This is a genomic window from Massilimicrobiota sp. An105 (genome assembly GCF_002161155.1).
GTDB lineage: Bacteria > Bacillota_I > Bacilli_A > Erysipelotrichales > Coprobacillaceae > Allocoprobacillus > Allocoprobacillus merdigallinarum.
On record NZ_NFLY01000002.1, the window covers coordinates 57,672 to 101,407 of the forward strand.

The 43,736-nt window shown below is 33.0% G+C and carries 47 protein-coding genes and 1 other annotated feature (1 of these 48 only partly in view); of the genes, 43 read left to right on the forward strand and 4 right to left on the reverse strand.

What is annotated here, in order from left to right; translation table 11 throughout:
• Both B5E48_RS00865 and gltA read left to right on the forward strand, forming a co-directional pair.
• On the forward strand, positions 1–464 hold the 3' portion of the coding sequence (locus B5E48_RS00865) for a sulfide/dihydroorotate dehydrogenase-like FAD/NAD-binding protein (RefSeq protein WP_087303773.1). The gene continues 385 nt to the left of window position 1, outside the view; only the last 464 of its 849 coding nucleotides appear in the window; the start codon falls outside the window, past its left edge; the stop codon is at positions 462–464.
• On the forward strand, positions 464–1,852 hold the full coding sequence (gene gltA, locus B5E48_RS00870) for an NADPH-dependent glutamate synthase (RefSeq protein WP_087303774.1): 1,389 nt from the start codon (positions 464–466) through the stop codon (positions 1,850–1,852). Before B5E48_RS00865 ends, gltA begins: the two co-directional genes overlap by 1 nt.
• A gap of 156 nt (positions 1,853–2,008) precedes the next feature.
• Here gltA and B5E48_RS00875 read toward each other — a convergent pair whose 3' ends face one another.
• The gene (locus B5E48_RS00875; protein WP_087303775.1) at positions 2,009–3,001 is read right to left on the reverse strand and encodes a LacI family DNA-binding transcriptional regulator; all 993 of its coding nucleotides are present in this window, start codon (positions 2,999–3,001) and stop codon (positions 2,009–2,011) included.
• A gap of 164 nt (positions 3,002–3,165) precedes the next feature.
• On the opposite strand from B5E48_RS00875, the gene B5E48_RS00880 reads away from it, so the two are divergent.
• From B5E48_RS00880 to B5E48_RS00905, 6 genes are all read left to right on the forward strand, one after another.
• Complete coding sequence (locus B5E48_RS00880; protein WP_087303776.1) at positions 3,166–4,674, forward strand: UDP-glucose--hexose-1-phosphate uridylyltransferase; 1,509 nt, start codon at positions 3,166–3,168, stop codon at positions 4,672–4,674.
• Positions 4,667–5,680 carry an aldose epimerase family protein gene (locus B5E48_RS00885; RefSeq protein ID WP_087244324.1) on the forward strand — a complete coding sequence of 338 codons (1,014 nt, stop codon included), beginning with the start codon at positions 4,667–4,669 and terminating at the stop codon, positions 5,678–5,680. Before B5E48_RS00880 ends, B5E48_RS00885 begins: the two co-directional genes overlap by 8 nt.
• Positions 5,680–6,960, forward strand: coding sequence for a galactokinase (locus tag B5E48_RS00890; protein WP_087303777.1), 1,281 nt, complete (start codon positions 5,680–5,682; stop codon positions 6,958–6,960). Before B5E48_RS00885 ends, B5E48_RS00890 begins: the two co-directional genes overlap by 1 nt.
• A gap of 175 nt (positions 6,961–7,135) precedes the next feature.
• Positions 7,136–7,447: a zinc-ribbon domain-containing protein gene (locus B5E48_RS00895; protein WP_158097240.1), complete on the forward strand. Its 312-nt coding sequence runs from the start codon at positions 7,136–7,138 to the stop codon at positions 7,445–7,447.
• 99 nt (positions 7,448–7,546) lie between these two features.
• Positions 7,547–8,206 carry a helix-turn-helix transcriptional regulator gene (locus B5E48_RS00900; RefSeq protein ID WP_087244321.1) on the forward strand — a complete coding sequence of 220 codons (660 nt, stop codon included), beginning with the start codon at positions 7,547–7,549 and terminating at the stop codon, positions 8,204–8,206.
• Positions 8,207–8,221: 15 nt separating this feature from the next.
• The gene (locus tag B5E48_RS00905) at positions 8,222–9,862 is read left to right on the forward strand and encodes a putative manganese-dependent inorganic diphosphatase (RefSeq protein WP_087303779.1); all 1,641 of its coding nucleotides are present in this window, start codon (positions 8,222–8,224) and stop codon (positions 9,860–9,862) included.
• A gap of 56 nt (positions 9,863–9,918) precedes the next feature.
• On the opposite strand, the gene B5E48_RS00910 is transcribed toward B5E48_RS00905, so the two are convergent.
• Positions 9,919–10,698: a Cof-type HAD-IIB family hydrolase gene (locus B5E48_RS00910; protein ID WP_087303780.1), complete on the reverse strand. Its 780-nt coding sequence runs from the start codon at positions 10,696–10,698 to the stop codon at positions 9,919–9,921.
• Between the two features lie 56 nt (positions 10,699–10,754).
• Here B5E48_RS00910 and B5E48_RS00915 point away from each other — a divergent pair, with 56 nt between their 5' ends.
• Genes B5E48_RS00915 through B5E48_RS00965 form a run of 11 tightly spaced genes read left to right on the forward strand, consistent with a single transcriptional unit; the run spans position 10,755 to position 17,608 of the window.
• The gene (locus B5E48_RS00915; protein ID WP_087297196.1) at positions 10,755–11,444 is read left to right on the forward strand and encodes a glycerophosphodiester phosphodiesterase family protein; all 690 of its coding nucleotides are present in this window, start codon (positions 10,755–10,757) and stop codon (positions 11,442–11,444) included.
• A 7-nt stretch (positions 11,445–11,451) separates the two neighbouring features.
• On the forward strand, positions 11,452–11,970 hold the full coding sequence (locus B5E48_RS00920; RefSeq protein ID WP_087244317.1) for an AbrB/MazE/SpoVT family DNA-binding domain-containing protein: 519 nt from the start codon (positions 11,452–11,454) through the stop codon (positions 11,968–11,970).
• Complete coding sequence (locus B5E48_RS00925; RefSeq protein ID WP_087297195.1) at positions 11,961–12,233, forward strand: RNA-binding S4 domain-containing protein; 273 nt, start codon at positions 11,961–11,963, stop codon at positions 12,231–12,233. The genes B5E48_RS00920 and B5E48_RS00925 overlap by 10 nt, the downstream gene beginning before the upstream one ends.
• A gap of 57 nt (positions 12,234–12,290) precedes the next feature.
• A complete protein-coding gene (gene yabP / locus B5E48_RS00930; protein WP_087244315.1) occupies positions 12,291–12,584 on the forward strand; it encodes a sporulation protein YabP in 294 nt (97 codons plus the stop codon).
• The gene (yabQ, locus tag B5E48_RS00935) at positions 12,584–13,006 is read left to right on the forward strand and encodes a spore cortex biosynthesis protein YabQ (protein WP_087303781.1); all 423 of its coding nucleotides are present in this window, start codon (positions 12,584–12,586) and stop codon (positions 13,004–13,006) included. The genes yabP and yabQ overlap by 1 nt, the downstream gene beginning before the upstream one ends.
• Positions 12,967–13,260: a septum formation initiator family protein gene (locus B5E48_RS00940; protein WP_087297193.1), complete on the forward strand. Its 294-nt coding sequence runs from the start codon at positions 12,967–12,969 to the stop codon at positions 13,258–13,260. Before yabQ ends, B5E48_RS00940 begins: the two co-directional genes overlap by 40 nt.
• A 41-nt stretch (positions 13,261–13,301) precedes the next feature.
• Positions 13,302–14,084, forward strand: a complete 783-nt coding sequence (locus B5E48_RS00945; RefSeq protein ID WP_087297192.1) for an alpha/beta hydrolase — start codon at positions 13,302–13,304, stop codon at positions 14,082–14,084.
• A 2-nt stretch (positions 14,085–14,086) separates the two neighbouring features.
• Entirely contained in the window at positions 14,087–14,905 is an 819-nt protein-coding gene (locus B5E48_RS00950) for an HAD family hydrolase (RefSeq protein WP_087303782.1), read from the forward strand.
• 2 nt (positions 14,906–14,907) lie between these two features.
• Entirely contained in the window at positions 14,908–15,726 is an 819-nt protein-coding gene (locus B5E48_RS00955; RefSeq protein ID WP_129736033.1) for a Cof-type HAD-IIB family hydrolase, read from the forward strand.
• Positions 15,726–16,379: a uracil-DNA glycosylase gene (locus B5E48_RS00960; protein ID WP_087244310.1), complete on the forward strand. Its 654-nt coding sequence runs from the start codon at positions 15,726–15,728 to the stop codon at positions 16,377–16,379. Before B5E48_RS00955 ends, B5E48_RS00960 begins: the two co-directional genes overlap by 1 nt.
• Positions 16,379–17,608: a bifunctional folylpolyglutamate synthase/dihydrofolate synthase gene (locus B5E48_RS00965; RefSeq protein WP_087244309.1), complete on the forward strand. Its 1,230-nt coding sequence runs from the start codon at positions 16,379–16,381 to the stop codon at positions 17,606–17,608. Before B5E48_RS00960 ends, B5E48_RS00965 begins: the two co-directional genes overlap by 1 nt.
• A gap of 40 nt (positions 17,609–17,648) precedes the next feature.
• On the opposite strand, the gene B5E48_RS00970 is transcribed toward B5E48_RS00965, so the two are convergent.
• Positions 17,649–17,951, reverse strand: a complete 303-nt coding sequence (locus B5E48_RS00970) for a spore coat protein GerQ (protein WP_087297190.1) — start codon at positions 17,949–17,951, stop codon at positions 17,649–17,651.
• Positions 17,952–17,959: 8 nt separating this feature from the next.
• Positions 17,960–18,382, reverse strand: coding sequence for a cell wall hydrolase (locus B5E48_RS00975; protein WP_087244307.1), 423 nt, complete (start codon positions 18,380–18,382; stop codon positions 17,960–17,962).
• Between the two features lie 222 nt (positions 18,383–18,604).
• On the opposite strand from B5E48_RS00975, the gene B5E48_RS00980 reads away from it, so the two are divergent.
• The 24 genes from B5E48_RS00980 to B5E48_RS01095 all read left to right on the forward strand — a co-directional run bounded on the left by B5E48_RS00980 (position 18,605) and on the right by B5E48_RS01095 (position 43,417).
• The gene (locus B5E48_RS00980) at positions 18,605–19,729 is read left to right on the forward strand and encodes a glucose-1-phosphate adenylyltransferase (protein WP_087244306.1); all 1,125 of its coding nucleotides are present in this window, start codon (positions 18,605–18,607) and stop codon (positions 19,727–19,729) included.
• Between the two features lie 18 nt (positions 19,730–19,747).
• Positions 19,748–20,854 (forward strand): glucose-1-phosphate adenylyltransferase subunit GlgD, encoded by a 1,107-nt coding sequence (gene glgD / locus B5E48_RS00985; RefSeq protein WP_087303783.1) that lies wholly within the window; start codon positions 19,748–19,750, stop codon positions 20,852–20,854.
• Entirely contained in the window at positions 20,854–22,281 is a 1,428-nt protein-coding gene (gene glgA / locus B5E48_RS00990) for a glycogen synthase GlgA (protein WP_087244304.1), read from the forward strand. Before glgD ends, glgA begins: the two co-directional genes overlap by 1 nt.
• A gap of 100 nt (positions 22,282–22,381) precedes the next feature.
• The gene (locus B5E48_RS00995; RefSeq protein ID WP_087297187.1) at positions 22,382–22,897 is read left to right on the forward strand and encodes a hypothetical protein; all 516 of its coding nucleotides are present in this window, start codon (positions 22,382–22,384) and stop codon (positions 22,895–22,897) included.
• Positions 22,898–23,018: 121 nt separating this feature from the next.
• Positions 23,019–24,356, forward strand: a complete 1,338-nt coding sequence (gene cysS, locus B5E48_RS01000) for a cysteine--tRNA ligase (protein ID WP_087244302.1) — start codon at positions 23,019–23,021, stop codon at positions 24,354–24,356.
• Complete coding sequence (locus B5E48_RS01005) at positions 24,356–24,766, forward strand: Mini-ribonuclease 3 (protein ID WP_087303784.1); 411 nt, start codon at positions 24,356–24,358, stop codon at positions 24,764–24,766. The genes cysS and B5E48_RS01005 overlap by 1 nt, the downstream gene beginning before the upstream one ends.
• Before the next feature lie 19 nt (positions 24,767–24,785).
• A complete protein-coding gene (rlmB, locus tag B5E48_RS01010; RefSeq protein WP_087244300.1) occupies positions 24,786–25,517 on the forward strand; it encodes a 23S rRNA (guanosine(2251)-2'-O)-methyltransferase RlmB in 732 nt (243 codons plus the stop codon).
• A 12-nt stretch (positions 25,518–25,529) separates the two neighbouring features.
• Positions 25,530–26,144, forward strand: a complete 615-nt coding sequence (locus tag B5E48_RS01015) for a sigma-70 family RNA polymerase sigma factor (RefSeq protein ID WP_087244299.1) — start codon at positions 25,530–25,532, stop codon at positions 26,142–26,144.
• A gap of 38 nt (positions 26,145–26,182) precedes the next feature.
• Positions 26,183–26,332 carry a 50S ribosomal protein L33 gene (gene rpmG, locus B5E48_RS01020; RefSeq protein WP_087244298.1) on the forward strand — a complete coding sequence of 50 codons (150 nt, stop codon included), beginning with the start codon at positions 26,183–26,185 and terminating at the stop codon, positions 26,330–26,332.
• Between the two features lie 9 nt (positions 26,333–26,341).
• The gene (secE, locus tag B5E48_RS01025; protein ID WP_087297185.1) at positions 26,342–26,530 is read left to right on the forward strand and encodes a preprotein translocase subunit SecE; all 189 of its coding nucleotides are present in this window, start codon (positions 26,342–26,344) and stop codon (positions 26,528–26,530) included.
• A gap of 1 nt (position 26,531) precedes the next feature.
• Complete coding sequence (nusG, locus tag B5E48_RS01030; RefSeq protein WP_087244296.1) at positions 26,532–27,089, forward strand: transcription termination/antitermination protein NusG; 558 nt, start codon at positions 26,532–26,534, stop codon at positions 27,087–27,089.
• Positions 27,090–27,269: 180 nt separating this feature from the next.
• A complete protein-coding gene (gene rplK / locus B5E48_RS01035; protein ID WP_087244295.1) occupies positions 27,270–27,689 on the forward strand; it encodes a 50S ribosomal protein L11 in 420 nt (139 codons plus the stop codon).
• A gap of 23 nt (positions 27,690–27,712) precedes the next feature.
• A complete protein-coding gene (gene rplA / locus B5E48_RS01040) occupies positions 27,713–28,396 on the forward strand; it encodes a 50S ribosomal protein L1 (protein ID WP_087244294.1) in 684 nt (227 codons plus the stop codon).
• 15 nt (positions 28,397–28,411) lie between these two features.
• Positions 28,412–28,531 (forward strand) — a sequence feature (ribosomal protein L10 leader region).
• Positions 28,532–28,566: 35 nt separating this feature from the next.
• Complete coding sequence (rplJ, locus tag B5E48_RS01045) at positions 28,567–29,088, forward strand: 50S ribosomal protein L10 (RefSeq protein WP_087244293.1); 522 nt, start codon at positions 28,567–28,569, stop codon at positions 29,086–29,088.
• A 25-nt stretch (positions 29,089–29,113) separates the two neighbouring features.
• Positions 29,114–29,485, forward strand: a complete 372-nt coding sequence (gene rplL / locus B5E48_RS01050; RefSeq protein ID WP_087244292.1) for a 50S ribosomal protein L7/L12 — start codon at positions 29,114–29,116, stop codon at positions 29,483–29,485.
• A gap of 56 nt (positions 29,486–29,541) precedes the next feature.
• On the forward strand, positions 29,542–30,135 hold the full coding sequence (locus tag B5E48_RS01055; protein WP_087303785.1) for a class I SAM-dependent methyltransferase: 594 nt from the start codon (positions 29,542–29,544) through the stop codon (positions 30,133–30,135).
• Positions 30,136–30,302: 167 nt separating this feature from the next.
• Positions 30,303–33,962 carry a DNA-directed RNA polymerase subunit beta gene (gene rpoB, locus B5E48_RS01060; RefSeq protein ID WP_087297183.1) on the forward strand — a complete coding sequence of 1,220 codons (3,660 nt, stop codon included), beginning with the start codon at positions 30,303–30,305 and terminating at the stop codon, positions 33,960–33,962.
• Positions 33,963–33,975: 13 nt separating this feature from the next.
• Complete coding sequence (gene rpoC / locus B5E48_RS01065) at positions 33,976–37,674, forward strand: DNA-directed RNA polymerase subunit beta' (RefSeq protein ID WP_087303786.1); 3,699 nt, start codon at positions 33,976–33,978, stop codon at positions 37,672–37,674.
• A 182-nt stretch (positions 37,675–37,856) separates the two neighbouring features.
• Complete coding sequence (gene rpsL / locus B5E48_RS01070) at positions 37,857–38,270, forward strand: 30S ribosomal protein S12 (RefSeq protein ID WP_087244288.1); 414 nt, start codon at positions 37,857–37,859, stop codon at positions 38,268–38,270.
• A gap of 19 nt (positions 38,271–38,289) precedes the next feature.
• Positions 38,290–38,760: a 30S ribosomal protein S7 gene (rpsG, locus tag B5E48_RS01075; protein WP_087244287.1), complete on the forward strand. Its 471-nt coding sequence runs from the start codon at positions 38,290–38,292 to the stop codon at positions 38,758–38,760.
• A 37-nt stretch (positions 38,761–38,797) separates the two neighbouring features.
• Complete coding sequence (fusA, locus tag B5E48_RS01080) at positions 38,798–40,873, forward strand: elongation factor G (RefSeq protein WP_087244286.1); 2,076 nt, start codon at positions 38,798–38,800, stop codon at positions 40,871–40,873.
• Positions 40,874–40,959: 86 nt separating this feature from the next.
• Positions 40,960–42,144, forward strand: coding sequence for an elongation factor Tu (tuf, locus tag B5E48_RS01085; RefSeq protein ID WP_087244285.1), 1,185 nt, complete (start codon positions 40,960–40,962; stop codon positions 42,142–42,144).
• An 86-nt stretch (positions 42,145–42,230) separates the two neighbouring features.
• A complete protein-coding gene (locus B5E48_RS01090) occupies positions 42,231–43,022 on the forward strand; it encodes a Cof-type HAD-IIB family hydrolase (protein WP_087303787.1) in 792 nt (263 codons plus the stop codon).
• A gap of 86 nt (positions 43,023–43,108) precedes the next feature.
• Positions 43,109–43,417, forward strand: a complete 309-nt coding sequence (locus tag B5E48_RS01095) for a PTS lactose/cellobiose transporter subunit IIA (protein WP_087244283.1) — start codon at positions 43,109–43,111, stop codon at positions 43,415–43,417.
• Positions 43,418–43,736 lie beyond the last annotated feature (319 nt).

Below are 43,736 nucleotides of genomic sequence, written 5' to 3' on the forward strand. Positions count from 1 at the left end.
TGATTATTGGTGGAAGAGAAGCACAATATGTTTTATGGGCTGATGAATTTAGAAAGTTCTGTAAAAATGTTTATATAACAACAGATGATGGCTCACTTGGTAGAAAAGGCTTTGTAACTCAAGTATTAGCTGATTTGATTGAACAAGGTGAAGAGATTGATGAAGTGATTGCGATTGGACCAGTGCCAATGATGAAAGCAGTTGTTGCTGTTACAAAACCCCATAATATAAAAACATCTGTTTCTTTAAATCCAATTATGATTGATGGAACAGGTATGTGTGGATGTTGTCGTGTAACTGTTGATGGTAAAATTAAGTTTGCTTGTGTTGATGGACCAGATTTTGACGGGTTACAAGTTGATTTCGATGAACTGATGGCACGTCAAAGAATGTTTAAAGAAGAAGAACATCAAATGGATGAAAAAGCAAATCGTATGTGTAATTTAATGGGAGGTGTTCAATAATGCCTAATATGTCATTAGAAAAGGTGAAAATGCCTGAACAGGAACCTCAGATTAGAAATCAGAACTTTAAGGAAGTTGCATTAGGATATACAAAAGAACAGGCTATGGAAGAAGCTACAAGATGTTTAAATTGTAAACATAGTCCATGTAAGAATGGTTGTCCAGTCGGTGTACCTATTCCTGAATTTATTGCCGAAGTTGCAAAAGGAAACTTTGAAGAAGCATATGACATTATTACACAGGAAAATGCTCTTCCAGCTATTTGTGGACGTGTCTGTCCTCAAGAAAATCAATGTGAAGGGAAATGTGTTCGTGGCATCAAAGGAGAATCAGTAGGAATTGGACGATTAGAAAGATTTGTTGCTGATTATCATCGAGATCATGGTCAAAAGAAAGACAATCATATTGAAAAGAATGGAAAAAAGGTTGCCGTTGTCGGAAGTGGCCCTGCAGGTATGACTTGTGCAGGAGAATTAGCGAAAAAAGGATATGATGTGACTGTTTTTGAAGCTTTGCATAAAACAGGTGGCGTTTTATCATATGGAATCCCTGAATTCCGTTTACCTAAAGATTTGGTTCAAAAGGAAATTGATGGGGTCGCTGATTTAGGTGTCAAATTTGAAACAAACGTTGTTGTTGGACGTTCTGTAACAATTGATGAATTACAAGAAGAAGGTTATGAAGCTATCTTTGTTGGAAGTGGCGCTGGACTTCCTCGTTTCCAAGGTATTCCTGGTGAAAATTTAAATGGTGTTTATGCAGCTAATGAATTTTTAACACGTGTCAATTTGATGAAAGGTTATGAATTCCCAAATCATCCGACACCAGTGAAAATTACTGAAACAGTTTGTGTTATTGGAGCTGGAAATGTCGCAATGGATGCTGCAAGAACTGCAAAACGTTTAGGAGCAAAAAATGTATATATTGTTTATCGTCGTGGTGAACAAGAAATTCCAGCCAGAGCTGAAGAAGTACATCATGCTAAAGAAGAAGGTATTATTTTCAAGTTGCTTACAAATCCAGTCAAAATTGAAGGTGAAGATGGTTGGGTTAAATCTATGGAATGTGTAGAAATGGAACTTGGAGAACCTGATGAAAGTGGTAGAAGAAGACCAGTTGTTAAGGAAGGTTCAAACTTTGTTATTGAAACGGGAACAGTGATTGTTTCTATTGGTCAAAGTCCTAATCCATTAATCAGACAGACAACACCTGGTTTAGATACTCAAAAATGGGGTGGAATCATTGTGGATGAAGAAACAATGAAAACATCTAAAGATGGTGTTTATGCTGGTGGCGATGTTGTCACTGGAGCAGCTACAGTTATTTTGGCTATGGGCGCTGGTAAAAAAGCAGCTCAAGCGATTGATGAAGCATTAAAACAAAAATAAAACAGGAAAATGAAGTGATCTTTATGATCGGATTATCCAAATCATAAGGGTTGCTTCATCAATCCTGTTTTTTTATTTATCCAAGATATATTTTTTTAAAAAATTGATTATTTCAGTTGATAAACATAAAATTTATCATATGATTTTTGTTAGAAATTATAAAGCTTGACATGATTCTCTTTCTACTAAATAACATGGGAGTTGAATACGCATTGGTAAGAGTTTGGTATGATCTTTAATAGCCTGATGAAGTAATCTGGCCCCAAATTGTCCCATATCAAATGCAGGAGCATAAAAAGTTGTAAGAGGCGGATATGTATAATTGCTGGCATCAATATTATCAAAACCAATAATAGAAATATCATCAGGAATATGGAAACCATAATCATTCAAAGCTTTCATTGCGCCCATCGCAATCGGATCACTGGCAGCAAAAAGAGCTGTTGGTAAATGATGAGACTGAATCATGTTTGACATCATAGCATAACCTGATTCACTGGTAAATTCTCCTTCAATCATATAATCCTCATATTCTATTTGATATTCTTTAGCATATTTGATAAAAGATTTTTTTCTTATATCATCATAAGCTTGTCCATCATCTAAATATTCAACACCACCAAGATAACCAATCTTTTGATGACCTAGATCTGTTAAATATGTCAGAGCTTGTTTTAAAGCTAAATCAAAATCTAAAACAATCGAACATTCTTTTAAATTTTCATAATCCATATCCAATAAAATAATAGCATCATTATATTTTTTTAAAGTTTCAATATGACTTTTACTAAATTTACCTAGGCAAATAATCCCATCAATTCCCTTTAAAGACTTTTCAATGTTCACATCATCTTTAAATATTCTTCTTAAAATAATTCCATTTTTGGCACAATAATCTTCTACACCATGACGTAAAGTTAAGTAGTAGGGATCATTGATTTCCTGTTGTAAAGAATACCATTGAATCAGACAAATATGAATACCAGGGTCATTTTTCTTTTTCTTTTGGTATTGCAGTGCTTTTGCGGCTTCTAAGACATTTTCTCTTGTTTGTTGAGGAACGCTTAATGTAGGATCATTGTTTAAGATGCGGGAAACTGTCGCAATTGAAACTTGAGCCATTTGGGCAATATCTTTTAAAGTGGCCATAATTACCTCCTTGTTTTCTATATTATATAGGAAAATGTTATAAAAAGCCATGAAATTCATAGAATAACTTTATAAGTAAAATTTTACTTAAAAATAAGTAAATAATGTTTGAAGTTTTGTTGGAAGCGTGGTATGGTATAGGTAAGAAAAGGGAGGGTCAAAATATGAACCATGAGATTAATCAGTTAATACAATTTGGGTTAGATCATCATCTGATTCAAGAGGAAGATGTGGACTATACAGTCAACTTACTGTTGGATTTATTAAAAATGAATGAATTTTATAAAGAAGATATTCATGAAACGATTAGTGACAGTACAGGTATTTTAGAAAAGATGTTAGACTATGCAGTGGATAAGGGAATTATTGAAGATAGTATTGTGGAAAAAGATTTATTTGATACACGCATTATGAATTGTCTGATGCCTAGACCTAGTGAGGTGATTCGAGAATTTCGTCAACGCTATGCCCGTTCTCCTCAGGATGCGACAAAGTATTTTTATCAGCTTTCTATTGATTCTCATTATATTCGTAAAAACAGAACGGACCAGAATATTAAATTTCAAAAATATTATAAATATGGCAATATAGATATTACGATTAATCTGTCTAAACCAGAGAAAGATCCTAAAGATATTGCAAAAGCAAAGTTAGTCAAAACAAGTGGATATCCTCAATGTTTACTATGCAAGGAAAATGTAGGTTTTAGCGGTGATTTTAATCGTCCTGCCAGACAAAACCATCGTATTATTCCATTGAAATTAAATGCTACGGATTATTATTTACAATACTCACCTTATGTTTATTACAATGAACACTGTATTGTTTTCAATAAAGAACATATTCCTATGGTGATTAATCAAGATACGTTTCAACATCTTTTATCCTTTGTTGAACAGTTTCCTCATTATATGTTAGGTTCTAATGCAGATTTACCAATTGTAGGAGGATCAATTTTAACACATGATCATTATCAGGGTGGATGTTATGAGTTTCCAATGAATAATGCAGATGTTATTAAAACAATGTCATGGGATAAATATCCTGATTTAAAGATTGAAATATTAAAATGGCCACTTTCAACAATCAGAGTAACTTGCCAAGATTCACAAAAAATTGTTGAATTTGCGACAAAAACATTAAAAGCATGGAAGAATTATTCTAATCCATCTCTAGATATTCTTTCACACAGTGATCAAACACCACATAATACCATCACTCCAATCGCAAGAATGAAAAATCATGACTATCAAATGGATCTTGTCTTAAGAAATAATCGAACTTCTCAAGAACATCCTGATGGTATTTTTCATCCTCATGCTTCATTGCATCATATTAAAAAAGAAAATATTGGTTTAATAGAAGTGATGGGCTTAGCAGTTTTACCAGCACGTTTGAAAGTGGAATTGGAATTATTAAAAGACTGTCTATTAGGAAAAAAAGAAATCAGTGAATATCCTGAATTACAGAAACATGAATTATGGTATAATGAAATCAAAGAAAACTATCAGATTCAAGAAGATACGGTTGATGATGTTTTGAAAACAGCTCTCACAATAAAGTTTGTAGAAGTTTTAGAAGATGCTGGTGTTTTTAAAATGAATGATGAAGGTATTGAAGCGTTTTGTAGTTTTGTAGAGTCATTATGTAAGGAGGAGGATAATAATGATTGAAGTGATCAAACATATAGATGATCAAATTGATTTGATTTCTATGAAAAATGAACAATTAGAAGTTGTTGTATCCAATTATGGATGTACAATTATCAAAGTTATCATGGCAGATAAAAATGGACATAAAGATGATGTCGTTTTAGGTTATGATGATTTTACACAATACCAGACACTAGATGCTTATTTAGGAGCGTTGGTAGGAAGAGTTGCTAATAGAATTAAAGCAGGACAATTTAGTTTAAATGGTCAAGATTACCATTTGGCTGTTAATAACGGTCCTAACCATTTACATGGTGGGATCAAAGGATTTAGTTATCAGGTTTTTGATTATACAATTGAAGATGAACACACATTAAAACTTCACTATTTATCAAAAGATGGAGAAGAAGGTTATCCAGGTGATTTAGATTTAACAGTCATATATACATTAAAAGATGATACTTTAACAGCTCATTATCAGGCAACATCATCAGCAGATACACTTATTAATATTACAAATCATTCATATTTTAATTTGTCAGGACACAAAGAAAACATCTATCAGCATACTTTACAGATTCATGCATCCCAATTTGCCTGCGTTGACTCTGATGGTTTAACAACTGGTGAATTGAAAGATGTTGAAGGAACACCATTTGATTTTAGACAACCTGCACTTATTGGTGAAAGAGTAGAACAGGATGATGAACAGTTAAAAATTGGTAAAGGATTTGATCATCCATTTCTTTTTGATACGCAAAGCAATCAGGTTATTTTAACTCATGAGCCAACAGGAAGACAATTGATTGTGTCAACAACTTTACCACAAGCTCAGATTTATACAGCTAATTATTTGGATGGAAGATTAGGAAAATATGGAGAACGCTATTATGCAAGAGATGCTGTATGTATTGAAACACAAAATATGCCTGATGCAATCCATTTAGAAGAACATCCAACAACACTATTAAAGAAAGGAGAAACATATGATGAAATAACATCATATCAGTTTAAAGTTATTCAATAATGAAAAAAGCAAGTTTAATTATTCAAGATATTCAAAACAATGTTTATAATGATACATTTTTAGATATTTATGTTGATCAGGAACAATTAGAACATCAAAAATCAAGATATGTTCAAGCTATTGAAAAATTCATTGATTTATATGGTGATCAGGAAGTCAGCATTTATAGCACACCTGGAAGAAGCGAGGTTTGTGGGAATCATACTGATCATCAACATGGTGAAGTTTTAGCTGCAGCTATTAATTTAGATATCATTGCAGTGGTTGCAAAAGATGATACAAAGATTAAAATTTTATCTGATGATTATGATATTGAAGCTATTCACATTGATGATTTGACATTAAGAGAAAATGAAAAAGAGTCATCAGAAGGATTGATTCGTGGTATTCTTGCTAGATTCCAACAACTTCAACATAAAATTGGTGGCTTTGTTGGATATATGACAAGTGATGTTTTACAAGGTTCTGGATTATCTTCATCAGCTGCCTTTGAAGTGATGATTGGAACAATATTATCAGGTATGTATAATGATATGAAAGTAGATCCTGTCACAATTGCGAAAATTGGTCAATATAGTGAAAATGTTTATTTTGGAAAACCATGTGGATTAATGGATCAATGTGCCTGCTCAGTGGGAAGTTTGATTCATATTGATTTCAAGGATAATGAAAATCCTATTGTAGAAAAAATAAATGTTGATTTTCCACGTTTCCATCATAGTTTGTGTATTGTTGATGTCCATGCTTCACACGCCGATTTAACAGAAGATTATGCGTCTATTCCTGAAGAATTGAAAGAAGTCGATCATTTCTTCCATCAGGAATACTTAAGAGATGTGGACGAAAAAGAATTTTATGAACATTTAACTGAAGTCAGAGAAGCAGTCAATGACCGTGCTGTTTTAAGAGCCATTCATGTCTTTAAAGAAAATAAACGTGTTCAACAGGCTGTTCAGTCATTAAAACAGGAAGACTTTGATACTTTTAAGACAATTGTTAAAGCTTCAGGAGAAAGTTCATTTAAATATCTTCAAAATATTTATTCTAATCATTATGTTGGACAACAGGCTGTTTCTTTAGCTCTCGCATTGTCTGAAAATTTATTAGGAGCACATGGAGTATGTCGTGTTCATGGTGGTGGTTTTGCTGGAACAATTCAAGCTTTTGTAGAAGATGATTATGTTGAAGCATATAAACAGGGAATTGAAAAATATTTTGGTGAAGGAAGCTGTCATATTTTAAAAATCAGAAAATATGGTGGTATGAAAGTTATTGATTAAAATGATAGGAGACTTAATTTCTATAAAAGAAGTTAAGTCTTTTGTTTTATAGTTTGGATTATGTTTGTTTTGTTATTGAATTGAAAATGATATAATAATATGAAGAAGAGTTATTTTAAAAAATTGAATATGATAATGATATCATGAAAAGATTGTAGAAAAGGAAGTGGTTTTTGTGTATTGTCAGCATTGTGGAAAAGTGGTTCAGGAGGATATGCAGTATTGTCCAAATTGTGGCTATCCCTTACAAAATTCACCATATGTCTATCATGAAACAGATGCACCCAGTTTTTTATTTGCTCTGATCTCCTTTTTTGCGCCACTTGCAGGATTGGTTTTATATATCATTTGGCGTAAAGACTTTCCTCAAAAAGCGAAGTCCTGTATGAATGGTATGATATGTGGCATCATTGCAGAAATTCTTGTCACAATCTTTTTGATGAGCTATCTTTCACAGAATATAATGGGAGTGATCATCAATATATGATTGATGCATCTATAGAAATTTCATAATTAGTTTTTATCATGATAAAAAAGCTATCTCTTTTTGAAAATATAGTGTATAATCACATTGGAGGCGAAATTCATGTATAAATTATTAGAACCCTATGCAAAGTTAGTTGATTTTTTAGGGGAGGCTTTAGGTGATAATGTGGAAGTAGCGCTTCATGATCTCACTTCCAAAGAACAGGAAATTGTTGCGATTGCGAATAGTCATATTTCTGGTAGAGAAATAGGTGCTAAATTATCTAATTTATCTATTCATTACTTAAAAACAAAACAATATAAAGATCATGATTATGTCATGAATTATAAAACAACAGGTAGTGATGGAAAATTACTTCGTTCAGCAACATACTTTATCAAAGAAGATGGGCAGGAAATGCCTGTAGGAATGCTTTGTGTCAATGTCAATATTTCTGATTATGAATATATAGAAACGACATTAAAAAGAATTCTTGGTATTAAAGAACGTAAAGACGTAGAATTTAAGCTTGATAATCCAATTGAGATTTTATCATCACCATTGGATGAAATGATTGATAAATATATTAAAGAATGCCTGGAAAAAATGGGCTTTCCAAGTTATTTTCTAGTTGAAAGATTAAATGTTGAAGAAAAGATCAAGGTTGTCAAATACTTACAGGAAAAAGGAACATTTAAAGTCAAGGGTGCAATTGTACTTGTTGCTGAAAAATTGGCTGTAAGTGAACCGACAATTTATCGTTATTTAAAGAAAATGTAGAGAAAGGGGATAGACATGAAAGATATTGTTTTTGTCAGTGGGCATAAAAATCCAGATAGTGATTCTATTTGTAGTGCGATTGCTTATGCCAATTATTTATTTACAATTGGACGTTATAATGCGGTACCAGTCAGATTAGGAAAAATTAATAAGGAAACGGAATATATTTTAAAAAGATTCCATACAGAGATTCCAGTTTTATTAAAAACTGTTAAACAGACAGTTGAAGACTTAGAATATGATAAAGTGACAGTCTTTTCAAAAGAATTAACATTAAAAACAGCATGGTCATTAATGAAACAGCAGAATTTAAAAAGTGCTCCTGTATTAGATGATCATAGTCAGTTATTGGGATTATTATCAACTTCTAATATTATTGAAGGATATATGGACCAATGGGACAGTCAAATTCTAAAAGAAGCAAATACACCAATTGAAAATGTGATTGATACATTGGATGCAAGTATTCTTTATTTGGATAAACAGTTAAAGACAATCAAAGGTGAAATTCATATTGCCGCTATGACTGGCGAAGAAGCTAGTAAACGTGTGCATGAAAATGATGTTGTCATTGTAGGTGGAGATCGTGATGAAGCGATTGAACATTTAATGAATAAAAAGATATCATTGATTATTTTAACTGGATCACTTTCTATCTCTAAAGAATTATTACAGCGTTGTGCAGATGCACATATGAGTGTCATTTCAACACCATTCAATACATTCATGGCATCACAACAAATCATTCAGGCTGTACCAGTAGAATATGTTATGCAAAAAGGTGGTTTAACAACTTTTTCAACTGATGATACAGTCGATTATGTTAAAGAAGTCATGAGTGAAACACGTTATCGCAGTTATCCAGTTATTGATTTTATGGGTAGAGTTGTTGGATCTATTTCACGTTATCAGGTGTTAAATGGAATGAAGAAGAAAGTCATTCAAGTCGATCACAATGAAAGAAGTCAGGCTATTGATGGCATTGAAGAAGCTGAAATTTTAGAAATCATTGACCATCATAGAGTTGCTGATATTCAAACAGTTGGACCAGTATTATTTAGAGCTGAACCAGTTGGATGTACTGCAACAATTGTAGCAAAATGCTATAAAGAATCTGGTGTTGAGATTCCTCAAGATATGGCTGGTTTAATGTTAGGGGCTATTATCAGTGATACATTGTTATTTAAATCTCCGACATGTACACCAACCGATACCAAAATGGCTAAAGAACTTGCAGCTATAGCTGGAGTAGATATTCAAGAATTTGGTATGAGTATGTTTAAAGCAGGAACTTCATTGGTTGGTAAAACTGTTGAAGAAATCTTCAATCAGGATTATAAGAAGTTTACATTTGGTGATTTATCAGCAGGTGTTGCACAAGTCAATACAATGGATATTGAAGGATTTGCTCCATATAAAAAAGATATGCTTGATTATATGGAACAGGTTGCAAAAGATAATCATATGGAATTTACAATGTTGCTTTTAACTGATGTTATTAATGCGACAAGTGAAGTTTTAGTCGCAGGGCCTCGTAAAGATTATGTGGAAACAGCTTTCCATGTTGAACTTGTTGATCAGCAGGCAAGTTTACCTGGTGTTATTTCAAGAAAGAAGCAAGTTGTACCTGTGATTACTGAAGTTTTAACACAATAAATCAAAGGACAAGGTTTTCATGCCTTGTCCTTTTATCAAAAATGATAAATGAATATTTAGATGATATGATGTCTTTTGAGTGCCTGATAAATACCATCATGATCAATATCATCAGTGACTTCATCAGCGGCTTCTTTGACTTCATCCTTTGCATTTCCCATTGCAACACCAATGTTAACTAACTTTAACATGTCTATATCATTATGCCCATCACCAAATGCCATTGTTTCTTCAAGTGAGATATGATAGCTTTTTAAAACTTCTAAAATGCCATTTTGTTTACCACCCTTTTTTGGAATGATATCAATGGCTAAATCATGCCAACGTGTATATTGGCAGTGGGGCATCTGTTGGAGAATTTCTTGTTCTTGTTCAACTGTAATATCATAAGGAATGACTTGATAAATAGGATGAGTCAAACCACGTTTTAAATCACCTAATTCGGGTAAAGGGGTAGAAATGGCTTTTTGTACTGTTTCAACAGCTTGATTGTGGTAATTGATATACATTTTATCATCTTCAACAAAAATACATGGAAATGGTTTTTGATCAATGAAAGAAAGAATTTGTTGAATATCTTGTGGATCAATTGGTAAATCATAAATCACTTTGTTTTTGTTGTAACAGTATTGACCATTAAGTGTAATATATCCTTCAAATTCTAAATCATCTAAAGGTAAATCCCTGATTTCAGAAATATGTCTTCCTGTTGCGATAAAAGTATAAATTCCTTTTTCTTTTAATAGTTGCAGAGCTAATTTGGTAGATTCAGGAACACTTTGTGTTGAGTGTGATAAAAGAGTTCCATCAATATCAAAAAATATAGCTTTAATCATTTGTAACACCTCACATTTATAGTATAATATTATAGCATAGTGCAGGTGATAAAGATATGAAATTATTCGCTCATAGAGGATATAGTGCTCAGTATCCAGAAAATACCATGGAAGCTTTTGTTCAAGCTTACCAAAAAGGCTTTGATGGCGTGGAAACAGATGTTCATATGACCAAGGATGGTCAACTGGTTTTGATTCATGATGAAACCATTGATCGAACAAGTGATGGAAAAGGATATATTCAAGACTACACATATGATGAATTAAAAAGATTTTCATTTTCTCATGGATCTGCTGGTTATTATCCTTTACCATTATTAAAAGATTTACTGACTTTTATTCAAGATAAAGATTTTTTAGTCAATATTGAACTTAAGACAGATGTTATTCATTATACTGAGCTTGAAGAAAAAGTGCATCAGCTGGTCTGTCAGTTAGGTGTTGAAAAGAAAATTTATTATTCATCATTTTATTTACCATCAGTATTAAAAATGAAAAGTCTTTATCCACAAGGATATGTAGGATATTTAATGGAAGAAAATTATGATAAAAAATATCAGGAGCTTCTCAAATATCATATTGGAGCTTTTCATCCACGTTATGATTTTTTAAATAGCCAAAGAATCAAACAATTAAAACAACACAATATTCTTGTTGCTTCATGGACAATTCCTGATTTTAAAGAATATCAAAGATTAAAAGAATTGGGAGTGGATATACTAATATCAAATGAATATTTGAGGTGAAAGAGTCATGAAAACAACTGGAATGGTTAGAAGAATTGATGATTTAGGAAGAATTGTTATTCCTAAAGAAATTAGAAAACAGTTAATGTTGAAAGAAGGAGAAAGTGTTTCGTTTGCTGTAGAACATAATCACATTGTTTTAACAAAATTTTCTATCTTGCATAAATTAAGTCCCACAATTCAAATCTTATTAGAACGTCTTTATAGTAAGTACCATAATACGTTTTTACTGTGTGATAAAAGATGTATTGTGGTCTGTTCATCAGATGGACTGGCTAAATATCAAAGACGTGATTTAACAAAAGATTTTCTATTATTATTAGATCAAAAAGAACAGCATATTGAAACGACGATGGAATTTTATGGTAAACAGGAACAAGTGACTATTTATCCATTGCTTTGTGAACAGGAAATACAAGGGGCTTTGATTATGTTAAGTCATCAGACACCTTATTATTTAATGGATCAGACTTTGCTGGATTTTGTGAAAGATATTATTGAGGAGGAAATAGAATCGTGCGTTTAGATAAATTTTTAAAAGTATCAAGAATTATTAAAAGAAGAACTTTGTCCAAAGAAATGAGTGAAGCTTCACGTGTTAAAGTGAATGGAAAGGTCGCAAAACCATCCACTCAATTAAAGATAGATGACATCATTGAAGTAGAATTTGGACGTAGTATTCTTGTGGTGAAAGTCAAAGAATTAAGAGAACATGTTTTAAAAGATGATAGTCATATGTTATATGAAATTATAGAAGAGAAGAAAAAGCCAGAGGTTACAATTTTGTAGACCTCTTTTTAGCATAATTCTTTTTGATATACATATGTTGATGTAGGAGGGTTGAATATGGATAATAGTTTACATTTTGAACAGACGCCTTATCATCATGTATGTTTAAAAGATCGTAAAAGTTTAGAGTTAACAGGAGTTAAAAAAATAGAAAGTTTTGATGCATATGAATTTTTGATTGAAACATCCCTAGGTTATTTAAATATTACAGGAAGTGAACTGACGTTAGTGCGTTTAGATCAAGATCAAAATGAAGTCAGTATTCGTGGCAATATTGATAGTATCAGTTATGTTTCAGATAAGAAAAAGCAACATCCTAAAGAAAAAATGTTTAATAAACTCTTGAAATAATGTCTTTAATTGTACAGTTTCAATGTCTGTTTTATTCCTTTTTATTTGGTTTTGTCATGACGGGTGTTTATCATATCATGAATCGTTTGTTGTATGGTGTTCCCATGTTTTTAAGATACATTTGTCAATGTCTGATAGGTATCTGTTTTGGAATGCTTTATTTCTATGGTTTGGTGTTCTTGAATGAAGGAATTTTAAGACTTTATTTTTTTATTTTTATGTTGATGGGATATTTGTTATATAGTCATTATTATGCGTATTATCTTTTGTACTTTTTAGAAAAGATTGTATCTATTTTCAAAAGAATATTCTCACCTTTTATCTTCTTTTTTCGTTATATTAATGGTATAATACAAAAAAGAATAGGAAGGATGAAGAGAAAATGGCAAAAAAGAAAACACCAAGATATAAAAAACTCTTAGGCTTTGTCTATATTGGTATTTCTGCTTTGCTGATTTATACCCTAGGAGTGAATGCTTATCGTGTCATAGGTCAAAAGCAGCAGCTCGCACAACTAGAAGAAAGAAAGGCAGAATTAGAAAAGGAAAAGAAAGAATTATCTGAAGAAGTGGAACTTTTAGCGGATGATGATTATGTTGCCAGATATGCCAGAGAGCAATATATTTTTCCTGATGATGGAGAAGAGGTTATTAAATTACCAGAAACAAAAAAATAAGCTCGGGCTTATTTTTTTGTCTTATCAAAGGAGGTTGTGAAATGTTTGTATCTTTTTGTTTTCCCATGAAAACATTACAGCGAGAACGTGAAATTATTGTATATTTACCAGATGATTATTATCAACAAAATAAAGATTATCCTGTTCTTTATATTCAAGATGGACAAAATGCTTTCTTTGATTATTCCTCTTATTGTGGTATAAGTTGGGGATTTTTAGAGTATGTCAAACAAACAGGAATGGAAATCATCCTTGTCGCCATTCCATGCAATGAAACAGGTTTTAAACGTATGGATGAGTATGGTCCATGGAAGATTAATGAAGCATTGTCTTATCAGGAAACGGGTCAAAAAGGCATGATTATTGGTGGAGAAGGAAAAGCTTATATTGATTGGTTAAAAGATGAGCTTAAACCTTATATTGATCAACGTTTTCGTACCCAAAAAGAAAATACTGGTATTGTGGGTAGCTCTATGGGGGCAGTTATTAGTGCTTATGGGGCTCTTCGTTATCCTGATGTTTTTAAAAAGTGTGCGGCTTTATCTACCGCTTTCTGGTTCTATGTTGATGAATTTTTAGATGTGATCAGGCATCAACAATATAGTCAGGATAATCGTTTTTATTTGGACTTGGGTGAATTTGAAAGTGGTGATGATCAAAAGATTAATCAATGGTACATAGAAAGCAATCAAATCATTTACGAGCAATTACAATCTCGAATAGAACATCTGGAAGCCCATTATTTTGAAGGGGCTGGACATAATGAAAGCGAATGGCGTCAAAGAGTGCCTCTATTCATGGCGTTTTTATATGAGGAGGAATGATCATGTATCAAATGATTTTATCCGATTTAGATGAAACATTGTTAGTCAATCATCATGTTCCTAAGTTTAATCAGGAAGCTATCAGACAGCTTAAGGATGTTAAGTTTGTGCCAGCGACGGGACGCTCATTTTCAATGATTGAAGATATTCTTGAAGAAATTGGAACAGCCAAGCAGGCCCATGAATATTCTATTTGTTTTAATGGTGGGCTGATTGTAGAAAATCAAAATGCTCAAATATTGTCTTTTCAGGGATTAACTTTTGATCAGGCTAAACAACTTTTTGACTTAGGAGAAAATTATGATGTATGTATTATGATTTTTACATTAAATCATTGTTATTTATTTAAACCAGACCCAACGGAGATTGCAAGAAAAAAAGCTCAAAAAGCAGCGTTTACGGTTATAGATGATTATCATATGGATTTTTTAAAAAATGAAAAGATTGCGAAATTTTTATATGTCAAACCTGATATGGATTATTTAAAGAGTGTTGAACAAGATTTACCAGAGGATATCAAAAAACAGTTTTCAATCAGTTATTCATCATATCGTTATCTGGAATTTAATCCTTTAGGTGTCAGTAAAGGGGCAGCATTGAAATGGTTAGCTGATTATCTTCATATAGATAAACAAAATGTGATTGCGATTGGTGATAATTATAATGATGTTTCGATGATTCAGGAAGCTGGTTTAGGTGTTTGTGTGGCTGGAGGAGCTCAAGATATTCAAGCCATCAGTGATTATGTTACAACGGTGGACTATGATCAGGGAGCTGTTAAAGAAGTGATTGAAAAATTTATTTTAAAGGGGGAAAAATAAAAGTGAAATATAAAGTGATCGCAAGTGATATGGATGAAACATTGTTGAATGATCAACATAAGATCTGTCAGAGAAATATTGATTTTATACGAATGGCGAAAGAAAAAGGAGTGAAATTTGTCCCAGCAACTGGGCGTGGTTTCATGTCTATTCAACGTGATTTAAAATTATTAGGATTGTATGATATACCACAAGAATATGTCTTATCTTTCAATGGTGGAGCTTTAACAGAAAACAAAGATAATAAGCTTTTATATTTTGAAGGACTTTCTTTTGAAAAGACAAAAGAAATCTTTGAATTTGGTTTACAGCAAGATGTCTGCCAGCATATTTATACAAAGGATAAAGTCTATGTTTATAATTTATCTGAATCTGAAGCGAAGCGTATTCGTGAACAACAGGTTGAATGTGAAATCATGACTGAAAATACAATGGATTTTCTAAAGGATGAGCCGATCTCAAAAATCCTTTTCCAAAATACAGATGTACCTTATTTAATGAGTCTGGAACCTCAAATGAAAGCTATCACTGAGGGAATGTGTGCAGTAAGCTATTCTTCTAATCGTTATATGGAGTTTAATAAGATTGGTGTGGATAAAGGACAGGGATTAAAACATTTAGCTCAAATTATTGGTGTTGATTTATCTGAATGCATTGCTGTAGGGGATAATTATAATGATTTACCAATGTTAGAAGTTGCTGGTTTATCAGTTGCAGCTGGTAATGCTGTGGAAGATGTGAAAAAAGTTTGTGATGTTGTCACAAAAGCAGACAATAATGAAGGTGTCATTGCTGAAATTGTAGAAAGGTTTATTCTTTAATGGATTTTAAAACAATTATTGATCATGAACGTCAACAGCCTTATTATCAGCAGTTAGAAGCTTTTGTGAATCATGAATATCAGATACATACGGTTTATCCACCTCGCAATCGTATTTTTCATTGCTTTAATTTTAAAGATTATGATGATATTAAAGTTGTCATTATTGGGCAGGATCCTTATCATGAAGAACATCAGGCTAATGGCTTGGCTTTTAGTGTCGCAAAGGGTGTGCAAATTCCACCGAGTCTGGTTAATATTTATAAAGAAGCACATGATGATGTTGGAATTGATATTCCTCGTCATGGTGATTTATCTGCGTGGGCACATCAGGGTGTGTTATTATTAAATACTGTTTTGACAGTACAGGCTCATCGTGCTAATTCTCATAAAGAAAAAGGATGGGAAATTTTCACCAATCATATTATTGAGGCTATGAATCAAAGAGAGAAGCCATTAGTATTTATATTGTGGGGAAGACAGGCTATTGATAAAGCGAAAATGATTGATCAGACCAAACACTGTGTCATTACTAGCCCTCATCCTTCACCTTTATCAGCTTACCGTGGTTTTTTTGGTTCGAAACCTTTTTCTAAAACGAATCAGTTTTTAATAAGTCAAGGGATAGAACCGATAGATTGGAGGATTCGTTAATGTTTACTCATGTGAATGATGCCATTGCATATATAGAATCAAAAAGAAGTAAAAGAACAATTGATCAATTTCGAGAAACCTTAAATAAATGTCACATTTTAATGAAACAAAAAAATATGATACATATTGCTGGAACCAATGGAAAAGGTTCAACTGTGAATTATTTAAGAAGTATCTTAAATGCTCATGGGTATAAAGTTGGAACTTTTACATCACCTTATTTGATTAGTCATAATGATCGTATTCGTGTTGATGATATTCCTATAAGTGATGAAGATTTATTGAAATACGTGAATCAATATTATCGCATCATTGAAGAAGATCAGTTATCTATGTTTGAAATTGATGTCTTAATCATGTTGGCTTATTTTCAATCTTTAGATTTGGATTATCGTATTATTGAAACGGGTATTGGCGGATTGAATGATAAAACGAATGTCATTGATCCTATTGTCAGTGCTATTACGAATATAGGGCTTGATCATCAAAAACAATTAGGGGATATTTATGATATTATTAATGAAAAGATGGGTATCATAAAACCGAATCAGATGTTTATTACCAGTGAAACAAAAGGAACAATTCTAGCAAGATTTCAAGAACAATGTGATGCTATGGGAGCAGTGATGTATGTCGTTCCAGAATATCAGGTGTCACGTTATCCATTCCATTTTAGATATCGTGATATGGCATTTACCTTGGAAAATCAAGGAATCTATCAGGTGACAAATGCCAGACTTGCTTTAACTATTGCTTCAAAACTTATTAAGTTTGATCCTGTTGTTACACAACCAGCGATTGAACAGGCTTCATGGAAAGGGCGTTATGAAACATTATCTTATCATGATGTACAGGTTGATATTGATGGAGCACATAATATGCCTGGAATCCAAGCTTTGTTGCAGACATTAAGAGTCAAAAAAGAAAAGGATGTAGCGATTGTCTTTTCTTGTTTGAATGATCGTGATGTTGATGAGATGATTGATGAAATGTTAAAAGCAGGTTATCCTGTCTATGTGACAACGTTTCAGGATGAAAGAGCTATTGATTTATCGACCATAGAACCACGTCCTCAATTAACAATTGTTAAAAGTTATATTGAGGCTATGCAGACAGCTTATATAAAAAAACAGCATATTGTGGTAACGGGGTCATTGCATTTTATCTCGAAAGTGAGAAAATATCTGATTGAATTAAAAAATCAGGAATTAAAGAAAGTCAGTGAATAAAAACCAATAAAGAACGAAACTTTATTGGTTTTTTTAATTGCTATCGTGTATTAAAATTGATAGGTTCATCAAATTCGGCCCAAACGAAATAGACGAACTGAAAAATATAATATTTTTGATTTTTTGGGTCACGTACGACAAAATGGTCACGTCCTACTTCTTCGATAATACCTTTGTATACACGATCGCGCCAGTCTTCACTGCCAGTATATGTGAAGTAAAAAGTACCAAGTTTTCCGATATTTAAACGTAAAATATTTTCTAAATAAGTCTGTTCAGAAATGGGAGTTGGTAGAGATGAGGTTTGAGATCCGGGAACGATTGTTTGATTGTTTGTATCCATATATCCTCCTATAAGTCGCAATTTAATTTAGCACCAGGTGCATAGAAACAGTGATTTTTGTAACGTCCGCTGAGTTCGCCATAAAATTGTTGGGGGCATGAGACATTGCTGCCAGGATTTTTAAACCATAAGGCATTTGTAGCTGGTTCAATACGATAACCATCAATATTGCGTAAAGCCAGTTCTTTTTCTTTGGCGTTAACAGGTTGATTGAATAATGGTTGTCCGACCCCAGAAAAAGCATTTTTTTGATAAACAACTTCAGAAATTGTGCGTGTATCTTTAAAAACATCGCAGTTAGCTACGACACGATTTACGACAACATTACCGACCATCAACATACCTTCTTCACCTTCACCTAATGCTTCAGCTTTCATAATGCGTGCCAGTAAATCAACATCAGAATCGTTGTATAAGATTCTAGGAGACATTCTAATCACCTCTATTCACTATATGAAAAAATTTAGAAAAGTTGCTAAAAATAAAAAAATATTGATGAGTTCAATATTATTTAAAAACAGGATGAAATTGATAAAAATTTGATAAAAATTTTTAATTAAAATTGACATGAAATAGTATTTTTTTAAAAAAGATTGTGATAAAATAAAGGTATAGGTAAGCACTTTCATAATCACAATTGAGGAGGAAAAATTATGGGAAAAGAAATTGTTGCGATGATTTTAGCTGGAGGACGTGGAACACGTCTTGAAGCATTAACTGCAAAAGTAGCGAAACCTGCTGTACATTTTGGAGGAAAGTATAGAATTATAGACTTTCCTTTAAGTAATTGTGCGAACTCTGGAATTGATGTTGTTGGAGTTTTGACACAATACGAATCAGTCTTGCTTGGAACATATGTAGGTGCTGGAACTAAGTGGGGACTTGATGGAAATAACTCATTAGCTGCTATCTTGCCAGCTCGTGAAAGAGGTGGAGTTGGAGCAACATGGTATGCAGGAACAGCTGATGCCATTTATCAGAATATCAGTTTCTTAGATCAATATGATCCTGAATATGTTTTGATTTTATCAGGAGACCATATTTATAAGATGGATTATGCTGAAATGTTGGCAGCACATAAAGAAAAAGGTGCTGATTTAACAGTGGCTGTTTTAAATGTTTCTTTAAAAGAAGCAAGTCGTTTTGGTATTATGAATACAAATAAAGATGGTTCAATTTATGAATTTGAAGAAAAACCTGAAAAACCAAAATCAACTTTGGCATCTATGGGTATTTATATCTTTACTTATAAAGAATTAAGAAAATATTTGATTGAAGATGCAAAAGATGAAAATAGTAAACATGATTTTGGTATGAATATCATTCCAATGATGTTAGAAGATAAGAAAAAATTATATGCTTATGAATTCTCTGGTTATTGGAAAGATGTTGGAACTGTGGAAAGTTTATGGCAAGCCAATATGGACTTGTTAGATGATAAAGAGTTAGATCTTTATAATGTGAAAAAGGATTGGAAAATCTATACTGAAGATACATTGAGTAAACCTCAAATTATTGGTGAAGAAGCATCAATTAAGCATTCACTTGTTACTCAAGGTTGTATCGTTAATGGTGATGTAGAAGGTTCTGTCTTATTCAACAATGTATATATCGGTGAAGGTGCAAAGGTTGTTGATTCTGTCTTAATGCCAGGTGTATTGGTAGAAGAGGGTGCAGAAATCTACAAAGCTATTGTTGATGAAGGTGTTGTCATTAAATCAACTGACGTCATCAATAAAGAAGCTAAAGAAGTGGAACTTGTCAGTGACAATGCATAATAAGAGGGGGTTAACGAGATGGCAAAAGTAGTTGGATATATAAATTTACACTCTGATGTTTCATATAAAGGTTTAACAGAAAAAAGACCAGTAGCTTCAGTAAGCTTTTTAGGTCGTTATGGAATTATTGATTTTGTTTTATCAAATATGTCAAATTCTAATGTGGATACAGTGGGTATTCTTATTAAAGAAAAACCAAGATCATTGTTTAAACATTTAGGAAATGGAAACTCTTGGAATTTTAACTCTAAATCTGGAGGAGTTTCACTTTTATACAATGAAAAATATGCAAATAGTTCAATGTATAATCATGATATTAATAATATTGTGGAAAATATTGCTTTTCTTGAAAAATCAAAAGCAGATTATGTTGTGATTGCACCAGCTCATATTATTACAACAATGAATTATGCTGATGTTGTTGATGCACATGCAAAATCTGGTGCTGAAATTACAATGGTTTATCAAAAAATCGATAATGCTGATGAAACATTTGTTGGTTCTGATTTCTTACGTTTAAAAGGTAAACAAGTTATGGAAATCAAGAATAATAAAGGAAATAGAAAAGAGAGAAATATTTCTTTAGAAACATATGTTATTAATAAAAAGACATTATTAAAATTAATTAGCTATGCTCAAAAGATTAGTTCATTCTTTAATTTAAGAGATACACTTGCTTACTTATGTGATGAAAGAAAAATCATGGCTTATGAATATAAAGGATTTGCAAGATGCATTGATTCTTATGAAGCTTATTATAAAGTGAGCATGGAATTCTTGGATATGGATATTTCAACACAAGTCTTTAAGAGTACTTGGCCAATCTTTACCAATACAAATGATACACCACCTACAAAATATTTAAAGAATGCCGTTGTTAAAAAATCATTTGTGGCTAATGGGGCTATTATTGACGGTGAAGTTGATGGATGTATTTTATCACGAAATGTTACAATTGGTAAAAATGCCGTTGTGAAAAATTGTATTATATTAAATGGTTCTAAAGTTTGCGCAGGAGCTCATTTGGAAAATGTAGTTATTGATAAAGATGCTCGTGTAGAAAAGAAAACAGAGCTTATTGGTGAAGGAGAACCACTTTATGTTAAAGAAGGGGATGTTGTATAATGAAAATCGTATTTGCAACAAGTGAAGCGAATCCCTATATTAAATCAGGTGGTTTAGCAGATGTTTTAGGATCACTTCCAAAAGCACTTGTTCAAAAAGGACATGAATGTATTGTTGTTTTGCCTAAATATCAGGATATGAAATTGGCAGATACAATTGAATATGTGACAAACTATGATATCTGGGTTGGTTGGAGAAAATGCTATTGTGGTGTTTTTAAAGCTGAATATGATGGTGTCACTTATTATTTCATTGATAATGAACAATACTTTAGAAGACCTGGTTTATATGGTTATGATGATGATAATGAAAGATTTGCATTTTTTGACTTTGCAGTTTTAGAATTGTTATCACACATTGATATTAAACCAGACATCTTACATTTACATGATTGGCAAACGGCCATGATTGCCACATTATATAAAGAAAGATATGCATATTATGAATATTATCAAGGTATTAAAATTGTTTTCACAATCCATAATATTGCATATCAGGGAAAATGTGATCCTGCATTGTTAAGTGATCATTTTGGATTAGATAATTATCTCTATTATAATGGTAACTGCCGTAATGATGGATGTTTCAATATGATGAAAGCAGCTATTTATTATAGTGATATTATTACGACTGTATCACCAACTTATGCTAAAGAAATATTAACAGATAGCTTTGGTGAAGGATTACAGAATATCTTACAAATGCGTCGTCATGATTTGTATGGTATTTTAAATGGTATTGATTATGAAACAATCAATCCTGCCACAGATCCTGAAATTGTAGAACATTTTGACATTACAAATGTTGATGAAAAGAAAGTTATTAATAAATTAGCTTTACAAAAAGAATGTGGATTGCCAGAAAATAAAGATGTCCCATTAATTGGTATTGTCACAAGATTGACTTGGCAAAAGGGATTAGATTTAATTATTAATCGTATGGAAGAATTGATGAAACGTGATGTTCAAGTTGTGATTTTAGGTGCTGGTGATCAAAAATATGAAGAACCACTTAAAGGAATAGCAGCTTATCATAATCAAAAGTTATCATTAAATCTTAAATATGACTTTGGTTTATCTTGTCGTATCTATGCTGGTTGTGATATGTTCTTGATGCCATCATTATTTGAACCTTGTGGTTTATCACAAATGATGTCACTTCGTTATGGAACAATACCAATTGTCAGAGAAACAGGTGGATTAAAGGATAGCGTGGAACCATATAATGAGTATGAAAATACAGGTGATGGATTCAGCTTTAAAAATTATAATGCACATGAAATGATGGACATTATTGACTATGCATTAAAGGTTTATCAGGATAAAGAAAAATGGCAAGGATTGGTTCATCGTGCAATGGAAGCGAAACTTGATTGGGATAAAAGTGCTGATGCCTATTTGAAAGTTTTTAATTCATTGTTAGATTAATAAAGGGGATAGGGAAACCTATCTCTTTTGTTTGATAAAGAAATTTTATTTGATTTTCAGAGTTGAGTTTAGTACAATGTTTCCATAAGGAGGGAGGAAAATGAAGATCTCAATCAAAATTTTGGCGGTTTTATTATTGGTTGTGACTCTTTTTGCATGTGAAAAAGAGAAAACAGATATATCTTTAGAAAGAGATGGGACTCTTTATGAAGTCGCTGATCAGGTTTCCTTCTATTACCCTAAAGATTTTCAATTAAATGTGAACAATGAAAATCAAAAAGATGTTCGATTTACAAAAAATGATGAAATGTATATTTACGCAACAATCATTGATGATACGGATAATGTTTTAAATGAATTGCCTCAATTATATGGAGGACAATTGGAAGAAGAAGGTGCCATTGATGTTTATTATTATAAGGAAGTTATTCCAAGTGGTATCGAGTGTTATCGGTTTACAGGGACTTATCAGGCTTCGGGTATGAAATTTGTACAAATGGTATATTTTACTGAGGAAGCAAGTTATATTTATAGTTATCAAGCTCCAGAAAATGTATATGATGAACAAAGTGGTGTGGCTTTACAGTATTTAGAATCTTTGACAGTTCATCATTAATCTTGATTAACTCATATGAATTTGTTATAGTATTGATAGATAAAGAGTTAATAAAGCATTTGATAAGGTTAATAGAAGTGAAATCTTTATCATATGCTTTTTTATTTAAGGAGGAAAGGGAATGAAGCTGTTTAATTCACTCACAAATCAAAAGGAAGAGTTTGTTCCAATTAAAAAGGGAGAAGTCAGTATTTATGTTTGTGGACCAACGGTTTACAATTATGTGCATATTGGTAATACACGTCCAATGATTGTGTTTGACATATTGAGAAGAACTTTTGAATATTTAGGTTATAAGGTGACATTTGTTTCTAATTTTACGGATGTAGATGATAAAATCATAAAAGCTGCTAAAGAAGAAGGTGTCAGTGAAAAAGAATTAACAGATAAATATATTAAAGCCTATGAAGATGTTCGTAGAGGTTTAAATTTGTTGTTTCCAACTTATGCTCCACGTGTAACTGAAACGATGCAGCCTATTATTGATTTTATTGCTGGTCTTGTTGAACAGGGATATGCATATGAAGTTGATGGTGACGTTTATTTTAGAGTTACAAAAATTCATGAATATGGGATGTTATCAGGGATTAAAATTGAAGATTTGATTGCTGGAGCAAGTGAACGTGTGGATGATAATGATAAAAAAGAAAGCTCAACAGATTTTGCATTATGGAAAAAAACAGATGAAGGAATTCAATTTGATAGTCCATGGTCTAAAGGAAGACCAGGATGGCATACAGAATGTGTTGTTATGATTAATGATATCTTTGAAAATGGACGCATTGATATTCATGGTGGTGGACAGGATTTAAAATTCCCACATCATGAAAATGAAATTGCACAGTCTATGGCATGTCATCATCATCCGATTGCACATATCTGGATGCATAATCAGATGATTAACATTAATAATCAGAAAATGTCAAAATCTTTAGGAAATGTTTTATGGGCTAAAGATTTATTAGAACAGCTTGGCTGCAATGTTTATAAATGGCTCATGCTTTCTACACATTATCGTAATCCATTGAATTTTACAGATGAAGTCTTGAATAATGTGAAAAAAGAAGTTGAAAAAGTAGAAAATATTATTAAACAAGTGTCTTTATATTTACAGATTCAACATATTGATCATAAAGATTATTATAAAAATATTGTGGATCAAATGGTGGAAGCATTGAGTGATGATTTGAATACTTCATTAGCATTGTCACAAATTTTAGGACAAGTGAAAGTTTTGAATCAATTGATGAGAGTCAAAGAAAAAGATGATTTAGAAATATCAAAGAATTATCAGACGTTGCTTTGTATGTTAGATACAATGGGATTTGTTTATAATCCAAAACAGTTAAGTGATAGTGAAATTGCTTTATATCAGCAATGGCAAAAAGAAAAAAGTGCAAAGAATTTTGAACAGGCAGATTTATTAAGACAAGAATTACAGAATAAAGGAATTTTATAATGAAACCAGAATTAATAAATGTATTAGCTTTAGCGTATTTAGGTGATAGTGTTTTTGAGGTTTATGTGAGAGAATATCTATTGGTTGAAAAAGGCATCATGAAGCCAGATTTATTACAGCAGGCCTCTAAGTCATTTGTCAGTGCCAAAGCTCAGGCAGCATTTATGCAGGAAGCTATTTTGAAACAATGGTTAGGTGAAGAAGAAATAAGTATTTATAAAAGAGGGAGAAATGCGAAGAGTCGACATGTACCGAAAAATACATCAGTATTTATCTATAATCAGTCGACAGGTTTTGAAGCGTTGATAGGACATTTGTATTTATTAAAGAAGCAAGAGAGAATAACAGAAATTTTTGAGTTATTTAAATTATTTGTTTGTGAAAATGAGAAAAACATGAGAAAAATTTGAGACGCATGGAGTGAAAAATATGACACAATATATTTATGGAAAAAACACAGTTATAGAATCTTTAAAGGGAAATAAACCAGTTTATGAGGTTTATTTGATGAAAAATGCAAAAGATGATAAAGTTCTTTCCCTTGCAAAAGCTAAACATGTGAAGGTGCATATGGTGCGTCATAAAGATGAGTTAAATCAACTTGTTGGATCTGTTGTTCATCAAGGTATTGTGGCAGCAGTACAAGATTATCGTTATTATACGCTTGAAGAAATTTTAAATGCTATTCCACAAGGGAAACAACCATTGTTGCTGATGCTTGATGGTTTGGAAGATCCACATAATCTAGGAGCTATTTTAAGAACTTGTGATGCTATTGAAGTCGATGGTGTTATTATTGGTAAAAATAGGAGTGTAGGATTATCTGCAACCGTAGCTAAAGTATCTACTGGAGCCATTGATTATGTGAAAGTTGCACAAGTGACGAATTTATCAAGAACTTTAGACGATTTAAAGGAAAAAGGTTTTTGGGTTGTTGGTTGTGACTTAGATGAATCACAGGACTATCGTGCCATTGATTACAATATGCCTCTTGTCGTTGTGATTGGCTCAGAGGGGTTTGGTATATCACGTCTGGTTAAAAAGCATTGTGATATGAATGTTGTTTTACCTATGACGGGACATGTTACGTCTTTAAATGCTTCTGTTGCTTCAGCGATTATACTTTATCAGATTTACAATTCACGTCATCCTTTAAAGTAGAAAGGAGGTAGCATGCAAGGCTACAACTATGATGATGAATTGGTTTATTTAATGCGATGTGGCAGTGAGGAAGCTCAAGATATACTTTATAAACGCTATTATCGCAGAGTTTCAAAATGGGTATTAGCTTTTACAAAATATTTTATAAATGGTTATGAATATGAAGATTTTATTCAAATGGCTATGATGGGTTTTCATGATATTCTGGATAGTTATCGTGATGACCAAAAAGCAAGCTTATCGACATTTATGAAGATTGCCATTACCAAACGTATTTTAAGTTTAATGCGTGTGAATAAGGATGTTTGTTATCGTGCAGGAATGACAATTCTTTCCTTGGATAGTTATACGAGTGAAGATGAAGATACACGCTATATAGATCTGGTCGCTGATATTCATGAACGTTATCAGCCTGAAGTTCATCTGATTGTTAAAGAAACAGCTACTTACTATGCTTTACAGATTGATGCCAAAACATCACAACGTGAAAAGATGGTTATGAATTACAAAAAGGCTGGTTATGACGAAGTAGAAATTGCAAAAAAGCTTCATATTTCAGTAAAAAGTGTCTATAATGCGGTTTATCGCTATTCAAAGAAAATAGTTGCCATTGACGAGCTAAAATAAATATGTTAAATTATATTAACGGTAAAGGAGTGATGAACATGAAACAAAAAGTAATCTTAGTTTGTAGTGAGTGTTTATCACGTAATTATTCAGTCACTAAAAATAAAAGATTAAATGTAGAAAGACTTGAGTTAAGAAAATATTGTAAAAAATGTGGAAAACATACAATCCATAAAGAAACAAAATAGGAGGTAGACATGAAAATCAAAGAATGGTGTACACTAAAGGGTATTCGTGCTGAAATCAAGAATATTCATTGGTTAACAAAAAAAGAATTGGCTTATAATTCAGTTGTTGTTTTGGTTTTTTGCTTTTTGTTTGGAATTTACTTTTATGGTAGCGATGCAGTTATTGCATTAATTTTAAAAGCATTGGGGTTGAATTAAGATGTCTGGAATGAATGATGAAGGAAGACGCTGGTATGTTGTGAATACATATTCAGGTCATGAAAATAAAGTTAAAGAAAATTTAGAAAAACGTGTTGAATCAATGGGATTACAGGACTGTCTATTTAATATTGTGATTCCTGAACACGTAGAAACTGAAATTAAAGATGGTAAAAAAATTAATAAAACGAAAAATATGTTTCCTGGTTATGTACTGGTAGAAATGATCATGACAGATGAAGCATGGTATATTGTTCGTAATACATCAGGAGTAACTGGGTTCATTGGATCTTCTGGTGGTGGAGCGAAACCATTCCCATTACCTAAGGAAGAAATTGATCCTATTTTAAAAAGTATGGGTATCAAAACATCTCAAGTTGAAGTTGATTTTGGTGTTGGTGATGAAGTTCGTGTTGTTTCTGGTCCATTTGCTGGAAAACAGGGAAAAGTGGAATCTATTGATCATGAAAAAGAAGAAGCTTCTGTTTTGATTGATTTCTTAGGTAATCAAAATTTAATGGAAATTGGGCTTGTTCAGTTAGAAAAAGTTGAATTATAATGAAAAGACCTGAAATATGGTCTTTTTTTGATAAAAAAGTTGATTTATTCAATAAAAAACTATTGCATTCCTTAATAGATTATGTATAATAATTAAACGACGCAATATGTGTTACTATGCGTGGGAGGATTGACTGTCCTGTACCACAGCACGGACAAATTTTTATAGGAGGTGTGTCGCGTGAGTAAAAAAGTCACAAGAGTTATGAAAATTCAATTCCCTGCTGGGGGAGCAAAACCAGGGCCAGCTTTAGCAGGTGCTGGAATTCAGATGCCAAAATTCTGTACTGCTTTCAACGATCAAACTAAAGATCGTATGGGAGAAACTGTACCAGTTGTTTTGACAATCTATGAAGATAAAAGTTTTGATTTCGTATTAAAAACTGCTCCAACTGCAGAAATGATCAAAAAGGCATGTGGAATTAAGAAAGCTGCTTCTGATTCTAAACAAACAGTTGCAACTTTATCAGCTGAAAAATTAAAAGAAATCGCTGAATACAAAATGCCTGATTTAAATGCTAACGATTTAGAAGGAGCTATGAAAATCGTAGCTGGTACTGCTCGTAATATGGGTGTAAAAGTTGAAGGCTTAGATGCTTAATTTAATGAAGAGGAGATAAGAAAATGGCTAAAAGAAGTAAAAAATATCAAGAAGCCGCTGCTCTTATTGAAAAAGGTAAAGCTTACCCAATTGATGAAGCAGTTGCTTTAGTAAAGAAAACAAGTAAAGTTAATTTTGATGCAAGTGTGGATGTTGTATTTAAATTAGGATTAGATACAAGACATGCTGATCAACAATTACGTGGTGCAGTTGTGTTACCACACGGAACTGGAAAAACTAAAAAAGTTTTAGTTGTCACTCAAGGAGCTAAAGTTGAAGAAGCTAAAGCTGCTGGAGCAGATGTTGTAGGTGGAAAAGAAATTCTTGAAGATATCCAAAAAGGATGGCTTGATTTCGAAGTTATGATTGCAACACCTGACATGATGGCTGAATTAGGAAAATTAGGACGTATTTTAGGGCCTAAAGGATTAATGCCTAACCCTAAAACTGGAACAGTCACTATGGATGTGGCAAAAGCTGTTCAAGAAACAAAAGCTGGTAAAGTGACTTACCGTACTGATAAAGATGGTAATGTTCATATGCCAATCGGAAGAGTATCTTTCGATGATGAAAAACTTGCAGAAAACTTTAAAACAGTTTACGACTTATTATTAAGAGTTAAACCATCTTCTGCAAAAGGAACTTATATGAAGAACATCGTTGTTTCTTCAACTATGGGTCCTTCAGTAAAAGTTGCTTCAATGTAATTGAAGTCATAACAAAAAGACGCAATCAATATACCGTAGACAGCAACGGGGAAACCTTAATGAAGTTGCCGAGGTGATATTGTCAAAGAATTGACAACTCCCTCGTGTTTACTGAGGGAGTTTTTCACGGATATATTGTTGCATATATAAAATCAATAGGAGGTGTAACAATGTCAAAAGAAATCTTAGAAGCGAAACAACAGGTTGTTGCTGAAATTAGTGAACAATTAAAAGCTTCACAATCAACAGTTGTTGTAGAATATCGTGGATTAACAGTGGCTGAAGTTACTGAATTACGTAGAGCTTTAAGAGCTGAAAATGTGGGATTTAAAGTTTATAAAAACACATTAGTTCAAAGAGCTGTTGAACAAGAAGGTATGAACGAATTAGAAGAATACCTTGTTGGTCCAAATGCTTTAGCGTTTGGTAAAGATGATGCAGTGGCTCCTGCAAGAATCTTAGCTGATTTTGCAAAAGACCATGAAGCATTACAAATTAAAGCTGCTTATATCGAAGGTAAATTCTTACCAAAAGAAGAAGTTATGGCAGTGGCAAAATTACCTAATCGTGAAGGTATGTACTCAATGTTACTTGCATGTATGAAAGAACCTGTTGCAAAAGTGGCAAGAGTTATTCAAGCTGTTGCTGATGCAAAAGGTGGAGATGCAGCTGAAGAAGCTGCTGCTGAATAGTTAAAAATGAACGGAGGAAAATAAAATGGCAAAATTAACACATGAAGATATCTTAGCTTATTTAGAAGAAGCTACAATTTTAGAATTAAATGATTTAGTAAAAGCAATCGAAGAAAAATTTGATGTAACTGCTGCTGCTCCTGTAGCTGTTGTTGCTGGTGGAGAAGCTGCTGCAGATGCTGCACCTGCTAACGTAACTGTAACATTAACTGATGTTGGTGCTACTAAAGTTGCTGTTATCAAAGCAGTAAGAGAAATCACTGGTTTAGGATTAGTTGATGCTAAAGGATTAGTAGACAAAGTTCCAGCTGAAATTAAGAAAGATATTCCTGCAGAAGAAGGAGCTAAGATTAAAGAACAATTAGAAGCTGCTGGTGCAACTGTAGAAGTTAAATAATTTCTTGGAATAAAAAAGCCCTTGTCAAAGGGCTTTTTATCTTAGGAGAATAGAAGATGACACATTATTATACAAATAATATTGATTTAAAATCTCAAAAAACACAAATTTCTTTTCAATATAGAGGACATCATCTGGTTTTTATAAGTGATAGTGGCGTTTTTTCAAAAGAACGTATTGATTATGGTTCGCGTGTTTTATTGGAAAGCATGAATATACAATCTCATCAAAAAACATTATTAGATGTTGGTTGTGGTTATGGGACTTTAGGTATTTCTTTAAAGAAAGTCTATCCATGGTTACATGTTGAAATGGTTGATGTGAATGAACGTGCTATTGCATTGGCTAATGAGTCTATTGAACATAATCAGGAAAATGATATTATTGCTTATAAAAGCTCGGTTTATGAAAATGTAAAAGATACATTTGATATTATTGTTTCTAATCCGCCTATTCGTGCAGGGAAAAAGATTGTTTTTGAAATATTAGAAAAAGCATATGATCATTTAAATAATCAAGGAGAATTATTTATTGTTATTCAAAAAAAACAAGGCGCTCCTTCAGCTAAGAAAAAAATGGAAGATGTTTTTGGGAATTGTGAAATTATAAAACGTGATAAAGGATATTTTATTTTAAAATCTGTAAAATAACACTGTTTTTTACTGTTTCAAAAGTTATTTTGAAATTTATGATTTGGTATTGACTTCAACTGGCCTCTATGCTAGTATAATAAAATGCCTACTCATATATAAAAAGCAGTGTTTTTTGCGTGCTTTAAATAAGGAGATAGAGATAATTGATAAGGAGTGAAGCGGGCTTGGAAAAAAATGTAACTCAGGCAAAAAGTCGTATTAATCGTCGTAATTATTCAAGAATTAGTGGGTCTTTAGAATTACCAAATTTAGTAGAAATCCAAACAAATTCTTATGAATGGTTTAAGAACGAAGGTATCAAAGAAGTTTTTAACGATGTTTATCCTATTAGCAATTTTAATGAAACTTTAACTTTAGAGTTTGTTGATTGCCGTTTTGATGAGCCAAAATATTCAGTAGATGAAGCTAAAGATAGAGATGCAAATTATTCTGCTCCTATTCGTGCTACTTTACGTTTAGTGAATAATGGAACTGGCGAAATTAAAGAAAACGAAGTCTTTATGGGAGATTTTCCATTAATGACTGATGCTGGTACTTTTATCATTAATGGTGCTGAACGTGTTATTGTTTCACAATTAGTGCGTTCACCAGGTGCATATTTTGCTGATGCCATGGATAAAAGTGGTAAGACAGTTTTTACAGGAAGCATGATTCCTTCAAGAGGAACATGGCTTGAATTTGAAAATGACGCAAAAGATATTTTAAATGTACGTATTGACCGTACACGTAAAATTCCTGGTACAATTTTATTACGTGCTTTAGGTTTAAGCAGTGATGAAGATATTATTGAAGTGTTAGGTGATCATGAGTTTATTAGAAATACTCTAGCCAAAGATACAACTCACAATACTGATGAAGCTTTAATTGAAATTTACAATAAATTAAGACCAGGAGAACCTGCAACGCTAGAAGGTGCTAATACTTTATTATATACAAGATTTTTTGATGCAAAAAGATATGATCTTGCGCGTGCAGGACGTTTTAAACTTGGCAAAAAATTGAGTTTATTAGATAGAATTACAAACCGTGTTTTAGCTCAGGATGTTATAGATATAGATGGAAATGTTGTCATGAAAGAAGGAACTTTATTAACAAAAGATAAAGTTGACCTTTTAGCTCCTGTTTTCCAGGCTGGAGCTCATACAATGGACATTAAAACAAATGATTTCTTAAAATCACATGGACGTATTCAAGTGCTTGAAGTCTATGTTGATGAAACAAAATCAAAGAAAATGAGAGTTGTTGGGACAGATTTATCATTAGATTGTAAATATATTACAATTTCTGATATGATTGCTGCCTATTCATATATGTTGAATCTTGTTGATATTTATGATTCATTAGATTTAGCAAGTGACGATAGAGTCAACTTAATGAGTCGTATTGGTTTATTAGATGATATTGATCATTTAGGAAATAGACGTGTACGTTCTGTTGGTGAATTAATTCAAAATCAATTTAGAATTGGTTTATCAAGAATGGAGAGAGTCGTTAAAGAAAGAATGTCATTATCTGAAATTGATAGTGTCACTCCTCAGTCATTAACTAACATTCGTCCATTAACTGCCGCTATGAAAGAATTTTTCTCATCATCTCAGTTATCTCAATTTATGGATCAGATTAATCCATTAGCCGAGTTAACAAATAAACGTCGTTTATCAGCATTAGGACCAGGTGGTTTATCAAGAGATCGTGCTGGTTATGAAGTCCGTGACGTTCATGCCTCTCACTATGGTCGTATTTGTCCAATTGAAACACCTGAAGGTCCAAATATCGGGTTAATTTCTACACTTGCTTCTTATGCAAAAATCAATAAATATGGATTTATTGAAACACCATATCGTAAAGTGAATCATAGCGTGATTGACGAAAATGATGTGCGTTATTTAACAGCCGATGAAGAAAAGAATTATGTCATTGCACAAGCAAAAGTTCAACATGATGAAAATGGAAAAATCTTGGATGAACAAGTTATTGCCCGTCATTTGGGAGAAAATATTATGGCTAAGCCTGAAGAAATTGATTTTATTGATATTTCTCCAAAACAGATCGTTTCTGTAGCCACTTCATGTATTCCTTTCCTAGAAAATGACGATGCGACTCGTGCTTTGATGGGTGCCAACATGCAACGTCAGGCCGTACCATTATTAAATCCACACACACCTCTTGTAGGAACTGGTATGGAATATCAGGCTGCTAGAGATTCTGGAGCTGCAGTTGTGGCTAAAAAAGATGGTATTGTCACATATGTTGATGCGAAAAAGATTATTGTTGAAGAAGATACAGGTCCACATAAGTATCGTTTAACAAAATTTGCGATTTCCAATGCGGGAACTTGTATTAATCATAGACCAATCGTAAAAGCTGGAGATAAAGTTGTCAAAGGGGAAATTTTAGCTGATGGTCCATCTATGGAACAAGGTGAATTAGCCCTTGGACAAAACGTATTGGTTGGTTTCATGACATGGAATGGTTATAACTACGAAGATGCTGTTATCATGTCTGAAAGATTAGTGAAAGAAGATGTTTATACATCTATTCATATTGAAGAATATAGTATTGAATGTCGTGATACAAAATTAGGTCCTGAAGAAATTACGCGTGATATTCCAAACGTTGGGGAAGATGCCCGTAAAAACTTGAATAGCGAAGGTATCATTATGATTGGTGCTGAAGTGAAAGAAGGGGATATCTTAGTTGGTAAAGTAACACCTAAAGGACAGGCAGAATTATCTGCTGAAGAAAAATTATTACTAGCAATCTTTGGTGAAAAATCAAGAGAAGTCAAAGATAATTCATTAAGAGTTCCTCATGGTGGTGCTGGTATTGTTCATGATATTAAAATCTTCTCTAGAAAAAATGGTGATGAATTACAACCAGGTGTTAATAAAGTTGTTAAGGTGTATATCGTTCAAAAACGTAAGATTTCTGAAGGAGATAAAATGGCCGGACGTCATGGTAACAAAGGGGTTATCTCTAAGATCTTACCTATCGAAGATATGCCACATTTGGAAGATGGTACAATTCTTGATATCATGTTAAATCCATTAGGGGTACCATCACGTATGAACATTGGTCAGGTATTGGAATTACATTTAGGATATGCTGCTAGAGAGTTAGGAATGTACTTTGCAACTCCTGCATTTGATGGTATTAACTCAAAAGATCTTGAGAATATCATGAAAGAAGCTGGAATGTCAGTTGATGGAAAACAACCAGTTATTTCTGGTATGACTGGAGAATATTTTGATTCTAATATTTCAGTTGGGGTTATGTATATGATTAAATTAGCCCACATGGTTGACGACAAATTACATGCCAGATCAGTAGGTCCATACTCATTAGTTACACAACAGCCTTTAGGTGGTAAGGCTCAAAACGGTGGACAGAGATTTGGGGAAATGGAAGTTTGGGCACTTGAAGCATATGGTGCAGCTTATACATTAAGAGAAATCTTAACGGTTAAATCTGACGATGTTGTTGGTCGTGTCAAAACTTATGAAGCCATTGTAAAAGGTCAAAAATTACCTGAACCTGGTTTGCCAGAATCATTTAGAGTTTTAACAAAAGAATTACAGGCATTAGCTTTAGATATTCGTATGTTAGATAAAGATGGTCAAGAAATAGATGCAAGAAAGATTGAAGATGAAGAACGTCGTTTCCCAACTTCAATTGATACAACTCCTGAACAACCAGAAGTCACTGAAGAAGAAGTGGCTGAGGTAGAAGGTGATTTCTCTGAAGATGAAGAATCATTTGATGATTTGGATTCTGTAATTGATGAACTCTTCACTGATGATGAAGAAGAAAGTAACGAAGAATAGGAGGAAACAATGAATGGCAGATGTCAATAACTTTTCAGCAATCCAGATTGGATTAGCTTCTCCAGAAAAAATTCGTGAATGGTCTTATGGTGAAGTTAAAAAACCTGAAACTATTAATTATCGTTCTCAAAAACCTGAAAAAGATGGTCTATTCTGTGAAAGAATCTTTGGACCATCTAAGGATTGGGAATGTAGCTGTGGAAAATATAAGAAAGTCAGATATAAAGGCGTAATCTGTGATCGCTGTGGTGTCGAAGTCACAAAATCTTCTGTACGTCGTGAACGTATGGGACATATTGAGCTTGCGACTCCAGTCGCACATATCTGGTATTTAAAAGGTATTCCATCAAGAATGGGGCTTATTCTTGATATGTCACCAAAACAACTTGAAGAAATCATTTATTTCGTTTCTTATGTTGTCACTGATAAAGGAAGTACACCTTTAGAATATAAACAAGTTTTATCTGAAAGAGATTATCGTAACTGTTATGAAAAATTTGGTCATCAGTTTGAAGCCAAAACTGGGGCAGAAGCGATTAAAATCTTACTTCAAAAAGTTGATTTAGATGAAGAATTTGAATCAGTAACAAAAGATTTAAAAGAAGCACAGGGACAAAGACGTTCTAAATTATTGAAGAGACTAGAAGCTATTGAAGCTTTCAGAACTTCACATAATCAGCCTGAATGGATGATTCTTGATGTGCTTCCAGTTATTCCACCTGATTTAAGACCAATGTTACAGTTGGATGGTGGACGTTTTGCGACAAGTGATTTGAATGATTTGTATCGTCGTGTGATTACACGTAATAATCGTTTAAAGAAATTATTAGAACTTGGAACACCATCAATCATTGTCCAAAATGAAAAACGTATGTTACAGGAAGCAGTTGATGCCTTGATTGATAATGGACGTCGTTCTAAACCAATTACAGGTGCTGGAGGAAGACCATTAAAATCATTAAGCCATACGTTAAAAGGAAAACAAGGACGTTTCCGTCAAAACTTACTTGGGAAACGTGTTGACTATTCAGGACGTTCAGTTATCGCTGTTGGTCCAGACTTAAAAATGTATCAATGTGGTATTCCACGTGAAATGGCATTGAATTTATTTAAACCATTTGTGATTAGTGGATTAGTGAGAGAGCAGATTGCAACAAATATCAAAGCTGCTGAAAGATTAATTGATAAGATGGATGATGTGATTTGGCCAATCGTCGAAGAAGTCATCAAAGAACATCCAGTCTTATTAAACCGTGCGCCTACATTGCATAGATTAGGTATTCAGGCATTCGAACCTAAATTGGTTGAAGGACGTGCTATTCGTTTGCATCCATTAGTATGTCCAGCGTTCAACGCTGACTTTGATGGTGACCAGATGGCAGTTCACGTTCCATTAGGGGAAGAAGCTATTCAAGAAGCTAGACAGTTAATGTTAGGTTCTCACAATATCCTTGGACCAAAAGATGGAAAACCTATCGTTACACCTTCTCAGGACATGGTGTTAGGTAACTATTACTTAACATTAGAAGATGAAGGGGCTGTTGGTGAAGGAACTGTTTTTGCAGATGTGAATGAAGTTTTAATGGCATATGATGCAAAAACTGTACATTTACACACAAGAATTGCAATTAGAGGAAAATCTTTAAAGAATAAGACATTTACTGAAAAACAAAATAATAGCTATTTAATTACAAGTGTTGGTAAAATTATCTTTAACCAGATTTTTGATGGGGCATTCCCATTTATCAATGATTCTAGTAAAGAAAATTTAGTTGCAACACCAGATAAATATTTCGTACCAATGGGTACTGATATTAAAGCACATATTAAAGCACAGCCTTTAATTAAACCATTGGGTAAAAAAGCTTTAGGAAACATTATCAATGAAATGTTTGATCCTACAAAAATTAGTGATACAACAGCGATGTTGGATAAATTAAAGGATCAAGGATTCTATTATTCTACAATTGCTGGTATTACAGTTTCTGTTTATGATATTCAGGTTCCACAAAGTAAATACGTTTTATTTGATGAAGCTGATGAAAAACTTGAAGTAATCAAGAAATTATATCGTAAAGGGAAAATCACTGATGAAGAAAGACATAATATCGTTATTAAGTTATGGGAATCTGTTAAAGATCAGGTTCAGGCTGTCGTTAAAGATGAATTCGAAGCTGATGACCGTAATCCAATCTTCATTATGTCTGATTCAGGTGCCCGTGGTAATATTTCTAACTTTACACAGTTAGTAGGTATGCGTGGATTGATGTCTAATCCAAAAGGTGAAACAATTGAGTTGCCTATCAAATCTTCATTTAGAGAAGGTTTAACTGCATCTGAATTCTTCATCTCTACACATGGTGCTCGTAAAGGATCTACCGATACAGCCTTAAAGACAGCCGATTCAGGATACTTGACAAGACGTTTGGTTGACGTTGCTCAAGAAGTCATTGTTACTGAAGATGATTGTGGTACAGATCAGGGATTTGTTGTTACAGAATTGTACAATACTTCAGATAATTCGGTTATTGTGCCATTATATGACCGTTTAGTAGGACGTTATTCTCAAAAGGATATTGTTCATCCTGAAACAGGTGAAACGCTTGTTAAAGCTGGCGAAATGATTGATGAAGCGATTGCTAAGAATATTACTGATGCAGGTATTAAAGAAGTTGAAATTCGTTCTATTTTTGGATGTAAAGCGAAAAATGGAATTTGTAGAAAATGTTATGGTCGTAATCTAGCAACTGGTGAACAAGTTGAATTAGGAGAAGCTATTGGTATTATGGCGGCTCAATCAATTGGTGAACCTGGTACACAGTTAACAATGCGTACATTCCACATGGGTGGAGTTGCTGGTGGTGCCGATATCACTCAAGGTTTACCTCGTATTCAAGAGTTATTTGAAGCAAGAAATCCAAAAGCAAAATCTATTATTTCTGAAATTGATGGTGAAGTTTCTAATATCATTGATAACAATGGTAGAGCTGAAGTTGTCGTTTCTAACTTACTTGAAACAAAGAGTTATTTAACACCTTATGGTGCAAAATTAAGAGTTTCTGTAGGTGATGAAGTTGGTATTGGTTCTAAAATTACTGAAGGATCAATTGATCCAAAAGAATTATTAGCTGTTGCTGATGTCAAAGCTGTAGAAAATTATATCTTGAAAGAAGTTCAAAAAGTTTATCGTTTACAAGGTATTGAAATTTCAGATAAACACATTGAAGTTATTATTCATCAAATGTTGAAGAAGATGAGAATTGTTGAAGGTGGAGATACTGGAGCATTACCTGGTACTCATATTAATGTTCAAAAATTTACTGAATTAAATAAAGAAGCCTTAAAAGCTGGAAAACATCCTGCTGTTGCAAGACCAATCTTGTTAGGGATCACAAAAGCTTCACTTGAAACTGAATCATTCTTATCTGCTGCTTCATTCCAGGAAACAACAAAAATCTTAACAGATGCGGCTATTAAAGGTAAGGTTGATGAATTAAGAGGTCTTAAAGAAAATGTTATTATTGGTAAATTATTACCTGCTGGTACAGGATTAAGAGGACCTTTAAAATCACCTGAAACGATTGCTAGAGAGTTAGAAGAAGCACGCAAAGAAAAGGAATTAGAAGAAGCTGAACATTTACAAGCTGAAACTTTATCAGAAAGTTTGTTAAGCAGTACTGAAATTGATGAAGAATTTTCAACAACAGAATAAAATAAAGAAACAAGGTCTTAAAAAAGATCTTGTTTTTCTTTGATAAAAAGAGTAAAAAGTGTTGACTTTATAAATTTTGTCGTATATAATTGCTTTCGGTACTCGACTAAGAGTGCATTTTATCTCATCAAAAAATGAAACACCCGGAATTGTGTGTTAAGAAGAAAGGAAAGGAGAAAAACATGCCTACAATTAATCAATTAGTCAGAAAAGGACGTAGTGAAAAAACATCTAAATCAAAATCACCTGCGTTAAATAGAGGTTACAACTCATTATTAAAGAAACCAACTAATATTAGTTCACCTCAAAAACGTGGTGTTTGTACTCGTGTTGCCACTATGACACCAAAGAAACCTAACTCGGCTTTACGTAAATATGCCCGTGTTCGTTTATCAAACGGAATGGAAGTAACTGCATATATTCCAGGAATTGGGCACAACTTACAGGAACACAGCGTTGTGTTAATTCGTGGAGGACGTGTTAAGGACTTACCAGGGGTTCGTTATCATATTATTCGTGGTACTATGGACTGTGCTGGTGTAAAAGATCGTATGCAAGGACGCTCTCGTTATGGAGCTAAAAAACCTAAAAAATAAGAGATAGGAGGAAAAACTGATGTCAAGAAGAGGACGCGTAGCAAAAAGAGATGTACTACCTGATCCAATTTATAATTCTAAGGTAGTTACAAAATTAATTAACAATATCATGCTTGATGGTAAAAAAGGTGTTGCTCAAAACATCTTATATGAAGCATTTAAAAAAGTTGAAGAAAAAACTGGAAATCCTGCAATGGAAGTATTTGATCAAGCAATCAACAATATCATGCCTGTACTTGAATTAAAAGTAAGACGTATTGGAGGAGCTAACTATCAAGTACCTGTTGAAGTATCTCCAGAAAGAAGAATGACATTAGGATTAAGATGGTTAGTTAACTATTCTCGTTTAAGAAACGAAAAAAGCATGATTGATCGTCTTGCTAATGAAATTATTGATGCCTCTAATGGAACTGGTGCTTCTGTGAAAAAGAAAGAAGATACTCATAAGATGGCTGAAGCTAATAAAGCATTTGCACATTTCCGTTGGTAATATATGATTTAGAGGAAATATTTGAAAGGAGAAAAATATGGCTCGTGAATTTTCGTTAGAAAAAACTCGTAATATTGGAATCATGGCTCACATTGATGCTGGTAAAACAACAACAACTGAACGTGTTCTTTATTACACTGGAAAAATTCATAAAATTGGTGAAACACATGATGGTGCTTCACAAATGGACTGGATGGAACAAGAGCAAGAACGTGGTATTACAATCACTTCAGCAGCAACAACTGCACAATGGAATGGATACCGTGTTAACATCATTGATACTCCAGGCCATGTCGATTTCACTGTTGAAGTAGAACGTTCTTTACGTGTACTTGACGGTGCTGTTACTGTATTAGACTCAAAAGCTGGTGTTGAACCACAAACAGAAACTGTTTGGCGTCAAGCAACAACTTATGGAGTTCCTCGAATTGTCTTCTGTAACAAAATGGATGCAACTGGGGCAGATTTCTTAATGTCTGTTGAATCTATTGGAAAAAGATTAGATGCTAACGCTGTAGCTATTCAATTACCAATTGGTGCCGAAGATACATTTGAAGGTGTTATTGACTTAATTAAAATGAAAGCTGTTCATTTTGAAGGAGCTAAGGGTGAAAACGTTGTTTATTCTGAAATTCCTGAAAATATGAAAGCTCAAGCAGAAGAATATCGTCAAAAAATGATTGATTCAGCTGCATCTTTTGATGATGATTTAATGATGAAAGTCTTAGAAGAAGAACCAGTTACTGAAGAAGAAATTAAAGCAGCAATCCGTAAAGGAGTATTAGCTGTTGAATTATTCCCAGTATTATGTGGATCTGCTTATAAAGACAAAGGTGTACAGTTAATGTTAGATGCTGTTATCGACTTCTTACCTGCACCAACTGATGTTCCATCAATTAAAGGTGAAGATGAAGATGGTAACGAAATCGAAAGACATGCAAGTGATGATGAGCCATTCTCTGCATTAGCATTTAAGATTATGGCTGACCCATTTGTTGGTAAATTAACATTCTTCCGTGTATATTCAGGACATATTGAATCTGGATCATATGTTTTAAACTCTTCTAAAGATAAAAAAGAACGTTTAGGACGTATCTTACAGATGCATGCTAATACACGTAAAGAAATTAGCGAAGTTTACGCTGGAGATATTGCTGCAGCTGTTGGATTTAAAAATACAACAACTGGGGATACTATCTGTGATGAAAAGAATTTCATTATCTTAGAAAAAATGGAATTCCCTGAACCAGTTATTGAATTAGCAATTGAACCAAAAACAAAACAAGACCAAGATAAATTAAGTAACGGTTTAGCAAGATTAGCTGAAGAAGACCCTACATTTAGAGTCACTACAAATCCTGAAACTGGTGATACAATTATTGCCGGAGTTGGGGAATTACACTTAGACGTTATCGTTGATCGTTTAAAGAGAGAATACAAAGTTGAAGCTAATGTTGGGGCACCACAAGTTGCTTATCGTGAAACAATTAGAAAAACTGCTGATTGTGAAGGTAAATTCGTACGTCAATCTGGTGGACGTGGACAATACGGACATGTATGGATTAAATTCGAACCAAATGAAGGTAAAGGATTTGAATTCGTTGATGCTGTAGTTGGTGGAACTGTCCCTAGAGAATACATTGGTTCTGTTAAAGCTGGTCTTGAAGAAGCATTAGATAATGGTATGATTGCTGGATATCCAGTATTAGATATTAAAGCAACATTATTTGATGGGTCTTACCATGATGTCGATTCATCAGAAATGGCATATAAGGTAGCTGCAAGTTTAGCATTAAAAGAAGCTGGTAAAAAATGTGATCCAGTTATCTTGGAACCAATTATGGCTGTAGAAGTCACTGCACCTTCTGAATACTTAGGAAGCGTTATGGGAGATATCTCTTCTAGACGTGGTATGATTGAAGGACAAGAAGAAAGAGGAAACGCTGTTTTAGTACAAGCAAGTGTACCTTTATCTGAAATGTTTGGATATGTTACTGATTTAAGATCATTTACACAAGGACGTGGAAATTACACTATGCAATTTGATCGTTATGAACCAGTTCCTAAGTCAATTGCAGAAAGTATTATTAAGAAAAATGGTGGAAATAATTAATCCACTAAAAGTATTGCATTTTTGAGATAAATCATTTAGAATGTATATGTAAAAATTTAATGAAATTTATATAGGAGGAAGCTTAAATGGCTAAAGAAAAATTTGACCGCTCTAAAGCGCATGTTAATATTGGAACAATTGGTCACGTTGACCATGGTAAAACAACTTTAACTGCAGCAATCACTACTGTTTTAGCACAAGAAGGAAATGCTCAAGCAATGGATTATGCTGCAATCGATGCTGCACCTGAAGAAAAAGAACGTGGAATCACAATCAACACTGCACACGTTGAATATCAAACAGCAACTCGTCACTATGCACACGTTGACTGTCCAGGTCATGCTGACTACATCAAAAACATGATCACTGGTGCTGCTCAAATGGATGGAGCTATCTTAGTAGTAGCTGCTACTGATGGACCTATGCCACAAACAAGAGAACACATCTTATTATCTCGTCAGGTAGGTGTACCTTACATCATCGTATTCTTAAATAAATGTGATATGGTTGATGATGACGAATTAATCGAATTAGTTGAAATGGAAGTTCGTGAATTATTAAATGAATACGGATTCCCAGGAGATGACACTCCAATTATTCGTGGATCAGCTTTAAAAGCATTAGAAGGAGATCCAAAATGGGTACCAGCTATTCATGAATTAATGGATGCTGTAGATACTTATATTCCAACTCCAACTCGTGATACTGATAAACCATTCTTAATGCCAGTTGAAGACGTATTTACAATCACTGGACGTGGAACAGTTGCTACAGGACGTGTTGAAAGAGGACAATTAAAATTAAATGACCCAATCGAAATCGTTGGTATTCATGAAACTCAAAATACAGTTGCTACTGGTATCGAAATGTTCCGTAAATTATTAGATTACGCTGAAGCAGGAGATAACGTAGGGGTATTATTAAGAGGTATCAACAGAGATCAAATTCAACGTGGACAAGTATTAGCTAAACCAGGATCAGTACATCCACACAAAAAATTCGTATGCCAAGTTTACGTTTTATCAAAAGATGAAGGTGGACGTCATACACCATTCTTCTCTAACTATAGACCACAATTCTATTTCAGAACTACTGACATCACTGGTGTTATCGAATTACCAGATGGTGTAGAAATGGTTATGCCAGGAGATAACGTAGAATTAACAGTTGAATTAATCCATGCTATCGCACTTGAAAATGGTACTAAATTCTCAATTCGTGAAGGTGGAAGAACTGTTGCTTCTGGAACAGTTACTGAAGTTATTGAATAATTTTCATGAAAAGGTATCTTATTGATACCTTTTTTGTTTACACTTTTTTATAAAAAGGTTATGATGTTAAGGTATGGAGGTGGAGTATGGAAAAATTATTTTTCTTTGATATAGATGGAACACTTATTGAATGTAATAAAGGTATATATCGTATCCCAAATGATGTCCGCTATGGGATGAATCAACTAAAGAAACAGGGGCATGATGTTTTTTTAGCGACTGGAAGATGTCAATGCTTTATTGTGGATGGAGTTATGGATTATCCTTTTAATGGTTATGTAACTTGTAATGGTGCTTATGTAGAATATAAAGGGAAAGAAATATATAAAAAGATTGTTCCAAAAGAAGCTATTGAAAAAACACATCAGCTATGTGTTGAAAGAAACCTGGCATACTATTTTGAGGGGAATGATCATATTTATGTTTTAAATAAACAAAACCCTAAACATATTGAGTTTAAGAATAATTGGGGAATGAAAGATGAAATTATTATTGATTCATATCAAATTGATGAGATTGAAACATATATTGGGATGATTGTTTTAAATTCTCTTGATGATAGAGAAATAATGTATCAAACATTAACACCTTATTTTGATATTCAACAGCATCAAAGTGGATTATCTTTTGATTTAACTTTAAAAGGTGAATCTAAAGCAAAAGGAATACAAAAGCTTGTTGAAGCTTTAGGCAAAAATATTAAAGATACGATTGCATTTGGAGATGGACGAAATGATATTGAAATGATCTCTTTTGTTGGATTAGGAATTGCTATGGGTAATGCTGCTGATGAAACAAAAGCAGTTGCCGATTATATTACGGATAATGTTGATTGCGATGGTATATTGAAAGCACTTAAACATTTTTCTTTTCTTTAGTGTTTATAGTTGAAATTATAAAGTTGATTTGATAAAATAAATATACAGAGTAATTCTGAATTTGTTTGTTAAAGGAGAAATTGAAAATGGATGAACAAGAACAAGTAGTTATTAACCTTATCGTAAACAGTGGAAGTGCACGTAGCTCTGCTATCGAAGCTATTCAATATGCAAAAGCTGGTGATTTAGATAAGGCTGATGAATCATTACAAAATGCAAAAGAAACTGTAAATGAAGCACATCATGCACAAACTGAATTAATTCAGGCTGAAATTAGAGGAGAAAAAGCTCCATTAAACTTATTAATGGTACATGCTCAAGATCATTTAATGACTGCATTAGTTGTTATTGATTTAGCACAAGAATTTATTGATCTTTATAAAAAAATCAAATAATTAAAAGATTAGTGATTCAAGCAAAACCCCAATGACGGAGGATTAACTCAGTTAATGGGGTTTTATTTTTTAAATTTATGAGTGAATCTTTATAAAATTACAAATAAAAAAACATTGATAAATCCAATGAAAAATAGAATTTTGTAAAAAGAGGAATAAAAAAAACGAAAAAAAGTAAAAAAAAGACTTGCAAAGGTAGAGGATAGATGGTATTATAGATGAGCACTCGACGAGAGGGCACAGGGACATTGAAAACTGAACAGTAAACACGTCAATAAAGATAGGAAAAAAGAAAGAGTCAAGAAGACATGAAATTGTC

Excerpts from the sequence above, each read along its gene's own strand:
- gltA (WP_087303774.1), top strand. The coding sequence starts at position 464 with ATGCCTAATATGTCATTAGAAAAGGTGAAAATGCCTGAACAGGAACCT.
- B5E48_RS00875 (WP_087303775.1), bottom strand. The coding sequence starts at position 3,001 with ATGGCCACTTTAAAAGATATTGCCCAAATGGCTCAAGTTTCAATTGCG.
- B5E48_RS00880 (WP_087303776.1), top strand. The coding sequence starts at position 3,166 with ATGAACCATGAGATTAATCAGTTAATACAATTTGGGTTAGATCATCAT.
- B5E48_RS00885 (WP_087244324.1), top strand. The coding sequence starts at position 4,667 with ATGATTGAAGTGATCAAACATATAGATGATCAAATTGATTTGATTTCT.
- B5E48_RS00890 (WP_087303777.1), top strand. The coding sequence starts at position 5,680 with ATGAAAAAAGCAAGTTTAATTATTCAAGATATTCAAAACAATGTTTAT.
- B5E48_RS00900 (WP_087244321.1), top strand. The coding sequence starts at position 7,547 with ATGTATAAATTATTAGAACCCTATGCAAAGTTAGTTGATTTTTTAGGG.
- B5E48_RS00905 (WP_087303779.1), top strand. The coding sequence starts at position 8,222 with ATGAAAGATATTGTTTTTGTCAGTGGGCATAAAAATCCAGATAGTGAT.
- B5E48_RS00910 (WP_087303780.1), bottom strand. The coding sequence starts at position 10,698 with ATGATTAAAGCTATATTTTTTGATATTGATGGAACTCTTTTATCACAC.
- B5E48_RS00915 (WP_087297196.1), top strand. The coding sequence starts at position 10,755 with ATGAAATTATTCGCTCATAGAGGATATAGTGCTCAGTATCCAGAAAAT.
- B5E48_RS00920 (WP_087244317.1), top strand. The coding sequence starts at position 11,452 with ATGAAAACAACTGGAATGGTTAGAAGAATTGATGATTTAGGAAGAATT.
- yabP (WP_087244315.1), top strand. The coding sequence starts at position 12,291 with ATGGATAATAGTTTACATTTTGAACAGACGCCTTATCATCATGTATGT.
- yabQ (WP_087303781.1), top strand. The coding sequence starts at position 12,584 with ATGTCTTTAATTGTACAGTTTCAATGTCTGTTTTATTCCTTTTTATTT.
- B5E48_RS00940 (WP_087297193.1), top strand. The coding sequence starts at position 12,967 with ATGGCAAAAAAGAAAACACCAAGATATAAAAAACTCTTAGGCTTTGTC.
- B5E48_RS00945 (WP_087297192.1), top strand. The coding sequence starts at position 13,302 with ATGTTTGTATCTTTTTGTTTTCCCATGAAAACATTACAGCGAGAACGT.
- B5E48_RS00950 (WP_087303782.1), top strand. The coding sequence starts at position 14,087 with ATGTATCAAATGATTTTATCCGATTTAGATGAAACATTGTTAGTCAAT.
- B5E48_RS00960 (WP_087244310.1), top strand. The coding sequence starts at position 15,726 with ATGGATTTTAAAACAATTATTGATCATGAACGTCAACAGCCTTATTAT.
- B5E48_RS00965 (WP_087244309.1), top strand. The coding sequence starts at position 16,379 with ATGTTTACTCATGTGAATGATGCCATTGCATATATAGAATCAAAAAGA.
- B5E48_RS00970 (WP_087297190.1), bottom strand. The coding sequence starts at position 17,951 with ATGGATACAAACAATCAAACAATCGTTCCCGGATCTCAAACCTCATCT.
- B5E48_RS00975 (WP_087244307.1), bottom strand. The coding sequence starts at position 18,382 with ATGTCTCCTAGAATCTTATACAACGATTCTGATGTTGATTTACTGGCA.
- B5E48_RS00980 (WP_087244306.1), top strand. The coding sequence starts at position 18,605 with ATGGGAAAAGAAATTGTTGCGATGATTTTAGCTGGAGGACGTGGAACA.
- glgD (WP_087303783.1), top strand. The coding sequence starts at position 19,748 with ATGGCAAAAGTAGTTGGATATATAAATTTACACTCTGATGTTTCATAT.
- glgA (WP_087244304.1), top strand. The coding sequence starts at position 20,854 with ATGAAAATCGTATTTGCAACAAGTGAAGCGAATCCCTATATTAAATCA.
- B5E48_RS00995 (WP_087297187.1), top strand. The coding sequence starts at position 22,382 with ATGAAGATCTCAATCAAAATTTTGGCGGTTTTATTATTGGTTGTGACT.
- cysS (WP_087244302.1), top strand. The coding sequence starts at position 23,019 with ATGAAGCTGTTTAATTCACTCACAAATCAAAAGGAAGAGTTTGTTCCA.
- B5E48_RS01005 (WP_087303784.1), top strand. The coding sequence starts at position 24,356 with ATGAAACCAGAATTAATAAATGTATTAGCTTTAGCGTATTTAGGTGAT.
- rlmB (WP_087244300.1), top strand. The coding sequence starts at position 24,786 with ATGACACAATATATTTATGGAAAAAACACAGTTATAGAATCTTTAAAG.
- B5E48_RS01015 (WP_087244299.1), top strand. The coding sequence starts at position 25,530 with ATGCAAGGCTACAACTATGATGATGAATTGGTTTATTTAATGCGATGT.
- rpmG (WP_087244298.1), top strand. The coding sequence starts at position 26,183 with ATGAAACAAAAAGTAATCTTAGTTTGTAGTGAGTGTTTATCACGTAAT.
- secE (WP_087297185.1), top strand. The coding sequence starts at position 26,342 with ATGAAAATCAAAGAATGGTGTACACTAAAGGGTATTCGTGCTGAAATC.
- nusG (WP_087244296.1), top strand. The coding sequence starts at position 26,532 with ATGTCTGGAATGAATGATGAAGGAAGACGCTGGTATGTTGTGAATACA.
- rplA (WP_087244294.1), top strand. The coding sequence starts at position 27,713 with ATGGCTAAAAGAAGTAAAAAATATCAAGAAGCCGCTGCTCTTATTGAA.
- rplJ (WP_087244293.1), top strand. The coding sequence starts at position 28,567 with ATGTCAAAAGAAATCTTAGAAGCGAAACAACAGGTTGTTGCTGAAATT.
- rplL (WP_087244292.1), top strand. The coding sequence starts at position 29,114 with ATGGCAAAATTAACACATGAAGATATCTTAGCTTATTTAGAAGAAGCT.
- B5E48_RS01055 (WP_087303785.1), top strand. The coding sequence starts at position 29,542 with ATGACACATTATTATACAAATAATATTGATTTAAAATCTCAAAAAACA.
- rpoC (WP_087303786.1), top strand. The coding sequence starts at position 33,976 with ATGGCAGATGTCAATAACTTTTCAGCAATCCAGATTGGATTAGCTTCT.
- rpsL (WP_087244288.1), top strand. The coding sequence starts at position 37,857 with ATGCCTACAATTAATCAATTAGTCAGAAAAGGACGTAGTGAAAAAACA.
- rpsG (WP_087244287.1), top strand. The coding sequence starts at position 38,290 with ATGTCAAGAAGAGGACGCGTAGCAAAAAGAGATGTACTACCTGATCCA.
- fusA (WP_087244286.1), top strand. The coding sequence starts at position 38,798 with ATGGCTCGTGAATTTTCGTTAGAAAAAACTCGTAATATTGGAATCATG.
- tuf (WP_087244285.1), top strand. The coding sequence starts at position 40,960 with ATGGCTAAAGAAAAATTTGACCGCTCTAAAGCGCATGTTAATATTGGA.
- B5E48_RS01090 (WP_087303787.1), top strand. The coding sequence starts at position 42,231 with ATGGAAAAATTATTTTTCTTTGATATAGATGGAACACTTATTGAATGT.
- B5E48_RS01095 (WP_087244283.1), top strand. The coding sequence starts at position 43,109 with ATGGATGAACAAGAACAAGTAGTTATTAACCTTATCGTAAACAGTGGA.